This window comes from Neorhizobium petrolearium (assembly GCF_017873175.1).
GTDB lineage: Bacteria > Pseudomonadota > Alphaproteobacteria > Rhizobiales > Rhizobiaceae > Neorhizobium > Neorhizobium petrolearium.
On the sequence record NZ_JAGGJW010000017.1, the window covers coordinates 1 to 56,173 of the forward strand.

The following is a 56,173-nucleotide window of genomic DNA, read 5'->3' on the forward strand; positions in this document are numbered from 1 at the left end:
TGAAGATCGAAGCCGAGATCTCAACCCTCGCCTTCCAGTCAAAGGACGCGCAGGAAGGCATCACCGCCTTCATCGAAAAACGGACGCCAAACTTCGGCGGTTCGTGAAGGCTGATCGTGAATGAGGGTTACCGCATGCCTCCTTTAACAGATTTTCTCGTTATTGATTTCTCGACGCTCCTTCCCGGGCCGCTCGCGAGCCCGAGGCGGGCTGAGGTGGGCGCGCAGGTGATCAAGATCGAACGTCCGGACGACGGCGACGCGATGCGCACTTACAAGCCCATTGTCGACGGCGAAAGCCTGCTGTTCGCCATGCTCAACCGCGGCAAGCAGTCAATGGCGGTCGATTTGAAATCGCCTGCCGACATGGAGGTACTCTGGCCGCTGATTGAAAAGGCGGACGCACTGATTGAGGAGTTCCGGCCGGGGGGCATGGACCGCCTTGGCCTCGGATACGATGTGTTGGCAAAGCGCAACCCGCGGCTGCTCTATTGCTCGATCCCCGGCTGGGACCAGACTGGTCCAAAGGCAGGTAAGGGCAACCGTGATCTGAACTTCGTCGCCGAGGCGGGACTGTTGGGTCTTTCCGCCGGTAATTATGGCGTGCCGGCTCTACCGGTGTTCCTCGCGGGAGACATTGCAGGTGGCGCGCCGCCGGTGGTGATCAACATCTTGCTCGCGCTTCGTCAGCGCGACGGCACAGGCCGTGGCATGTATATCGATGGCGCGATGACGAACAGGGGATCGCGACGATCATCGAGCGGGTCTAACAACATCAACTCTCGGGGGAGGACCATGGAGAGAAACGAAGCCGGCGTAAAGCCGGGAGGAGTAGACGATCATATTCTGCAAACACGCGGACTGACGATGGAGTTTCACGGCTTCGTCGCCGTGCGCAACGTCGATCTGAACGTGAGGCGCCACACTATACATGCGCTTATAGGGCCGAACGGGGCGGGCAAGACAACCTGTTTCAATCTCTTGACGAAGTTCCTCACCCCGACGGGTGGTTCGATCGTTTTCAATGGTCGGGACGTCACGAGAACCGGACCCGCGGCGATGGCCCGGCTCGGAATGGTCAGGTCCTTCCAAATCTCCTCGATCTTCCCCCATCTGACGGTGATTGAGAACGTTCGCATGGCGCTTCAACGCAAGCTCGGCACCTCGTTCCACTTCTGGAAGCCGAAGCGTTCGCTTTACCCGCTTCACGTTAGGGCGGACGAGCTCATCGAATGGGTCGGCCTCGAGACCTATCGAGATACGCTTGCCGGCGACCTCTCCTATGGGCGCAAACGTGTTCTCGAACTCGCGACCACGCTCGCACTCGATCCGGAGTTGCTGCTTCTCGACGAACCGATGGCGGGGCTCGGCCACGAGGACATCGGTCGTGTCGCCGAATTGGTGCGGCGTGTATCCGAAGGCCGCACCGTGCTGATGGTCGAGCACAATCTGGATGTGGTTTCCGACCTTTCCGACACCATCACCGTGCTGACGCGAGGCAGCATTCTCGCAGAGGGCGACTACGCCTCTGTTTCCCAAAACCCGGCGGTCCGGGAAGCTTATATCGGAGGCGTCCATGCTTGACACCCATTGCGAAAAACGCCTGCGTATCGAGGGACTGAACGCTTTCTACGGAGACAGCCATGTACTGCATGGCATCGATCTGCATGTCGAGCGCGGTGAACTCGTTACGCTTCTCGGACGCAACGGCGCCGGAAAGACCACCACATTGCGCGCCATCATGGGCCTCGTCGAGCGGCGCGGTGACATCCGCTTCGACGGCGCTGATCTGTCCCGGCTTCCTCCGCATAAGATTGCCCGCTTCGGTATCGGCTACGTGCCGGAAGAACGCGGCATCTTTTCAAGCCTCGACGTCACGGAAAACCTTCTGCTTCCGCCCACGATCAAGCCGGGCGGCATGACCATCGAAGAGATCTACACGCTGTTTCCCAATCTTAAGGAGCGGGCGGGAAGCCAGGGCACGAAACTCTCTGGGGGCGAACAGCAGATGCTTGCGATGGCGCGTATCCTGCGTACTGGCGCCGATTTCCTGTTGTTGGACGAGGTTACGGAGGGTTTGGCGCCGGTCATCATCGAGCAGATCGGCATCGCGATCGGGCTTCTCAAGGAGCGGGGCTTCACGATCCTGCTGGTGGAGCAGAACTTCCCCTTTGCCAGTCGCATCGCCGACCGCCATTACGTAGTCGAGAACGGACGCGTGGTCGACATGGTGGCGAAGGACGACCTCAATGATCCGGGTGTGGCAGAACGCCTGCACTCGTTTCTCGGCGTTTAGGAGGCGAGCATGACGACTATCCTTGGCATTCCCATGCAGGCGCTGCTCGGCCAGATCCTGATCGGGCTCATCAACGGCGCCTTCTATGCACTCCTAAGTCTCGGTCTTGCGATCATCTTCGGCCTGCTCAATATCATCAACTTCGCGCATGGCGCGCTCTACATGCTCGGCGCCTTCGCCGCGTGGCTCCTGCTCAACTATCTCGGCGTCAACTATTGGGGTGCGCTAATCCTTTCTCCGTTTATCGTGGGCGTGCTCGCGGTCGCCATGGAGCGCTATATGCTCCGCCGCATTTACAAGCTGGACCATATCTATGGCCTTCTTCTTACCTTCGGCACCGCTCTTCTGATCGAAGGCGTTTTCCGGAACCAGTTTGGCGTGTCGGGGCTTGCCTACCCGATCCCCGCGCAGCTTCAGGGCGTTCAGAACCTTGGCTTCATCTTTCTCCCGAACTATCGGGCCTGGGTGCTGGTCGCCTCTCTCTTCATATGTTTCGCGACCTGGTTCCTGATCGAAAAAACGCGATTAGGCTCCTATCTGCGCGCCGCGACGGAGAACCCGAAGCTCGTGCAAGCTTTCGGCATCAACGTGCCGTTGATGATCACACTCACCTATGCGTTTGGGGTTGCACTGGCGGCGCTTGCCGGCGTAATGGCTGCCCCCATCTATCAGGTAAGCCCTGTCATGGGCTCCAACATCATCATTGTCGTGTTCGCCGTTGTCGTCATTGGCGGCATGGGCTCGATTCTCGGTGCCATCGTCTCAGGCTTTGGTCTCGGACTCATCGAGGGATTAACGAAGGTCTTTTACCCTGAAGCGTCCAGCACCGTCATCTTTGTCGTCATGGCCATCGTGCTGCTCGTGAAACCCACTGGTCTGTTCGGGAGGGCCGAATGAACACCACCAAGACGCGTCCCTTGTCACGGCACAATGGCCGCCTTTCTCGCCGGATCGCGATTTTCATCCTCGCGGCGGCCGTGCTTGCCATTGCGCCGTACGTCGTCTATCCGGTCTTCTTGATGAAAGCCTTGTGCTTTGCACTCTTCGCCTGTGCGTTCAATCTTCTGATCGGCTATGGCGGGCTCTTGTCCTTCGGACATGCTGCCTTCTTCGGCTCCGCAGCCTATCTCTGTGGTTACGCGGCGCGGGACCTGGGTCTTACCCCGGAACTCAGTGTCCTCGTCGGGACTGTGGGTGCCGGACTGCTGGGCTACGTGATCGGTGCGATCGCTATCCGTCGCCATGGCATCTACTTCGCCATGGTCACGCTGGCGCTGGCGCAGATGGTCTACTTCTTCGCGGTACAGGCCCCGCTCACCGGTGGGGAGAATGGCATGCAGGGAATTCCCCGCGGGTTTCTGTTTGGCATCATCGATCTCAACAACACGATGGCGATGTATGCCTTCGTTGTTGCGGTTTTCCTGATCGGCCTTGCTGTTCTGCACCGTGCGGTCGAATCACCGTTCGGCCAGACCCTGAAGGCCATTCGCGACAACGAGAACCGTGCGATCTCCCTGGGCTATGATTCTAATCGCTACAAGCATCTTGCCTTCGTGTTGTCAGCTGCGATCGCTGGCCTCGCAGGCGCGACCAAGGCACTGGTGTTCCAGCTCGCATCGCTGACGGACGTCCACTGGACGATGTCCGGTGAGGTGGTGCTGATGACGCTGATCGGCGGTCTCGGCACGACGCTGGGTCCCGTAGTCGGGGCCATCATCATCGTCGCGATGCAGACCTATCTCGCCGAGAGCGGCTCGTGGGTCACGGCCATTCAGGGTGCGACGTTCATCGTCTGTGTCCTGATGTTCAGGGAGGGAATTGTCGGCGCCGTCTGGAAGCTGCGAGCGAACGAGCGTTTGCCGGAGCCTCGAGAATAACAATCAGACGCGGAGGCTCATCGTCTCCGCAAGGTTACAGGAAGGAAAAAGCAGGTGTTGGTTGGCAGTTAACCGTGAGAATGCGGCCGCTTTGAGCCAGAATTGGCAGTTAACGTGAGAATCTTGCCGGGAAGATTCTCAGATTAGTTGCAGTTGGGATGACGCGGTTGATCGGGAGGTACCCCTCATGATCTCGTTGATGGCGCTGCTGAAACGCACCTTGTTCTCGCCCCTCATTTGTCCGCAAAGCATTTCGAGCATCTCTGGCCCTGAGCGCTCAACCATGGCTATTGCGGCCAGCAGAGCCGGCCGCAGGTGCAGGGGCAGGATTGGGCATGACGACATTGGCAGACTCTGCCGATCAACGACATCATCGAGATCAGGAATGAGTGCGCCAAGTACCCGGTAACGCCATGGCTCATAATTTCCAAAGGTGGGGTTCTTCACGCGGCGCATCAGCAAAAGTTGTGCAATCCTGGCCGGTGATACCCAGGTTCGAGCTTTTCGTGAGGCCTCATCGTGGAGCAGCCGTTCGCCGATGAGAGCCGTTGCGCTATAGTGACCGAAGGTTGAGGCGCAGCTAACCCCCGAGGGGCTCTGTAGCAGGTCGCCGCAGAGAGCACAGGTGATACGCCAGCCGAGCAACTGACTTCGAAGAATGGCTCTCGGTTCCGTCTTTGCGGGACAACAGGTTGAGCATGACTGTATCGCATCCGTCGCAATCAGGCACCGCGACGACCGGGCGATATCTGTGAAGGTGGTGCGGCGGATCGTTGCCTCATCCACGCAGAGTATATGCGCCAGGCGGAGGATCTGATTGTCGTTGAGACTAAGATCGGTGGCGCGCAGGGATGGCGTCTCTGGGAGGCAATGCCGAAGCATGGCAAGGGGAGGGACACCATAGAACACCGCATGCCGAGCAACCCACGACGACAGCAGCTCATCGGTGCAGGGAGCCAGTGTTACCGGCAACTGCTGGGGGGCTTGAAGGTCATGCGAAGGCGGCTTCCGCATCAAACTCCGGCTCCCATCTCTCGACAGCTGCGTCCGTAATTCTCTCTTGGCCGCTTTCGATGGCCTCGATTGCGAGTGTGTTTAACATATGGAAGAGGTTTGCGGTGATGCCCTCGGATATCTGCAACATCCGCCGTAGCGATTTTGCGGTCAACACCGACGGCTGGCGTAGGGGCGTGTTGCGCAGGATCAAAGAGATCAGGATCTCGAACTGCTCGTTTGCAGCCCAGCGGCTTAGGGTGAACTGTTCAAAGCGGCGGGCCAGTTGCACATCGCCACCGATCGCTTCGCGGGCATCATTGACGCCAAAGCAGACGAGGGAGATCTGAAGTCGGTTGCTGAGGAAGCGCAAGGTGTTGAGGACGATGCGTTGCTCGCGATAGGTTCCGGCGAGGATATTGTGCACCTCGTCAATCACTAACACCTGAACGCCGATAGCCTCCATGATGCGCATCGCCGCCTGCTCCATCTGGGCGATATCGGCGCGTGGCCTTTGCGGTGCGCCGAGAAGGGTTAGTAGTTCCGCGTAGAACCGTCGTTCGCCGGGTCGGCTGGTCATCTCCATGGCCAGAACCGGTGTCTTCAACTTGCCGGTAAGAGAACTGAAGCTCGGTGGATGCTGATCACGGAAACGCTTCATGATCATCGTCTTGCCCATTCCGCTGTCGCCGTAGATGGCGAGCGAAGGCATGCGTGTGCCGCGTGGATGATCGAGCAGTTGGTTGAGCCGCTCAAGCACCTGCTTGGCGCGCGGATAAACCAGCCAGCGGCGTGATCTGATCGCCCTGATGCGTTGCGCATCCGTCTCCGCAAGCAAAGCCGCGGCGTTTGAGGTTAGGTGGGAGATTTCCGTGTTCATGCCAGTTCACTCCGTGTCCTCGTCGAAGGCCACAGGTTTGCTGGAGTCTATCCCGCGAAGCGACCCCCATCCGCCGTCTTCCACTCTCGTTTTGTGGCGGCTTGCGGGACCGCGTCGGGCGAACGCCGTCTTTTTGACTGCTGCCTCGACCAGCTTGCGCTGCTCAACTGCCGTGCCGACTATGGTGCGGGTGTCTAGTTCCCGTCGCCCCTTTGTCAGCAGCGCGCGGCGCGCCGCCAGTGCCTCGTGTAGTGTCACCGAGGGCAAGGTAACGTCGGCATAGCGGGCTTCCACGAAGTTGCCGGACGGGCGCCGGACGAAGACGCGAGCCATATCCCGTGGGTCGTACTTTACAAGGAGACGCCGGTTAGAGCGCCCAACATCGGCGGTGAGGGCAGCTGACCAATAACGCAGCCCGAACAGGTGAATCCCGGTTGGCCGCAGCGTGCGTTCCTGCTCCGGCAGGAACGTCAGCCAGAAACGCATCCGGTCCTGGGGAAGTCGAAGCGGTATCACGTCCTCGTGCTCCCGCCATACTGCAATCGGCGGCCGGCCCAAGCTGCCGTGTATCGAATGGTGATAGGAGCCGACAATGTCCAGCGCGATGTAACGCTCGAGCTCGCGCAAAGTGAGTGCCGCATGTCGCTTAGAGTCGTATTCGCCAAGCTCCTGGGCATTGCTGAACGTCGTGCCAGGCAGCAGGTGGAGTTTTCCCATCTGCGTCCCAATCAGACGCTCGATGTGACCACCGAAGCGTGGCTCCCCTGGCGGCCGCCAGTCGATCGCGATGCCGGCATCCTGGCATCCCCGCTTGAAAGACTGGCTCCTAAAATCGGCGCCGTTGTCGACGTGTAAGGTATCTGGCAAACCTGCAACGGGCCAAGCCTCGCTGATCTCCCGTTCACGCAGCCAAGCTGACTTGTCAAAAACGGAATGCAGAAGGCAAAGACTGGTCGAAAGGCGGGAAGGGGCATCCATCGTGAGGTAGAAGCCCGTCACCATCCGGCTGCAGACATCCATCGCCAGCGTCAGCCAAGGCCGGCCGATCGGCTGCCGCGTTTCCTCGTCAACGACAAAGATATCCGCTTTCGTATGATCGACCTGCACGATCTGCAATGGCCGGGAGGCGGCTAACACCCCGGGAACAGCACGAGTGTTCTTGACGATTTTGGCTTCGCCGCGCCGTTTGGCCCGCTTCTGTAGATCGATGTCTTCGAGTCGAGCTTTGATTGTTCGGCGATGGGGCGGCCGAAGTCCAGCGGAGATGCAGTTCGTCTGCACATCCCGGACCAGCTGTGTAAATGACGCACGATTGCGGGTAAGGTAGTACCGGCTGATCGTCGTCCGAATGATCTCCTCCCGCCTGTCATCTAGTACCCGATGGCCTCCTGGTCGGCCGGGCTTGCGCTCCACCAGGCTCATCACGGTCCCGCCGGCCCGGAATAGCTTGATGAGGCGGTATGCAGTCGCTTGACTGATTTCGAGCTCGGTCGCAAGCAGCGCCACATCCGCCACCGACATCCTGCCAGTGCGGCTTTTCAAAAAGTCTCGAATTGCGTCTGCGCGCCGGCACGCTTCATCCCAAAGCGCTTCGTCAACTTCGTCAGGGAAGGCGTCACTCACAGCAAGATACCGTCGATTTCCTCGGTAGTCTGATTCTCACATTAACTGATCAGATTTATGCGAAATTCTCAAGTTAAGTGCCTATTCTCAAATTAAGTGCCAGGCTATCCTTCTGAAATTGCTGCGACGGATTCTTGGGGTTAAGTGCAAAGCGACAGCAGTCTTCCTGCGGGCAGGCGCCGTCTCCTCCCATGCATGCCGGATAGTGAGCGCCCGGAGTGACTGGCTGGCGCTCCTCCAGCCGAAACTCGTGCTCCCAGGGAATGTTGAGGTCGTATTCGTACAGGAACCGGCGGCCTTTGCGCAGCTTCAATTCGCCAAGCGTCATGGCCGGGGACACACACCGCGCCAGATCGCCCCGGCGAAGGCCAGTGTCGAGATCCACAGCGGCACCAAAGCGATGAGCCCCAGACGCCGATAGGAAAGAACGAGGAAGGCGACCAATGCCAGACCACCGGCTCCCGTGACCGCCGGATACCGAACAAAGACGCTCGAAACACCGAAAACGATCGCCACGCAGATCAGTGCCGCCGCGGTCATTTCCTGCACAGAGAGGGGTGGAGTCGGCTTGACGGTAGCCTCCACAGTCCTCAGATCGGATCCCAGCAGAATACGTCACCCGAACGCTCCATCGGGACGACGCTCGCCTTGAAGGCGGGTAGGACGCGTTCGGCTATCAGGGCCGGCGTCCAACCTCCTCCCGATTGGACGCTGCGAATCGGTCGCATGGCGTTGAACAGGAACAGTTCATTGAGACGAGCTGCGAAAACCTGGCCTGTAATTCCCTCCGCCGCGGCCGATGCCAGGAAGACGACGAGCGGCGCGTTGGTCTCCGGCGTCATGCGCTTCATGCGTTCGACGCGCGCCTGTTCCTCCGGAGTCGTTGCAGGAATGGAGCTCGTCATCCGGCTCCAGGCGAAGGGCGCGACGCAGTTCGAGCGCACGCCGAACCGGCTCATGTCCAGAGCGATTGATTTCGAAAGGCCAACGATGCCGAGCTTGGCCGCGGCGTAGTTCGCCTGACCGAAATTTCCGATCAGGCCGGAGGTGCTGGTCATATGCACGAAGGCGCCTCTGCCTTGAGCACGAAACGGCTCAGCGGCCGCACGGCTCATATAGAAGCTGCCGTTCAAATGCACATTTATCACCGCCTCCCAGTCGGAAGGATCCATCTTGTGGAAGATGACGTCTCGAAGGATCCCGGCATTGTTGACCACCACATCCACCTGACCGAAGCTGTCCATGGTCATTTCGATGGTGCGGCGTGCGGCGTTCCATTCGGACACGCTTTCGCTCGAGATGATCGCCTGGCCGCCGAGCTGCTCGATCATCGCCTTGGTTTCCTCTGCGGGTGCGCTGGAGCGCTCGCCGCTCCCTCCCAGTGAAACGCCGATATCATTGATCACCACGCGAGCGCCCGCCCGGGCAAACTCCAGCGCAATGCCTCGACCGATGCCACCGCCCGCTCCCGTGACGACCGCGACCTTGCCCTCCAGTCCCAAATCGACTGTCATTTCGAATTCCCTCCTTGAACAGGCGTTTTATCGGCCGAGACCGAGCACTTGTTTGGCAACAATGTTGCGCTGAATTTCCGATGAGCCACCATAAATCGATGTTGGTCGCGCCTGAAGGAAGACACTGCCGGGGTAGAGCGTCGGAGCGTCCAGCAGCGGCCCTGCAAGCGTTCCCAGTTCGCCGGCGACCTCCAGTATCCGGTCTGTGATCTCCTGGTAGAGCGCGGACTGGTTGATCTTCAGCATGGAAACGTCAGGGCCGAGCGTTTCGCCGCGTCGCACCTTGTCTGCGAAGGTCTTGTAAAAGGACTTGTGGTCCTCGAGCTCCATGCGCAATCCGTTGAGGAGTGATGCATAGTCAGCGCTCTTTCCCAGATGGTCGCAAAGCCGCTCGAGATGGTCGAGCGCTCCTTCCGATTGCTTTGGTGAGCCCAGGAACAGACGTTCGAAGCCAAGCAGGTTCTTGGCGGTGGTCCAGCCCGAATTCACCTCCCCGACGATCGAGTCGGCGGGGATGCGAACATCGTCGAAGAAGACCTCTGCGAATTCGTCGTGCATGTCGATGTTGACGATCGGACGAACCTTCACGCCGGGCGTATCCATCGGCACAAGAAAGAAGCTTATGCCTTTTTGCTTGGCGGCCTGCTGGTCCGTGCGGGCAAGCACGAAGATCCATTGCGCGTCCATGCCCAGCGTCGTCCAGATCTTCTGCCCGTTGATCACCCACTGATCGCCTTCGCGCACGGCCGACGTGCGGAGCGCCGCAAGGTCGGAGCCGGCGTTGGGTTCGCTATAGCCTTGACACCAGACTATTTCGCCCGAGAGGATCTTCGGCAGATGGTAGGCGCGCTGAGCATCTGTTCCGTGAGCGATCAGGAGAGGACCGACCATGGTCAGGCCAGTATCGGGCAGTCGCGCACAACCATAGCGCTCCATTTCCTCGAACATGATCAGCAGCTTCGAGGGAGAGAGTCCCATCCCGCCATGTTCGCGCGGCCATCCAGGCGCTACCCAGCCCTGCAGCGACAGGATCTTGTACCAGGGCATGGCTTCTGCGGCGTGCAGCCGCTTGGGTGGACTGCGCAGTTCCTGCGGATAGTTGGTAGCGATCCAGCGACCTATCGTAGCGCGGAAGTCCGCATCCGAAAGCGTGTTCAGGTCCGCATGCGGCTCGGGTGCCGTCAGGCTAGCGATGGCTGTCATTTCATTCTCCCCTGAATACTGCTGCACGCTTCTCGAAAAAGGCTGCGCGCCCTTCCAACGCGTCAGCGCTGAACAAGAGCGTCGGCTGGATCTGGCGTTCGAATTCGAGCGCCCTGTCGACCTCCAAGGCGAGGAAGTCCTTTACATAGGCCTCGGCAAAGGCGCAGCTTCTGCCGCAGTGCCGGCGAAAGCCTTGGCTGCGGCAAGCGCTCCACCTTCCGGTACGAGTTCGTCCACGAAGCCGAGGCGGTACCCCTCCAGCGCATCGATCGTTGCCGAGGCGAGGATGATACGGCGCCCGTGCGAAGCCTATGCGCGCTGGCAGCGTGGCCAGCAGCCCCATACTGGGGATCAGACCTATCTTGCCAAAACTCGAGGCAAAACGAGCCGTTTCCGCAGCAACGACGGTTTCGCAAGCCAACGCCAAAGCGAAGCCACCGCCAGCAGCCCACCCTTCAACGGCGGAGACGAGCGGCTTGGGAAACCTCACCATTCGCCCCACGAGATCCTTCACAACCGAGAAACGATCGCGCGCCTCGGCGATGTTGGTCACAGCCTTCTGGTCACGAATATCGCCGCCGGTGGAAAAGTGCCCACCTGCACCCGTCAAAACAACAGCGTGAACGGCTCGGTCGTGTTCAGCATCCGAGAGAAGCTGGACCAACCTGCGTCGCACTGCATGACCGACGGGATTGCAACGCTCGGGCTCGTCCATCGTGAGGATCAGAAGTCCCTCTTCAAGGGCCGCCGCAATCCCGGTCATGGCCGCCCCTCCGTCAGGCCGCCGTAACGTTGGCGATGGAAACCCGCGCTGCCGTAACGCGGTGCCAGCACCATGGCACGGCGCAGGAACAATCCGATATCGGCCTCTTCCGTATATCCGATGGCACCGTGAAGCTGCACCGCCTGTCTCGTAACCAGCATGGCGGCATCGGCGGCCCGCGCCTTCGCTCTGGAGACGATACGACGGCAGTCGTCGCCCGAATCGAACGCTTCGACGGCATCGCGTAGCACCGCCCGCGTCAAGCCAATCTCGATTTCCATATCCACAGCCCTGTGCTGCAGCGCCTGGAAGTGGCCGATAGGTTGGCCGAACTGGACGCGTGTCTTGAGATAGTCGAGCGTGATGGCAAAGGCGCGCCCCATGATTCCAAGCAATGCCGACGCCGTGGCCAGGGCCGCGGCTTCGAGCGCCTTCGCATCTGGCGCAGATAGCCGTTCCGCCTCGACCCCATCGAGGATCAAGGTCGCCGTGTGACCGCCATCGATGGTGTTTTCGATTTCAAGCGACATGCCCGCGGCTTTCGCGTCGACCAACCAGCAGGCTTCAGTCGAAACGACGAGAAACGCATTGGCGGCGGCGGCCATTGGCACGAAACGCTGTCTTCCCGAGATCCGCCCCTCGGCCTCCGTGATGTCTCCGGCGATCGTGAGGCCATCGGGAGCATCGAGCCAGGCCGGCAAGATAAGCTTGTCACCGCTCAACGCTTCGGCGGGTGCGTCCTTGCCCATGAAATCGAGAGCAAGCTGGGCCTCGATGAGCGGCTCGGGCAGCAACGCCGCTCCTACTTCGCCAGCGAGCGCCGCATATTCCGCCATGCCAAGGCCTGCGCCGCCTGCCGCTTCCGGCAGCCGAATTCCAAGCCAACCCATGGCGGAGATCTCGCTCCAGCGTCCTCGATCTATTCCCGGCCTGCTAAAGCGCAGATGTCGAATCGCCTTGAGATCGCCATCGCGCGAGGCAATGCCTGCAGCGCTTTCGACCAACAGGCGCACCCCCTCAAGCCTGTCCTCGCCAGTTGCGAGCGCTGCATCCATCGCCGTTTCCTCCTCATTCGAATTGGGCGAGACCGTTTCCGAGCACCACCATGCCGCGCTCCGCCGCGCACACGCGGAAGGAGCCGTCCGGCCAGATTTCCGTAAGCAATGTCTCCCCCGGCAGGACTGTCGAACTGAAACGAACGTCAAGCCCCTTGAGTCGCGTCGGATCGCCTGCGCAAAGCGTCTTCATCAGAGCATGCGCGGCGATGCCCAGGCTGCACAATCCGTGCAGGATGGGCCGCTCGAATCCGGCCTTGGCGGCAACATCAGGATCAATGTGCAAGGGATTGTCGTCGCCATTCCAACGGTACCAGAGCGCCTGCTCGGGTCGAGTTTGCGTCTTGCGCACAAACGTGGGATCCGTTTCGGGAAGCGTATGGGTCTGCTTCACCGGACCGACCGGCCCCCCGAAACCTCCGTCCCCGCGCAGGAAGGTGGTGGCATGGGTTGTCGCGTAGAGCCTGCCATCGTCCGCGTCGCGCAATTCCTTTTCGGTATAGAGTAGCGCGCCGCGCCCGGCGCCCTTGTCGATGATGCCGGTAACGCGGGTCTTGCCGATCACTACACCTTCAGGCGGTAACGGGGCATGCAGCGTAATGCCTTGCTCGCCATGGACAAGGCGCAGCGCGTCGACCCCGGTATCGGGATTTGCAAGCCAGAACCCCGGGTGGCCGAGCACCAGCGGCAAGGTCGGAAAGGGTGCCAGCGCGCCAGCGCCAACAAACTGCAAATCACCGCGGTCCATCGGATCCTGTCCGACACCGATCGACAAAGCATAGAAGGCACACTCGCGCGGACCGTAGCTCTGACGGACCTCGGGAATGTCGTAGGCCATCAACTTTTCGTAGTCGATCACGGCAAAACCTCCTCATCGCACTCGATCACCGCGTCGAGCGCGAAGGCCCCGTCGGGCAGCGCGAGCACCGGATTGAGATCGATCGCGCGCAGGCGAGGGCCCGCAGCGACGGCAAATGCGGAAAGCCGTGACAACATGGATGCAAGCGCATCGAGATCGACGGGCGCGCGACCGCGTGCCCCGGTCAGGATTGCCGCTGCCTTGATCGACAGGATCATTTCCCGGCGACGGGGCCAAAGACAAGGTCGCGGCCGATACCCATCAGGCATTCGACGCCACCCGAAAGCTGTCGGGCAACCAGGATACCGGCAATGCGCGCCTCGGGAGCCGTCCTGCCAACCGTGCCAAGAATATCGTGATAGGCGGCCCGGACGGAATCGGTATCGACCAGGTTCAGCCTGACGCCGCCGATATCGGACTTGTGAACGATGTCGGGCGAAACGATCTTCATCACGACAGGGAAACCGAGTTCGGCAGCGGCGGCTACCGCCTCCTCCGCCGAGTGCACGATCCGCTCGGCGGCAGCCGCTATGCCGGCTTTCGCGAGAAGCGCCTTTGCCGCGTATTCGTCGGGACTGACGGCCGGCAGGCGGACATTCGGCAGTTCCGGCAGCGCCTTCGGCTTCCGGGCCATCATTTCGCCGACCCGTCCCATCGCCGCAATGGCCCGCACGGCCCGGCTTGGATCGGAAAATACAAGGAAACCGGCCTCTTCGTACGCGCGCGTGACGGCATCATCCGCGATGATGCAGAGCGCCAGCAGCCGGTCGGGAAATTCGGCGCGGATCTTGTGCAAGGTTTCGCGCAGTTTCGGCGCAAGCGTCGCGCTCCCGGCTACATAGGTCATGAAACAAAGGATAGAGCGATATTCGCCATCCCTGATCGCCGCGCGGGTGAACTGCTCGAACAATGACATGTCGTTCAGTGCCTGGGCCGTGCAGTCGAGCGGATTGGCCGGAGCGCCATAAGGCAGAAGCTGTTTCAACCGGACCTGCGCCTCGGCCGGCATGGTCGGCATCGGCAAGCCCACCAGTTCTGCCTCATCGCTGGCGACAATCCCCGCGCCGCCGCTGATGGTGATCACGCCGAGACTATTGTGGGCAGGATAGATCCGCTGCCGCGCCGCGTAGGCGAAATCAAGCATCTGCTCGGTATCACGCACCCGGATGACGCCATGTTCGGCGAGAACTGCCTCGGCCACGGCATCGTCCCCGGTGAGCGAGGCCGTATGCGAGGCGGCCGCCGAAGCGCCGATCGGGCTGCGTCCGGATTTCAGCATGAAGACCGGCTTGCCGGCCGCTCGCGCCGCATCGAGGGCGGCGATCATGCGGTCCGCGTCGCGAAAACCCTCCTGATAGGCGCAGATCACGTCCACCGCATCACTGCCGGCCATCCAGCCGATGGCGTCGGCGACCGTCACATCCGCCTCGTTGCCGGTGGTGACCAGAACCGAGGTCCCAAGGCCGCGCACCCGCGCCACGGCCGCAAGATGCGTTCCGTAAGCGCCCGACTGGCTGGCGATGCCGACATTGCCCGGCAGGGGGAAGTCCATTTCCAGAAACGAGGAAAAGGTGCCGTAATATCCCAAGGCGGACGTGTCCAAGGTTCTTTCCGCGACCTGGCAGCGCTGCAGGGTCCACTTCATGAGAAACGCATTGGCCCATGCCGGGAAGAGCGGTCGGCGTGTCGTCTCCGCCTTCATTGCCACGGCGTTTGCCCAGGACACGCCGGAGGCTGCAAGCCAGCAGTGGCGCAACGTCGCCGATCAGATCAGACCGAAAGTGCCCAAGCTCGCAACTCTCATGGACAGTGCCGAGGAGGACGTGCTGGCCTACATGACCTTTCCCAAGGCGCATTGGACCAAGCTGCACTCGACCAATCCCATCGAGCGGCTGAACGGCAAGATCAAGCGGCGCACCGAGGTCGTCGGCATCTTTCCCAACGACGATGCCGTCGTCAGGCTCGTCGGTGCCTTGTTGCTCGAGCAGAACGACGAATGGGCCGTCCAGCGATCACGCTAAATGACCCTTGAGACCATCGCGACAATGAGCGATGATCCCCTCATCAGCCTGCCCGCCGCGGCAAGCTGATCCAGTCCCGGCTCTGCCCGGAAGGCACGGCGAACGCCGAAGCTACACCCCCTGGGACACGATCCGACCAACTTCCGCCGCAGCGAGGTGATTGTCATCGGGCTTTGCGCCTGGCCGTAGATCTGCACGAAGCGCGGACCGAACAGGAACAGTGCTTCGTCGTAAGACGCGAGTTTCTCCGCACCTTTTTCCAAGGTCATGTTGCTCACGGGTTCAAAGTAGGCTGCCACATTGAAGTTCTATCACGATGTAGGCTTCGAGCAGAACAAGACAGGCTTCCAGGTTCGGCGCATTCCACCTCGGGCCTCGTAACGCGCCATAAATAAATCGCCCGTGAATGCCCCAATATAAGCCTACCGTATATCGGTGCCCTTTAATGTTCAGGGGCCAACCAAGCTCCGGAAGCTGGAAGCATATTCTTGACGCCCCAACTGCGATTAGACAACTCCATCATTCGGGAGTGGAATGGTCGGGACGCGCGGCAGCGACACATATCAGGCGATGTCGCCCGTATGCGTTTCGAGTTTCGCGGCCAATTTGTCCGCAACCTCGATCAGCGGCACAAGAAACTGATCGCGCGCCGCATCCGGCGTCATGGCGCGGCGCAGATAGATGATGTTCATGGCGCCGAACACCTGCGAGTGCGTCCTGATCGGGACGCCGATGCTGAAAAACTTGGACTCGTAGTTTTCGCGCGAATAGCTTTCGTCCATCGTGGCATAGCCCCGTGCCCGCACGTTTTCGAGCAGCGCTTCCAATGCGTCCAAGGCGCGCGCGAGGGCGAATTCCGGTGCGGGATTCTTCTGTGCGCGCTCCAGGAAAGCTTGCCGTTCCTCTTCCGGGCAGAAGGCGAGATAGGCCCGCCCGAGGCTGGTGTGGAGCACCGGTGCCCGGTATCCCGGCTTGCGGAAAAAGCGCATCGGCTCGGTTTCGCGCGATGTCTCGATGACCAGCATTGCGTCCTCGTCGAAGATCGACACATCCGAAGGCCAACCAATGGATTGCCGGAACTGCGCCAGATCCTCGGACACAATTGCGCCGATGGCCTGATGCCGGTTGTAGCCAACGCTGAGCTGCAGGGTCTTGCCGGTGACACGGTAGGTCCGGCTGTCGCTGTCGCGCACAATATATCCGGCATGGGCCAGCGTGGTCAGCATCCGGACGATGGTTGCCTTGTCCAGCGATGTCAGGCGGTGAATTTCGCCCACCGTGGCGTTTCCTGTCGTCTTGTTGATCGCGGCCAGAACGTCGAGCACCCGCAAGGCCGCGATCACCGGTTGGTAGGCCATGTCAATTCCCTCCCGAACTTGTCATTTCCCCAACCGGGGCTTCCACGGATCGAGAGTGGTGCCAAGAATGAAGTGGATGGGGTGACAAGAAAATTCTCCGTTTGCGGCTTTCACATAGCCGTTTTTGTGACCGGTGAACAGCCTGCCGAACCAGGTTGCATTTTGCATGAGGAGGACTATGCTAATAATGAAATGAAATTTCACTTGGTGAAGTTCTCAGAATCGGAGGGGATCATGTCCAGGACTGCATTTATCGACCTTGGGGCCATGGCTGGCCCGATGATGTCCAGTGTCGCGCGAAAGCGTCTTGCGATCAGCGCATATGATATTGTTCGGGCGGTGCGTGCGTGCGGCAGGCGCGGTCTTGGGGCTGGCGTCGAGCGGTCGCGTTTGACCCATGGCTGAGGGCGGTGCAATGGACAGTTCGACCTATTCCATGGTCCTTGAGACATCGGAGAAGCTTTTTGCCGGTTGCGGGGGGGAGGGTTTCGACCCCGCTCTCTGGTTGGCCGCCGAAGAGGCAGGGTTTCCACTCGCCCTGCTGAGCGAAGAACACGGTGGATTCGGTTTCTCCGCCCGGGAAGCCTTTGCCCCCGTGCGGGTGGCGGCGGCCTGTGCCGTTGCCCTGCCGCTGGGCGAAACGCTGCTGGCCAACTGGGTGGCGTCGCTGGCCGGGCTGGGAACGCTCGAGGGGCCCGTGGCGCTGGCCTGGAGTGGCGTGGCGGCGATGCCGTTCGGGCGTTATCTGCGCACGGTCGTCTGCCTGTCCAAACTGGATGGCGGTGTCGGGCTGTCCCTTCTGCATCCCGCCGCCGAACTCTGGCACGCGGGCACCAACCACGCGGGCGAGGAGCGTGATGTGCTGGTCGCTACCGAACCGGTCGCGCCGCAGGCTCGTGTCGCAATGTCCCCAGTCGCTCTGCGCGCGATCATGTCGACCTTGCGCACAGTGCAGATGGCCGGCGCGATCGAGGCGGTTGCCGATATGTGCCTGCGCTATTGCAATGTGCGCGAACAATTCGGGCGCCCGCTGGGAAAGTTTCAGGCGATCCAACACCAACTGGCCATTCTTGCGACCCACAGCTGTGCCGCCACCGTTGCCGCCGACATGGCGGTGGCAGCTTTTGAAACACTCGCGACGCAGGGGGAAGAGGTTTTCATTCCGACTGCGGCCGCGGCAAAACTGCGCGCGGCAGAGGCCGCGACGGCCGCAGCGTCAATCGCGCATCAGGTTCATGGAGCGATCGGTTTCAGCGAGGAATATCCCCTGCATCTGCTGACCCGCCGTCTCTGGTCGTGGCGGGACGAGGACGGTTCTGAATCACAATGGGCCGAGTATCTGGCGAACTGGGCGCAAACCCAACCCGAGCGTGGTCTGTGGCCCGCACTGACCGCCTGCGACCTGGCAAAGGTGGCGTGATGGCACTTCCGACCTTTCCGCTTGAAGCGACGACTCCGGCGCAGGCGGCGCTGAGGGATGAGGTCCGCGCCTTTCTGGCCGAAGCGCTTACGGATCTGCCCGCCCGCGAACGGGCACGATCCTGGACCGGGTTCGACGCAGGTTTCAGCAGGAAACTGGGCGAACGCGGCTGGCTGGGTATGACCCTGCCGAAAGAATACGGCGGCCATGACCGCAGTGCCGTGGACCGGCATATCGTCGTCGAAGAACTGCTCGCGGCGGGGGCGCCCGTTGCGGCCCACTGGATTGCGGATCGCCAAAGCGCGCCCCTGATCCTGCGCCATGGCACCGAGGAACAGCGCCGGACCATCCTGCCGCGCATCGCGGCGGGAACCTGTTTCTTTGGCATCGGCATGAGCGAGGCCAACAGCGGCTCGGATCTGGCGTCCGCGCGGACACGGGCCGAAAAGACGGCTGATGGCTATGTCCTGAACGGAACCAAGCTGTGGACGACATACGCGCACAAGGCGCATTACATGATCGTCTTTTGCCTTACTGGCCAGGCCGAGAGCCGATACGGCGGCTTTAGTCAGGTTCTCGTGGACATGAGCCTTCCGGGGATTTCCGTCAGCCCGGTTCTGGACATCGCTGGAGAGCACCACTTCAACGAAGTGTCGTTTGACAATGTGCTGCTGCCCCCTGACGCCCTCCTGGGCAAGGAAGGCGACGGCTGGGCACAGGTCATGTCGGAACTGGCGTTCGAACGCAGCGGCCCGGACCGGTTCCTTTCATCCTTCGTGTTGGTGGATGAGTTGCTGCGCTGCCTCAAACGCATGCCCGGCGCGGCAGAAACCTCCGATCTGGGCCGCATGGTCGCCCGGCTGATGATTCTGCGGCAAATGTCGCTGTCAGTCGCCGGGCGTCTGGCGCGGGGCGAGCAGCCGGTTCTGGCGGCCGCAATCGTCAAGGATCTGGGTGCATTGTTCGAACAGGACGTGCCGGAAATCGCGCGGCGAGTTCTGCACGAAAATGCGTCGGACCCCGAATATGCGGCGGTGTTTCGGCGCATCCTACTGGCCGCCCCCAGTTTTTCGCTGCGGGGAGGAACCCGCGAAATCCTGCGCGGGATCATTGCCCGTGGCCTCGGTCTGCGGTGAAGAAAAGGGACGAAAACATGACGCTTGTAACGACAGAGCGTGACGATGCGGGCATTGTGACAATGACGCTCAACGCGCCAGAAACCCGCAATGCCATTTCGGACATGCCCATGATCGAGGCAATTCTTGCCGCGCTGACCGAAGCGCAGGCTGATCCGGAGGCCCGGGTGATTTTGCTGACGGGGGCGGGGGCCGCCTTTTCCTCGGGCGGGAACATCAAGTCGATGTCGCCGGGACAGGGGCTGGTGGACAAGGTTCCGGCGATCACGCGGCGCAACTACCGGGCCGGGATTCAACGGCTGCCGCTTGCGTTCGAGGATTGCGACCTGCCCATCGTCGCCGCCGTCAATGGCCCGGCGGTCGGCGCCGGTTGCGATCTGACACTGATGTGCGATCTGCGTATCGCTGGCGCGTCTGCGACGTTCGCCGAAAGCTTTGTCCGCATCGGCATCGTGCCGGGCGATGGCGGCGCGTGGCTGCTGCCGCGCGTGGTGGGTTTTGCGCGCGCCTCGGAAATGGCGCTGACCGGCGACACGATTGATGCGCAAACCGCGCTGAGCTATGGGCTGGTCAGCCGCGTCGTTCCAGACGACGAGCTGTTGAATGAAGCGCGCGCCATCGCCGGACGCATTGCCGCTAATCCGGGTCATGCCGTGCGCATGACCCGCCGGCTGCTGCGTCAGGCCTATAATCGTGATCTGTCCGTCACGCTGGAGCTATCATCGGCCATGCAGGCCCTTGCGCATGAAACCGATGACTACACCAAGACGCTTGCGGCCATGCGCGCGCGCATCGAGAAGTCCAGATCATGACCGGCGCGCTTGACGGGATCCGGGTGCTCGATCTTTCTCGGGTTCTGGCAGGGCCTTGGGCCACGCAGATTCTGGGCGATCTGGGGGCCGAGGTGATCAAGGTCGAACGACCCGGCGCGGGCGACGACACGCGCGCTTGGGGGCCGCCTTCGGCCGAGCTGGGCGGAGAGCAGTTTTCAGCCTATTACCTGGCCTGCAACCGCAACAAGCAATCTATCGCCATTGACATGGCCCGGCCCGAGGGGGCGGCGCTCATCCGTCGCATGGCCCGCGAGGCGGATATCCTGGTCGAGAATTTCAAGACCGGCGATCTGGCGCGTTACGGGCTGGACTATGACAGCTTGCACGTGATCAACCCGCGGCTGATCTATTGTTCCGTTACAGGGTTCGGTCAGACCGGACCCTATGCCGGGCGCGGCGGCTATGATTTTCTGGTGCAGGGAATGGGCGGACTGATGAGCGTCACCGGCAACTCTGCCGACGACCCGGTGAAGGTCGGCGTGCCGGTCATAGATATTTTTACCGGCCTCTACGCCACCATCGCCATTCAGGCCGCCCTGCGCCACCGCGAACGCTCCGGTGAGGGGCAGTACATCGATTGCGCCCTGCTGGATACTTCTGTCGCCATTCTGTCCAATCAGGGGATGAACTGGCTTATCGGCGGCGTGACGCCTCGCCCCATGGGCAATTCACATCCCAATGTCGTGCCCTACCGCGCCTTTGCGACGGCTGACGGGCATATCATCGTTGCCGTGGGTAACGACAAACAGTTCGCTGCGCTGTGCCGGGTGCTGGGCCGGGCCGACCTGGTCCAACACCCCGAATATCTGACCAATGAACTGCGCAATCGCAACCGCGCGATGCTGGAGCCGGAACTTGAACGCGAGATCGCCAACTGGAACAGCCCTGAACTTCTTGCCGCGATGGAGGCTGCCCGAGTGCCGGGCGGACCGATCAACCGCATCAATGAGGTTTTTGCCGACCCGCAGGTGCAGGCGCGCGGCATGGTCGTGCCCGTCGCCACCTCTGCCGGACAAGAAACGCCACAGGTCCGGTTTCCTCCGATCATGACTGCCTCACCTGCCACGATCCGGCGCGCACCACCGGCGCTTGGGGCTGATGGTGCGGCGATATTGCGTGGTCTGGGGCTCGACGACGCCGAAATACAGCAGCTTATTACGGTCGGGGTAATCTGCATACCTGAGCCAAATCAAGGGAGAAAATGACAATGACTCACCCCACCTTCATCCTGAACGGAGAGGCCAGGGACACGGGAACCCTGGGAACGTTACCGTTGATGGACCCGGCGACCGAAACCGAAATCGCCCAAATCCCCAAAGCGGGCCGGGCCGAGGCGATCGAGGCCGCGCGACTTGCCGCCGAGGGCTTTGCCGAGTGGTCCGTCGTTTCGCCCTTTGAGCGCAGCAAGATCCTGCGTGCCGCGGCGGCGATCATGCGGGAACAGGCGGAGGCCGCCGCCGCCGACATGACCCGTGAGCAGGGCAAGCCCCTGGCGCAGGCGCGGGGCGAATGGATGGTTTCCGCCGATTGCCTCGAATGGTTTGCCGAAGAGGGGCGCCGCACCTATGGACGCCTCGTCCCGTCGCGGGCGGCAAACATGACATGGACCGCGCATCAGCGGCCCGTCGGGCCGATCGCGGCCTTCACGCCCTGGAACTTCCCCGCCTTCACGGTGATGCAGAAACTTGCGCCGGCGCTGGCAGCGGGCTGCTCCGTGGTCCTGAAACCGGCGGAGGAAACGCCAATGACGGCGTGGCGCATCTGCCGGGCGCTGCTTGACGCGGGATTGCCGCCCAAGGCCATCGGGTTGATCTGGGGCGATCCGGCGGAAATTTCCGACACGCTGATCAAGGCGCCGGAGATCCGCAAGGTTTCCCTGACCGGGTCCATCCGCGTCGGACGCCTGCTCGCCAGCGCCGCCGGCCATGAGCTCAAGAAGGTCACGATGGAACTGGGTGGCCATGCGCCGGTGATCGTTGCCCGAGATGCCGATCTATCCCAGTTGGTTCCGCTGGCGGCAGAGTGGAAGTTCCGAAATACTGGGCAGGTCTGCGTTTCGCCGACGCGGTTTCTGGTCGAGACCCCTCTCTATGACGACTTCGTTGCAGGTATGGCCGAGGCGGCCGCGAAAATTACCGTCGGCAACGGGGCAGACCCGAAGACAGTCATGGGGCCGCTGACAACCGCGGCGCAGTTGACCAAGGTGCAGGGGCTTTACGACGACGCTGTCGCCAAGGGCGCTCGTGTCGCCGCGGGCGGTGAACGGATCGGCAATCAGGGCTGGTTCTTTGCCCCGACCGTTCTTGCGGACATGACGACAGACATGCGCGCCATGAACGAAGAGCCCTTCGGCCCCCTGGCCCTGGTGGCAAAGGTCGATAATATCGACGCCGCGCTGGCAGAGGCGAACCGGATGCCGGTCGGGCTCGCATCCTATGCCTTTACGGAAAATTCACGAACACGGCATCGCATCGTTTCCGGCATCAAGGCCGGGATGCTGGGCGTCAATCATTTCGCCTTGGCGATGCCCGAGACACCTTTCGGTGGTGTGCTCGACAGCGGAATGGGGTCGGAAGGGGGGATAGAAGGCATAAGCGCCTATCTGACACCGTTCCTGGTCACCGCACGGGAATCATAGTGAAACCCTGAGCAGGTTCCGAAAGTCTACGGAAACCAATGTCATCAATGCCCGCCCCCATCCAGATGGGGGAGGGCATTGCAGCAAGATCATGCTTCAGGCGTCTCTTGCGCAAATGCGCCGACGGTGGGCGCTGAAAGTCCAGGCACGCCGTCCCAGCAACCACCTTGTGATCATCGGCAATGACCTGATTTTCGACGATCGGCACCTCATGCGCGTATCATTATCATCGCCGCTCGGCATCGCGTGCTCGTCGCACATCTGCTCCCGGCCCGGCGCATGCTCGACAGGGATGCGCTACGCGCGATATTTCACTTGTTGAAATTCAATTTCATTGACAGCATGCCAATCGTCTGTGACGATGGAGCTGTCAAAATGCGGATTCCCGTGGGTAGCTTCGGAGGAACGTTGGGGCGGAATGACAACCTGGGCCGTCGGCTTTTCAGGCGCATTGTGCAGCAGGCCAAGGATTGCCCGCTCATCCCCGGCAACCCGCGTGAGCTGAGCATGTATCCGGCAGGGCTGCCCTCGTATCTCGAGGAATGCGAGAAGTCGATCGCAGAGGGGCTCTCGGGTTTCCAGAGAGCTTAATGGACGGGTGTCTGGAAAATGGTCGGTAAGCCACACAGCGCCACAAGGGTTCGGACGGCTGAATGGCCGCGCGGCCCTTGGGAAACTGGGCGACCACCTTGAACTTCGAGAGACGGCTTCTGGACCGATCGGTTCCGATGCCCGAGCGCAGTAAAACACAAAAGGGAAGGAGAAGAGATTATGCGTCTCGCAAACAAACTTACGGTCATCACCGCTGCCGCATCCGGCATGGGCAAGGCCGCCGTGGAACTTTTTTCGAAAGAGGGCGCGCGCGTTGCGGCGATCGACCTCAATGAGGAAGGACTGGCTTCGCTCAAGGCGGAGATGAAGAAGAAAGGCTTCGACATCGTCACCATCGCCGCCGACCTGTCGACGGAGAGCGGCGCACGCGACAGCCTTAACGCCGCCGTCAAGGCGTTGGGCGGCCTTGATGTTCTCTGGGCTCATGCGGGGATACCCGGACCGGCTGGCATCGAACAAGTGGACATGGCGGCGTTTCGCAAGTCGCTCGCCGTAAATGTCGAAGCCGCAGTCATTGGGGCCGGCGAGGCGGTGGGCCACATGCGTAAGCGCGGGGGCGGCTCAATCATTTTCACCAGCTCGATATCCGGACTCGTGGGGTCCATGTGGAGCCCGCTCTACTCCGTTGCCAAATTCGGTATCGTCGGCCTGACCAAATCCCTCTGCCAGACCTACGCCCCCGACAATGTGCGCGTGAACGCGATCTGTCCCGGTCTGACGGAGACGCCGATGGCCTTGGAATTCACCAGCCGGAAGGGTGATCCGGACGAAGCCGCCAGAAACAAGGAGATGATGATCAATTCCGTACCGTTGAAACGGCTCGGGCGTCCCGAAGATATGGCGCAGGCCGCCCTGTGGCTGGCCTCGAACGACTCTGCCTACGTCACAGGTGTCGCTCTTCCCGTGGACGGGGGGTTCACCGCGAAATAACGATTCTGCGCGTGCGTTGCAGCGAAGCGGGGGGGCGAAACATCGCTCGACACGATTGGCGGCGAGGGAAGCAACAGATGTCCGCCGTACCGAAGGCCCAGATGGAGTTTGCACCGGAGTACGATAAGCCGGTGCGCTACATGCATCGCACGCGGGAATGGTATCTCAGACATTCTCATCTAGGAACATGCGTTGCGGAAACCATCTCGGCCAGTGGTCATGTGCGACCACACGAAAAGGCCGCACATATGGAAGCAAGCGATCCGATCAAAATATCTGTAAAAATCACTTGCAAGTGGGAGCCGTCCACATATGGAACTATATCTGAAGGTCCGTCTGGCTTGCTCGGAAGGTATGAGCCGACGCCAGGCTGCAACGTCTCTCAACATATCGCGCGACAGCGTTGCCAAGATGCTGTCGTATTCGACGCCACCATTCGCCGTCGATCAGAACGTGGGTCGTTTTCATTCTATGTTCCTGCATTTCACTTATTGAAATACGATTTCAATAAATAGATCTCGCTGAGATCGCTACGGCGAAAACAGAAAAAATGAACTCCGCGCTATTTCATCTAGTGAAGCAAGGTTTCAATTGATTCGAAAGTGGTTCTGTGCTCGGATGCGCCGGGTCGCTGATCCACGTCGGCTGGGACCGACATCGCAAGAATGCGCGGACAGTTGAGTTGGAGGGCGACTGCAGACAGACGCGATGATTGATCGAAGACGACCAGTAGGAGGAGCAAATGGTCGAACTGAAAAGACGAACACTCATGAAGATGCTGGGTGCCGGTGCGACCGCAGGTGCGCTCGGCGCGCCGATGATCGCTCGGGCGCAAGGCGCGCCGTACAGGATAGGTTTTGTTTCTGCCCTTTCCGGCCCGTCGGAAATGCTAGGCCGAGGCATGCTCGAGGGCGCGACGATCGCGATCGAGCGCATTAACTCCTCGGGTGGCGTCAATGGTCGGCAGATCGAACTTGTCGTGCGCGATGACAAGGGCAAGCCTGATTCAGGTACCGTGGCCGCTCGCGAACTGATCGGCGAGGGTTGCCATCTCCTGATGGGAGTTTCCTCAAGCGCGGTAGGGTTGGCAATCACCGCAATCCTTCCGCAAGAGAACGCGGTTCTGCTGACGGCAGCCGCGCACTCGCTGCGCCTCACGCACGAGGACTTCAACCGCCACTATTTCCGCATCACCGACAATCCATACATGCGGCAGCGCGCGCAGGCGAAGCTGATGGCGGAGCTGCATCCGGAGGTCACGAGCTGGGGCGGCCTGATCCCCGACCACGAATATGGTCGCTCGACCTGGGATTCGTTCAAGCACGGGCTGGAAGCCTATTATCCCGAGATCGCCAAGAGCGAGCCGACGATCTCGAATCCTATCATGTGTCAGTACGGCGGCAGCGATTATCGGAACTATGTTGTCTCCGCCATGCGCGATCCGGCCGTCGGTTTCCTGAATTCTATGTACGGAGGCGACGCGATCACGCTCTTCCAGCAGGCAAAGCCATACGGCTTCTTCCAGAAGAAGGCGCTAGTTGTCGACACTGCCAACGAGTTCATGGTGGCGCGCGCGATGAAGTCGGAAATGCCTGACATGTGGACCGGTGCGCACTGGTATTTCGGCGCTTTCAAGGGCAACCCGTTCAATGACGAACTTTACGCCAAGTATGTGGAGCGCACCGGCAACAAGTTTCCCGACGGCTTCGTTGCGGAAGGCCACGCCTGCATCCTGGCCTATGCCGAGGCGCTGAAGACGGCGCCCGAAGGCAATACGGAAGACATCATCGCCGCGCTGGAAGGGATGACCTTCGAGACAGCTACCGGCCTACGCACAATCCGTCCTGAAGACCATCAGGTGATCAAGCCGGTCATCCTCTACCGGGTCCGCGGTACCAATACTGCCGACGGGATCGAGGTGGTCGAGTACCGGACCATCCCCGGCGACCAGGTGATGGATAAGCCTACACCTGGCGCGCCGGTCGTTTGGTGATCTGCACCGGAGGTGCCAGGTGCCTGGCGCCTCCGGCAGCCTCGATTTCGAGGTGTTGAGCACTGCCCGGCGTGAATAAAAATGAATTATGAACCGGTAGTCATTTTGTTATTGACGGTCTCCCGCAATTGTGGTCTTTTTGATCAGCGAAGGACGAACGGTCCAGGGAGTGGCGCCGTCGCCGGAGGAGGAGATACATGACGTATGAAAGCTACCGCGAGCTCGGTCTCGAAATTCGTGACCGTGTGCTGACGATCACGCTTAATCGCCCGGATAAGGCCAATGCCGTCAATGAGCCGATGCACGAGGAGTTGGCGCGCATTTTCCAGGATGCGGCGCTCGACGATGACGTCGACGTGATCGTATTGACCGGCGCCGGCCGCGCCTTTTCCGCTGGCGGCGACGTCGACTGGTTTCAGAAGATGATCGACCAGCCCTCTGCGTTCGAAAAGACCGCTGCCGAGGGGCGCCGTATCGTCTTCTCCATGCTCGATTGTGAAAAGCCGATAGTCGCCAAGGTCAACGGCCATGCGGCCGGGCTCGGTGCTACCATGGCGCTTTTTTGCGACGTGATCTTCGCATCCGATAAGGCGAAGATAGGCGATCCTCACGTTTCGGTCGGCTTCGTTGCCGGTGACGGTGGCGCAGTGATCTGGCCGCAGCTGATCGGCTATGCCCGTGCCAAGGAATATCTGATGACGGGCGAATTGATCCCCGCTACCTATGCCGCGCAGATCGGCCTGATCAATTATGCCGTTTCCAACGAAGAGCTTGATGTGCGGGTCGATGAATTCGTCGCCCGCCTTCAGGCCGGCGCCAGGAAGGCGATCCGCTGGACCAAGGTTTCGGTCAATATCGGATTGAAGCAACTCGCCCACAGCATGATGGACGCCTCGCTCAGCCTAGAGGCGCAGTCGAACATGACCGACGACCACCAGGAAGCCGTCAACGCGTTCCGCGAAAAGCGAACGCCGGTTTTTACCGGTCGCTGACGGCCGGCCGAGCTACCGACAGGAAAATCACTGATGAATTTCGATGAGTCCGAACATATCACGATGATCCGTGAGACGTTGCGCCGTTTCGTGGAGGCGGAGATGCCGCGCGAGCTTGCTCGCAAATGGGACAAGGAAAATCACTTCCCGCGCGACGTCTACAACAAGCTCGCCGCGCTCGGCATAATGGGCCTGACGGTCGATGAGGAATATGGCGGCAGCGGCCGCGACATTCCGGCAACGATGATCGTCATCGAGGAGCTTGCCAAGCGCAGCCTCGCCGTCGCCGTGCCTTACATCATGTGCGCCTGTTACGCCGGCATGAACATCGCCGAATGTGCCTCCGTAGAGCAGAAAAGGACGCTGCTACCGAAGATTGCCACCGGCGAGCTGATGTTTGCCTACGGCTGGACGGAGCCGGACATTGGTGCCGACCTCGCTTCGGTCAAGACGACGGCGGTTCGTGAAGGGGATGAACTCGTCATCAACGGCGCCAAGCGCTTCTGCTCGGGCGCCGGCATTGCCGACTACATCTATGCGCTGGTCCGCACCGGCCCGGCGACGGAGCGATACAAGAACCTCTCGATCGTGCTGATCCCGCCGACCGCACCGGGGGTGTCGATCGTCGGCCTCGAATGCATGGGCATGAAGGGTGCGGCAACGACGGACGTCTCCTTCATGGACGTGCGCGTTCCCGCCGCCAACGTCATCGGCGGCGAGGAAGGGTGGAACCGGGGCTGGGACTTCATCGTCGGCTCAGGGCTCGACGTCGAGAAGCTGGAAGTCGCGGCTCTTGCGCTCGGCATCGCCACCGCCGCTGTCGACGATGCCTGGGAGTATGCGCAGGAGCGCCGCCAGTTCAATAAGCCGATCTGTGCCAACCAGTCGATCCGCCATCAGCTCGCCGACATGAAGACGTCGCTGCATGCCTGCCGGCTGATGATGATGCATGCCGCCTGGCTCGCCCAGGAGGAGCGCCCCTGCCGCGTCGAGACGTCGATGACCAAGCTCTACGTCTGCGATACCGGCAAGAAGATTGCCCAGGACGCCCAGACGATCTTCGGCGCCTACGGCTACTCCAAGGAATTCGACGTCGAACGCTATGTCCGCGACAGCCTGCTGATGCCGATCATTGGAGGATCTTCGGCAATCCAGCGCAACAACATTGTCAACTGGATGGCGCTGCCGAAAGGCTGACGCCGAAAAGGCTATTCTGGAGGAGGACCCGGACATGGAAAAGCGAGACAGGGTAAGTTTCGATTTTTCCGGTGAGGTGGCCGTCGTCACCGGGGCCGCAAGCGGTATCGGCAAGGAGGTTGCCCGCCAGCTCGTTGCCGCGGGAGCTACGGTTTATGTCAACGATCTCGACCCGGCCAGGGTCGGGGCCGTGGCTGCCGAACTCGGCGACAACGCCATTGCCGCCGCTGGCGACGTAACCGTGCTTTCGACCGCGACCAGTATCGTTGAAGCTGCCAAGGCGAAATTCGGCAAGCTCGACATTCTGGTCAATAGTGCCGGGATCGCCGACGAGATGGTGCCGACACTCGAGCAGGACCTTGACCGCTGGCAACGCGTAGTCGACGTCAGTCTGCGCGGTAGCTACCTCATGTCGCGAGAGGCCGGCCGCCTGATGACGGCGGCGCGCTCGGGAAAGATCATAAACTTCGCATCCATCGCCGGCGTCGTCGGGCTGCCGGGGCGCAACGCCTACAGCGCGGCCAAGGCCGGGATCGTAATGATGACGAAGACGATGGCGGCCGAATGGGGCGGGCTCGGCGTTCGCGTCAACGCGATCGCGCCCGGCTACATCGAGACGCCGATGGTCGACGACCTGATGAGCCGTGGCCGCATCACCGATGAGATGGTGCACAGCCGCACGCCGCTGCGCCGTTTCGGCGAACCCTCCGAAATCGCAAAGCCGGTTCTGTTCCTCTGTTCGTCGGCTGCCTCCTACGTGACCGGTGCGTGCCTCTCGGTCGATGGCGGATGGGCCGCGTTCGGCGGCATCGCGCTTCCAGTTGCGGAGTGAGACCGGTGAACGAAGACATCTCCAGCGCCACACGTCCGCTGCCGGCCGACATCGAATGCCGCACGCCACTGCAGCTTCTCGCCCGTAACGCGACGCTCTATCCGAACAAGCTCGCAATCGTCGCAGAATCCTGCACGGGCACGCAGGTGAGCCTGACCTATTCGGCGCTTGCCTGGCATGTGGACAAGGCTGCCGAGACCCTGCGCGGTGCCGGCCTCTCGCGCGGCGAGCACCTTGGCATCCTGCTCACCAACGCTTCGGCATTGGAATATCTGTGCCTCGCCTTCGGCGCCATGCGCCTAGGTGGGGTCGTCGTGCCGCTCAATGCCCGTTTTGCCGATCGTGAACTCGTAGCTGCGATCGAGGACATGGACTGCGTCGCGCTCGCCTATGGCAAGGAGTTCGCCGCCCGCGTATCCGCCTTCATCCCGACGCTTGCCGTTGCGCCGCGGCTGCGAATCCAGGTAGGAGCCGGTGCGGATGGCGATGCGCTTGACTGGCAGACGCTGATGGATGCCGGCCGCGCCGACCGCAGTGGATTTCCGGAGGTCGGCGAAGACGACCTTGCCGACCTGTTGCTGACCTCCGGCACGACCGGACGTTCCAAGGGCGTAATGCTGACCCATGGCAATGCCGTGGCGACCGGTGTCGCGGTAGCGGGCGGGCTGTCGCTACGGCCGGACGACATCTACCAGAGTCCGTTCCCGCTGTTCACCAGCTCCGGCTTCCACTTCAACATTATGGCGACCTGGTGGGCCGGTGCGACGCTGGTCATCGAACCGGGCGTAGACGTCGAGGCGACGCTTGCCCGCATGACACGCGAACGCACCACGGTCTATTGCGCCGTGCCGGCCGTCTACATCTTCATGCTCGAGCGCTATACGGCCGGCATTCACGACCTCTCGGCCATGCGCGTTTTCGACTACGGCGGGGCGCCGATGGCGCGCGAGGTGATCCGCAAGCTCGCTGACACCTTCCCGCACGTGGAATTGCGCCAGACCTACGGTCTGACGGAGGCGGGACCGAGCGGAACCTTCCTTGCCGGATGCGATGCGATTGGCAAGCTCGGCTCGATCGGGACGGCGATGCCGCTCTGCGAGACGACGGTCAGAAAGAGCGACCTCAGTCACGCGAAGCCCGGCGAGACCGGCGAGATCGTCATGCGTGGTCCAACCGTCATGCAGGGCTACTATAAGCGCCCGGAGGAAACGGCGAAGTCGCTGCACGACGGCTGGCTGTGGACCGGCGATCTCGCGACCCTCGATGAAGACGGCTACATCTTCTACCTCGACCGCAACAAGGACGTGATCATCCGTGGTGGCTTCAACATCAGTTCGATGGAAGTCGAGAACGCGATCTTCGAGCATCCGGACGTCAAGGAGGCGGCGGTTGTCTCCATACCCCATGACAAGCTGGGAGAGGACCTGTGCGTCTTTGTCGTGGGGCGCGAAGGGGCTGTGCTCGATGCGGAGGAACTGACGGCGTTTTGCAAGGTACGCATCGCCGACTACAAAGTGCCGCGCCGGTGGACTTTCGTGAGTGAACTGCCGCGCAATCCCACTGGCAAGATTCTCAAGAACAAGTTGCGGGAGCAGGCGCGCGGATTGAACGCCTAGATTCCAATTTCTGAATTGTCGCGACCAACAGGAGGAGCAAATGGTTAGGACAACGAGACGTAACGCACTGAAACTGCTGGGTGTCGGGGTTGCGGCGGGCGCACTCGGCATGCCCTGGGTCCGCAACGCCCAAGCGAGCGGTCCCTACAAGATCGGCTTCCTCGGTTCGCTCAGCGGTCCGGCGGAATCGCTTGGCGCTCCGATGCTGGAGGGTGTGAAGATCGCCGTCGAGGACATCAACGCCGCCGGCGGCACCAATGGGAGGCAACTTGAACTGGTGGTCCGCGACGACAAGGCCAAGCCCGATGTCGGCACGGCGGCGGCGCGCGAGCTTGTCGGGGAAGGTTGCAGCATGCTTCTCGGCGTCGTCTCGAGCGCGGTCGCGCTCGCCGTCAGCGCCGTCCTCCAGCAGGAAGATGCCGTTCTGATCACCTGTGCGGCCCATTCGATGCGGTTGACCAAGGAAGACTTCAACCGCAACTACTTCCGCATCACCGACAATCCTTTCATGCGCCAGCGTGCGCAGGCCCATGTCATGGCCGAGCGGTTTGGCGAAGTTACCACCTGGGGCGGCTTGATCCCGGATCACGAATACGGTCGTTCTACCTGGGAATGTTTCGACAACGGACTGAAGACCTACTATCCGGAACTCGCCAAGGCCGAGCCCACGATCTCCAAGCCGGTCATGACAACCTACGGCGGCAGCGACTATCGCAACTTCGTGGCGTCTGCAATGCGCGATCCCGCGGTCGGTTTTTTCGTTTCCGCCTATGGCGGCGATGCCATCACCATGTACCAGCAGGCGCTGCCCTACGGCTTCTTCAAGAAGAAGCACCCGATCGTCGATGCGGCCAACGAATTCATCGTCGCCCGCGCGATGAAGGAAAATTTCCCCGAAATGTGGATTGGCTCGCACTGGTACTCGGGCGCCTTCACCGGCAACCCGATGAACGACGAACTTGCCCGCAAAATGACCGAGCGCACGGGTATCAAGTTCCTCGACGGCTTCATCGGCGAAGGCTATTCCGCCGTCCGCGCCTATGCCGAAGCACTGAAGACTGCCGATAGCGGCAAGACGGCAGACGTGATCAAGGCGCTCGAAGGCCTCACCTTCGACAGTCCGACGGGCAAGCGCACGATCCGCGCCGAGGATCACCAGACGATCAAGCCGGTCGTGCTCTACCGCGTTCGCGGCGCGTCCAACGCTGACGGCATCGAGGTGGTCGAGCATCGGGTGATAGACGGAGCGACCGTGATCGATCCGGCAACACCGGGTGTCAAGCTGACATTCTGAGTCACCGGAAGGCGGCAGCCAATGGCTGCCGCCTTCCGCCTGATAGATTTATTTTGCGGAGAGGTCCCTCCAATGGTGGGCGATTTTCTACTGGTCGGTTTGAACGGCATGACCTGGGCGATGGCGGTTTTCCTAGTCGCTGCCGGGCTCACGCTGATCTTCGGCATTCTTCATATCCTGAACTTCTCCCATGGCGGCTTCGTCATGATCGGCGCCTACCTAACCTACACACTGATCAATCAGACGAGCGGGCCGACTGGAATATTCGTGTTCCTTGCCGTTGCCGTCCTGTGCGCGGCCGTGGTTGGCGTGCTCGGCTACGTGATCGACCGGACGGTGTTTGAGCGGCTGAAGGCCGTCGATGATTCCTATTCGCTGATCGCCACCTACGCGATGCTGATCCTTTGCGAAGGCGGGGTCAAGCTGGTATGGGGTCCGGATTTCATCGCGTTGCCCCCGCCTGCTGGCCTCGACGGGGCGCTGCTCCTCGGCGACCTCTTCATCCCGTCCTATTCGCTCTTCGTGATACTTTCCGGCATCGTCGTGTTTCTGGTTCTCGACTTCTGGATCCACCGCACACGTTCGGGCAAGGTGATGCAGTCCGTCGCCCTCGATCCGTGGATGGCGAACGTGCTCGGCATCAACATCAATGCCATGTTTACCACCGCCGTCGTCGCCGGCTTCGCACTAGCGGGGCTCGCCGGCGGGTTGCTGGCCCCGAACCAGAGCCTCTCGCCTGGGCTCGGCGGCACTTACATCATCCAGGCTTTCGGCGTGATCATCGTCGGTGGCATCGGCAATGTCCGTGGCGCCTTTATCGCGGCACTGGTCCTCGGCATGATCGATGCCTTTGGCACCGTCTATGTGCCAGAATACCCTGGCATTTTCTTCTACATCGCCGTTGCCGGTATCCTGATGTACCGACCGCAAGGCCTTCTGAGTGGGATTCGTTGAACCATGAGCAGAGGACAGAACACGTCATCGACCACCTCGGCAGCCAACGCGGCGATCCTGGCTGCAGCGCTTGTCTTTGCGACCCTGCCACTTTGGGCCGACAAGGGCCTGGTTTTCCTGGCCGGCATCGTCATGGTGCAGATCGTCTTTGCGGTAAGCTTCAACCTGATGTTCGGCCTCACGGGTCTCGTCAGTTTCGGCCAGGCGGCATTCTTTGCCGCCGGCGCCTACACCGCGGCATGGCTGGGGCGCGCCGTGCCGGAACTCCCCTTCCTTATTTTCTGCCTTGCCGGGGGCCTCGTCGGCGCCCTGTTGGCACTCCTGATCGGGGTGGTGGCCCTGCGCCGTGCCAGCGGCATTTATTTCGCGATCCTGACGCTGGCGCTCGGCCAGTTGGTCTACACGCTCATTGGCAAATCCGATGCTCTCGGGCGCGAAGACGGTCTGGTCGGCATCAAGAGACCGGTTATCGACCTCTTCGTCGGTACGCTCGACCTGTCGATCGGCGACCGGTACTACTATTTCCTCCTGGTCGCCTGCGGGATCCTGCTCGGTCTCCTCTGGTGGGTTTGGCACGGCCAACTCGGTCGGCTGCTGGCCGCACTGCGCCAGGATGCCGAACGTATACGCTTCTTCGGCGTCAACGTCCGGCGCTATCGTGAGATCGCCTTTATCATCAGCGGTGGCGTGACTGCCCTTGCCGGTGCGCTGGTCGCGCCTTGGAGCCAGATCATCACGCCCGCAATTGCCCACTGGAGCTATTCGGCGCTGCCGATCCTGTTCTGCCTGCTCGGCGGCGCCTCGCGCTTCTGGGGGCCGGCGGTCGGTGCGATCGTCTTCGCCGGTCTGGAATACGCTACCCGCACCATGGTCGGCGTGAGCGAACTGATCGTCGGCGGTGCTCTGCTGGTGGTCGTGCTGGCGATGCCGGGCGGGATCGTCGGCACACTCAGCTTGCTTGCTCGCAAACTGACGAAGAACGGAAAGGAGCGGCTCAATGAGCAATCTGCTTGAGGTGCGCGGCGTCAACTTCGCCTATCCGAGCCTGAAGGTGCTGACCGACATCAACCTGACGATCAGGGAAGGCGAGAGCCACGTGATCATCGGACCGAACGGTGCTGGCAAGACGACTCTGTTCAAGGTGCTGAGCGGCGAGATGTTCGCCAAGAGCGGCCAGGTCTTTTACGAGGGGCAGGACGTGTCCGCGCTCGATGCCTGGCAGCGCGTCCATCGCGGCATCGGCCGCACATTCCAGATGGCGCGGCTGTTCGTCGAGCAGACTGTCCTCGACAATGTGATCATGGCGCTTGAGAGCCGCGAGCGGATCAAGAAAACCGCCCATGGCCGCTGGTGGAGGCTGTCGCCGACGAAGGAGATCGTGGAAGAAGCGCACTTGCGGCTTGCCGAATATGGGCTCCTTAAGCGGGTGGACGACCTTGCCGCCAATCTGTCCCACGGTGACAAGAAGCGGCTGGAACTGCTCCTGACGCTGGCCCTGCGGCCCAAGCTGATCATGCTTGACGAACCGACCGCCGGCATGGCGCCGGAGGACCGGCGTGCAGCGATCGAGACGATCAATCGCCTGCGCCAGTCGGAAGGCCTGACACTGCTTTTGACCGAGCACGACATGGAGGTCGTCTTCGGCCTTGCCACGCGCCTGACCGTCTTGAACCATGGCGAGATCATCGCCAGCGGTGATCCGGAGGAGGTTCGCCGCGACCCCACCGTCAGGAGCATCTATTTCGGCAAGGGAGCCGCTCATGCTTGAGATCGCCAACCTGCAGGCCTACTACGAGACAAGCCACATCCTGCACGACATTTCGCTCAGCCTTGCCGATGGTGCGGGCGTGGCGATTGTCGGGCGAAACGGCATGGGCAAGTCGACCCTGCTCAAGAGCGTGATGGGAGCAGGCCCGCGTGTGACGGGCACGATCCGGCTCGACGGCCGGGAACTACGCGGCCTTGCGCCGTTCAAGCGCTGCCGCATGGGCATTTCGCTGGTGCCGGAGGACCGACGCATCTACCCGCATCTCACGGTCGCCGAGAACATCGCCCTTGCCGGCCACGCCAAGAGCGAGACCGGCAAGCCCTACAGCGTCGAGGAGATTCTGGATTTCTTTCCGCTTCTGAAGAAGCTCGCGCTGCGAAAGGGCTTCCAGCTCTCCGGCGGTGAACAGCAATTGGCGGCCGTCGCCCGTGCCGTGCTTCCGCGTCCGCGCTTTCTGCTTCTCGACGAACCGACAGAGGGGCTAGCGCCGCTGATCGTCGACAGCATGGGCGAGGAAATTCGCGCCATCCGCCATCGGGAGAAGATGGGTCTGCTGCTCGCCGAGCAGAACGTCGACTTCGCCCGCCACTGCACCGATCACCTCGTTGTGCTGGACGTCGGCCGGATCGTCTTTTCGGGAAGCTGGGCGGAGTTCGACGGCAACCCGGAAATCCGCGAGCGCCATCTGTCGCTGTGAGTACTACGGGTAGAGAGGACGAGAAATGAGGAATTGGCCCAATCGCCACCTGCCGGAAGAGGCTGGACGCTATCGCCGGAAAGGGCTGTGGCGCGACCTTACGATGGCGGACGGGCTCGCCGCCCTCCTGGCTGACCGGTCGGATTGGGTGTGCCTCGTCGACGACGCCGGCCGTTACACGATCGAAGAGATCGACCGCAAGGCTCGTAAGCTGGCGGGATGGTTCGATCGCAGCGGCCTCGCCTGCGGCGATGTGGTCGCCTTCCAGTTGCCCAATTGGCACGAGACGGCGGTGATTGCACTCGCCGCCTCATTGCTGGGGCTCGTCTGCCTGCCGATCGTGCCGATCTATCGCGAGGCGGAACTCCGTTTCATTCTGGAGGATGCTGGGGCAAAGGTTTTCTTCGTGCCGCGCACGTTCCGCAATTTCCACTATGCGGCGATGGGCGATAACCTGAAACGCGATGTGCCTTCGCTCGTTCATGTTGTCGCGGTTCGCGACGAAGCGGTCGACGATCCGTTCGAGATGGGCGAGGCCTTCGTCGGTCCGGCACGCGGGAGGGCTGAAGACCCCTGGATGCTGATGTACACCTCGGGCACGACCGGCAAGCCCAAGGGCGTCGTCCACAACACCAATTCGCTCGACTGCGAAGTCTGCAACGTCGCGCGATGGTGGACGCTCGACTCTGCGCGTGACGTCACGCTGATGGCGTCGCCCGTTACCCACGTCACCGGCTTCCTGTTTGGCATCCTCATGCCGTTCGCGCTCGGCATCCGATCGGTTTTGATGGAGCGCTGGAGCGCCGAAGACGCGGTCGGGCTGGTCGGGCAAGAGGAAATCAGCTTCACGATGGGGGCAACTCCGTTTTTGCGCGAACTGCTCGACCGGGCGGAGGCGCAGGGCTCTGCGCTTTCCTCGTTGCGCATCTTTGCCTGTGGCGGCGCTCCGGTGCCTCCGGAGCTGATCGAGCGTGCATGGCGGCAGTTCCCCGGACTGCTTTCCTGCCGAGTATACGGATCGACCGAGGCGCCAACGGTGTCGCTCGGCGTTGCCTCGCGGCAGGATCTGCGCGCCGCCGCCAATACGGAGGGGATGATCGTCGGCCATGATGTGCGCATCGTCGACGACGAGGGACGGGTAGTGATCGGTGACGGGGAGATCGTGACGCGCGGGCCGGAAATGATGATGGGCTATCTGGATCCTGAGGACGACCATGCTGCCTATGACGGCGACGGGTATTTCCGCACCGGCGACATCGCTCATCTGGACATGGCTGGCTTCCTCGTTATCACCGATCGCAAGAAGGACCTTATCATTCGCGGCGGCGAAAATATCAGCGCCAAGGAGGTCGAGGACGTTCTGCATGAGCATCCGGCGATCCTGGAGGCTGCGGTGGTCGCCATGCCGCATGCCCGGCTCGGGGAAACCTGCTGTGCATTTCTGCGTTCGACGGATACCGGGCTCGATGCTGTGCAACTGTCGCGTTTTCTCGACGACAGGGGGCTGGCGCGGCAGAAGCACCCCGAACGCGTCGTGGTCGTCGCTGAGCTGCCACGGACGGCATCGGGCAAGGTACAGAAGTTTCTGCTACGCAAGCGGTTGCAGGACGAAGCACAGGTCCCGTCGGAGAAAGCCACTTAGAATACTGAATTCCAACCCTACGTCCTTGCAGGACGGGGTCTACGCAGCGCAACTTGTGCGGTAACGCGCAAGACCGAGAAGTCGAAGGAGATACGGATGGCCGCCGAGGCGCCGAAAAGAGCAAAGAAGACACGAGCGGAAAAGTCGATCGAAAACCGCAATTCGATCCTTGAGGCTGCCGCCGAGATCGTCGGTGAACTGGGCTATGCAGAGGCGTCGATCGCCCGCATCACCCAGCGCGCCGGCCTCGCCCAGGGTACCTTCTATCTCTATTTCGAGAGCCGCCAAGCACTGTTCGACGAGCTCTTGCCGCATATGGGGCAAGGGCTTCTTGATTTCCTGCACAGCCGCGTCGAAGGTGCCACCGACATGCTCGACGTCGAAGAGCGCGGCTTTCGCGGGTTCTTCGACTACCTGCAGCGCAATCCCTCGTTCTTCCGCGTGCTAAATGAGGCGGAAGTCGCCGCGCCGCGTGCCTACGAGGAGCACTTCGACAAGCTCAGGAAACGCTATGTGGATTCGTTGGAGCGCAGTTGGGCGCGTGGTCAACTGGCGGGTTACGCGCTCGAGGAAATGGAAGTCCTCGCCTATATCCTGATGGCGGCCAGAAGCTATCTGTATCTTCGCTATTCGAAGGACGAGAGCGGTCCGAAACCGATCCCGGACTGGGTCGTCAACGCCTTCGTGAAGTTCATTTCCGGGGGATTGCTGTATCGCCCCGTCGCGACGTCCGACCACTGATGCGACAAGAAGGACGCATCTTCCTCCTGATTTCCACATTCCTGCGAGAAAGACGACAATTCCCGTGTCCGACAGTCATGCTCTTCTGAGAGACAATCTCTACCGCGCCTATCGCGGCAGCATTCCCTTCAACGAGTGGATGGGAGCGCGATATCGTCGCGCTGGCCCGGAAAGCGCCGAGGTGTTCGTGCCCTGGCGGCAGTCGCTTTGCGATGATTCCGGTCGGATCAGTGAAGGTATGCTTGCCGCGATCGCCGACATGGCGGCGGGGCAGGGGGCGATGGGCATCTCCGGCTGGCGCGTGCAGGCGGCAACCTCGAGCCTGGTTTACTCGAAGACCGGCGACCTTCCGTCAGGTCAGGGCGTCGTCGCGCACGTGCGGCCGGTCTTCCACGATGCCGATACCATGCTGGTGGATATCGCGCTTCACCCGCAGGACATGCCGGAGCTGGCGATCCGCAGGGCGCGCGCGCGCATGGTAATCGTGCGCAGGCTCGATCCGGGCGATCCCTTCGATCCCCCTGTATCGGCGGACCACCCAGATGGGTTTTCTGCCTTTTCCGAGGTGTTGGGTGCCACTGTGAGTGTCAAGGAGGACGAGATCGAGGTGGTGGTGCCGGCCCGCAAGTTCTACATGGGTAACAGCAACCGGTCAGCGTTGCATGGCGGCCTCGTATGCTCCGTTCTCTTTGAAGGGAGCGAACGGCTTCTGGCGCAGGATGGACGTCGGGCGGAATTGCTCGACAGCACGACCGAGTTCCTAGAGAGCGCGAGGGAGACCGAGATGATCGTCCAGGCGCGGATCCGTCGCGCGGGACGCCGGCTCGCCTTCTTCGAGGCCAGGCTGGTGCAGGATATCGCCGGCCACGGCCGCACCAGGATCGCCCAAATGAATGCAACGATGACTTTCCAGCAGGAGTAAATGCATGAAGATACTCGTGACCGTTAAGCGGGTTGTGGACTACAACGTCAAGATCCGCGTGAAGCCGGACGGCTCCGGCGTCGAGCTGGCCAATGTCAAGATGTCGATGAACCCGTTCGACGAAATCGCCGTCGAAGAGGCCCTGCGCCTGAAGGAAGCCGGCAAGGCATCGGAAGTCGTGGTCGTCTCGATCGGCCCGGCCAAGGCCGAAGAAACCCTGCGCACCGCACTCGCCATGGGCGCCGACCGCGCCGTCCTGGTCGAGACCGACGCCGCCGTCGAGCCGCTCGCCGTCGCCAAGCTGCTGAAGGGCGTCATCGACGCCGAACAGCCCGGCCTCGTCATCACCGGCAAGCAGGCGATCGACGACGATTCGAACCAGACCGGCCAGATGCTTTCGGCGCTGCTCGGCTGGGCGCAAGGCACGTTTGCCTCCAAAGTCGAGATCGGCGACGGCAAGGCGTCCGTCACCCGCGAAGTCGACGGCGGCCTGCAGACCATCGAAGTCAAGCTTCCGGCGGTCATCACCACCGACCTGCGCCTCAACGAGCCGCGCTACGCTTCGCTGCCGAACATCATGAAGGCGAAGAAGAAGCCGCTCGACAAGAAGACGCCCGGCGACTTCGGCGTCGACACCACGGCGCGCCTGAAGGTGCTGAAGACCGAAGAACCCAGCGGCCGCAAGGCAGGCGTCAAGGTCAAGTCGGTCGCCGAGCTTGTCGACAAGCTGAAGAACGAAGCCGGCGTGCTGTAACCGGACCGGGATAGGAGACACAAGATATGGCCATTCTTCTTCTGGCAGAACACGACAACGCAACCCTGTCCGACCAGACCGCCAAGGCGCTGACGGCCGCCTTCGTCACTGCTCTTATTACCGGCCTCGGCATAATGAGAAATGTTCTGCAGATGGATCCCTTGCTTGACGACGAAGGCGGCGAGCTCGAAAGCTATCTGACCACATTGTTAAAAACCATCATGGCAAGCGCGTGAGTGGTGGAGTGCGACCTGGCAGAGGGGACGACAGGTCCAAAACTGCTCTCCCCGTCAACCGTTACAAAATCTGCGCAAAGAGCAAAGCCGGCAGACAGGACAAATGCCCCGAACAGCCACTGGAAAGCGGCACTATTTCTACTCGTTATAGCTTCGACGACGATCGCCGATGCCATAAGCTGGTCTCGCGCATAGAGGTTGCGAAAAACTTGGCGCCGATCATGTGTTCGAATTGAATGTGGCGATCCAAGGAACAGATCATGACGCTGACGGACGGCCGGGGCGTCGATGTCGAACCTCTGGGTCGATACGAGCGATCTGACCATAACGCTTGAGGCCTTCTCGGCAAAGCGCGGAGACAACAGGATCTTGACCATGCTTTACCCAGGTGGCACGGAACGCATGGGCCGGCTGATGGAAGTCTGTGCGTCGGCCGTGTTGACCTGAAGCCGCTTGTCACCCATCGCATCAAACTGCACGGCATGCTGAAAGTCCGGATTGTGAACGGCGGAGTAAAAACCGGCCACGCGGCGGCGCAATAGTCGGCCACTTGTGGCGCGCATGAGACCGCCGGGAGGGCTTAAGCCCGAGCGGTGGTCTCATGCGCGCGCGGCGATTTTTTGAGAGGGTTTCAGCCGGCCTTTCGGGCGCGGCTTTGGGCGAGACGATAGCTGTCGCCATTCATCTCGAGGATGCTGACGTGGTGGGTGATGCGATCCAGAAGCACTCCAGGCGCTCGGACCCCAAAGTTTCCGTCCATTCGTCAAAAGGAAGATTGCTGGTGATCAGCGTGGCACGCCGTTCGTAGCGTTGCGAGATCAGCTCGAACAGCAATTCGGCGCCTGTCTTGGAGAGTGGCACGAAGCCCAGCTCATCGATGATGAGAAGCTGGTAGGCGGCCATTTGCTTCTGGAAACGCTGCAGTCGCCGCTCGTCACGGGCCTCCATCATCTCGCTGACCAGTGCGGCCGCCGTGGTGAAGCCGACAGACAAGCCCTTCTGGCAGGCGGCCAGGCCGAGGCCGAGAGCAACATGGGTCTTGCCCGTGCCGCTCGGGCCGAGAGCGATGACGTTCTCCCGGCGCTCGATCCATTCGCATCGCGCCAGTTCCAGCACCTGCATCTTGTTGGGGCTCCGTGGGCATTTCTGCAATAATACCCGCTAAGGGAAAGCGAAGTTGTTTGGATTGAAACGGTTAGCGCGGATCGGCCTGAAGCGTTCGAGGGGTCGGTCAATTTCGTTCCAGAGATAGTCGCCGGTGAGTGCGATATGAGCCCAGGGAAGTGGTGCGACTTGGGAGAGCAGCTCGGCGGGAATATCGATGCCCTGGGTGCGGACATAATCGACAGCGCGGCTGAGATAGACGGTGTTCCACAGGATAATGGCGTTGACGACGAGGTTGAGACCTGACGCCCGATAGGCCATGGTTTCCGCCACGCGGTTGCGCAGCTCGCCAAGCTGGTGGAGGAAGACCGCCCGGGCAAGGGCGTGACGGCTTTCACCCTTGTTGAGGATGGCATGCGATCTGCGCCGGAGCTTGGTGTCGAGCAACCAGTCGCAGATGAAGATCGAGCGTTCAATCCGGCCCATTTCGCGTAGCGCCTGATTGAGCCGATTTTGCCGAGGCGATGCGGCAAGCTTCTTGAGGATGACGGACGGCGGCACGAGGCCCGCGCCAATCGATGACTTCAGCCGCAAGACCTCATCCCAGTGCTGCTCGATGACATCCATGTTGACGGCTCCCGAGATCAGCGCCCCGAGCGGCTCGTACGCCGCGTCGGGATCGATGACGAAGAGCCTGCGATTGCCGAGATTGCGGATACGAGGAATGAGCCTATAGCCGAAGCCATGGAACATAGCGAATGTCGTTTCGGTCGCGCCGGCGGTATCGGTTGCATGCTCATGGATTTCGACGGAGCTTTCGTTGTGAAGGAGGCCGTCGAGCACGTAGGGCGCTTCGCTCTCGGACGCCTGGATCATCCGGGAGAAGAAGGAGGCGAAACGATTGGACAGGAAGCCATAGACCGAAGCACCTGGTCTTTTGCCGTATTTTGCATTGTATTCGAGGCTGGCTTCACCGCGCCCGCCTGCCGGAAAGAACTGCCCGTCCGAGGAGGAGATATGACCGTCGCCCCAGACCGCGGCGAAGGGATGAGCCTGCTGCGCATCGACCAGCACGGCGGTCGCCGTAGCATAGGTTTCCGAGCGCAGATGCCTATCTACCATCAGCATCATCTGGTGGATCGTGACGCCGCGTGAGCTTTCCGCCATGCGTTCAGCACCGGCGTTGGTGGCGTCGGCAAGGATAGCGGCCATCAGCGCCGGCTCGTCGTTCGCCGTCTCGCCGGTGCGATAGTGTGTGAAGCTGTCAAGGAACCTGGTCCAGCTGTGGACCTCGGCAAGCAGGCTGGTGATCCTGATCCGGGGAACGAGGATGTAAAGACGCCGGCTGAGCGCGACGATCCCGTGACGCTCCTCCTCGCGGATCGGGGAGACCGACAAACCCTTGTCGGAAATAGCCGCATCCGGAATGGCGTTGGCGGCCGCCGCCCTTGCCAGCTCTTTGAGTTTCGCGTCGAGCGTGGCGGTGCGTTCGGCTCGCCATTCGGCAAAGCTGTCAGGGATGGCAAGCCCGAGCCGGCCTTCGGCGCGCATCAGGGCAAAGATCGGTCGAGGCAGAAGATAATCCTCGAAACTGCGCCATGCCCGGCTGCCATCAACCCATATGTCACCGGCCCGCAGGCGCTCCCGAAGGTGAACGAGTACCGCCACTTCCCAAGCCCGAAGGTCGATGGTGACACCGTCCGAGCGCACACGTCGCCGCCACTTGCGGGTCATGAACGCGAACGGCACCTGCGCGGGTAGTTTCCTGCCACTGTAGAGCGCACGCAGATGATCCACTGCCTTCAAAACCGGATCATCGGGACGAAACGACCGGAAAGAGAACGCGCCGAACATGAGCCTGCCCAGCTTTCGCAGCGATTTGTGCCGCTCTATGAGCTCATCGAATTCGTCGCTGCGATCGGGGCGCACGACGGACCTGGCTGCGGCCACGCTGGCGGTCAATCCGTCCCAGCCGAGTGAGACTGCAATTGCGGATGCGAGATCGGTGTTGTTCTCACGGGCGGCCAGAAGCGCCTCGCCAAGCTTGAGATGATCGAGCGCCACCCCATCAAGAATCTCGGCTTCTTTCAGCCGGCGTTCTGTGCGGCTCAGTTCAGCCTTGCGCCGGGTGCTGCCGATCAGTTTGCAGAACATGTCGATCGCAAGGTCGGTGATTGCCGCCTGCCTCTCGATGACGAACGCCGTCAGCGTGGCGTAGCGGCGCTCGGATGTAAGGCGTCGTATCTCACGGGCATGCAGAATGCGGGCGTCCCGGGCGATGATGCCATAGCGGTTGGCATGGATCGTTTTACGTCGCTCATCGGAAATCGCCGCCGAACGCAGAACCTCAAGCCGGGCAATCAGGCCCTTGAGGTTTTTCAGTTTCGTCCCCTCCGGCGCTTCCGCAATCCAGCCGAGATGGCTCCGATCGCCGGACCGATCGATGAGAAGCTGATCAAGCGCCTCGATGGACGGTTGCTCCATGCCCCGGATCAAGCCGCGATAAGCCTGTCGTCGCGCTGCCGCCCGGCCCGCCATCGCCAGACGTATCAGCAGTTCCGGCACAGGAACGAGCAGCTTCCTCTCCTTCAGGGCTTCGATCACGGCCTTGGTGATCGGCTCGCCTTGTTCGGTAGCGGCTGCCTCGCGTGCCGCCGCGGTGATCAGGGATCGATAATCGCTCGCCCGGACGGGCCGGAGATCCAGTGCGACGACAATCTCCCGCGTATGTTCTCGACGGGTTTCCTCCCGCTGGGCATAGAGTGCGAACACCGCAGCGTCGATGCCCAACTGGTCGGCGACAACGGAGACGACTGCCTGAGGCGGAACTTCCCCAGCGCGGAGCGGACGACCGAGATCACGCACCAGGGCGAGTTGGATGGCAAAACCCAGACGATTATGCGATCGGCGATGCGCCCTGGCGAAAGCGATGTCCTCAGCGGACAGCGCATAGCGCGCGAGGGCCTCTTCATAAACATCGGGTGGGTCGAACACAACGGTGCGCGACTGCGCGTCGAGGAAGGCCATCGGTCACACCCGCTCTCAAACTGGGGGAGCAGGCTCATCTTCTTTGCCCGGTCCGGTCCATCCGGTTCGCCGCAATGTATCGATGAGAGTCGAGCGCGGCACCTTGAATGTCCGACACACCGACGCCTTGCTGGCGCCGGCTTCCAGCGCCGCCAGAATCTGCTCAACCTTTTCGGTGTCGATCGTCGGTGGCCTACCGCCCTTGCGACCGCGCCGGCGTGCCGCCGCCAGTCCAGCGTTGACCCGCTCCGTGATCAGCACTCTCTCGTATTCGGCGAGCGTGCCAAACAGGTTGAACAGGAACGCACCGTGCGAATTCGTCGTGTCGATAGCTTCCGTCAAAGAGCGGAAGGCGACCCCGCGCATCTTCAGATCCTCAACGATTCTGATCAGGTGGGAGAGTGATCGGCCCAGACGGTCGAGCTTCCAAACGACCAGCACGTCACCCTCGCACAATTCCGCAAGGCAAGCCTTCAGCCCCGGCCGATCGTCGCGCGCGCCCGAAGCGCGATCCTGATGCAGGTGACGCTGATCGACCCCGGCCGCGAGCAGGGCGTCGCGCTGCAAGGCAACCGACTGCCGCTCATCACCGCTCGATACCCGCATGTAACCGATCAACATGCACGACAAACCTCAAATTCCGTGTTGCCGCACAGTCTCACATTCCGACAGGGTTTGTCGCGCAAATAATTGCCCAGTCACCCCGTCGATTTCGACCCGCCGAACCGCTACGCGGAAATCATCTGTTTTCCGTCACGCCAAAAATCTCTTAGCGGGTAATATTGCAGAGATTCCCACGGAGCCCCGATCTGCCGCGCCAGAAATCGTAAGACGCCAGCCGGCAGGACCTCGCCATCCGCAAGCGGTCGGCCAGGGTATCGTAGCGTGGCCAGAACACAGGCGAGGCCCAGTCTGTTCGCGGCCTTGTTCTGTCGCATGATCAGTTCGAGATCCGATCGATCCAGCGTATAATGTTTGGCGATCTCCCTTTCGTTATCCGGGATGATCGTCGCCTGTTGCCACCATGCCTCGCTCAGTAATGCTCTTCGCGCCATTCACTGATCTTCCCGTTTCGCCGCGGAGAGTGCAGCGAAACGGAAAATGCGTGTCCGACAAACGAACGTTTCGCGGCATCCACAGTTCTTGTCCGCAAACCTTGTCATGAAACGGCGAATCGGACAATGTCCGTATTCAACGGAAAAACGGACAAACCACGTCTCATGACCGCTATCGGCTATGCAAGGGTCTCCACCGGCGACCAGGACACCGCCCTGCAACTCGACGCTTTGCGCAAAGCAGGTTGTGAAAGGCTGTTCGAGGATAAGGCATCCGGCATGAAGACTGACCGACTCGGATTGGCGGAGGCGATCCGCTACGTTCGCGACGGCGACACGCTCACAGTCTGGAAGCTCGACCGCCTCGGCCGGTCGATGAAGCACCTCATCGAGATCATCACCGAACTGGAGGCCAAAGGCGTCGGCTTCCGATCCATCACCGAAAACATCGACACCACGACATCCGGCGGTCGCCTGGTCTTCCACCTGTTCGGCGCGCTGGCACAGTTCGAGCGCGATCTGATCCGGGAACGAACACGTGCCGGTCTGCAAGCCGCAGAGGAACGCGGCCGACGCGGTGGCCGACAAGTCGTCGTAACCCCGGACAAACTTGCCAAAGCCCGCCAGCATCTGGCGGCCGGTTTGAACGTCCGGGAAGCCGCGGCCCGCGTGAAAATCGGGAAAACCGCCCTCTACGAAGCTCTCAAGGCCGAAAAAGCAACGACATCCACGGTCAAACCAACCTGAGTTCCGGATACGTTCTTAAAAGTCGGACAGATTCGCCACTTTCGTGTCGTGACGCCAGCTTGATGCAAAGTGCGGGATTGCCAGAAACTCAGCTTATGCCCGCCGCAGCATCTTTCCTGAGTCAGGCCGTGGTAATCCAGTCCTCGAACGCAGCTTTTCAGGACGCTTTCCTCGTCGTATGTGCGATCTTCATGCTCGCATTGATCCCTACGTGGTTCATGTGGCGTGCCCCTTCCCCAGGCACCTAGAGCAATCCTGTGGTCGATGAATCAAACGTGATGTGACGAGAGTGACCGAAGCTGATTCAACTTCTCCACGATTCTAGATGACGGCACGAGCACTGAGAGATGTATTTTGAATGCGGGTGTTGAAAGCGTCTGCTGCCTGTTTGTACTGGCAGGTTGCCGGTCGTTTCGGCGTTGGGTTTCCACGGCGATCCGTTGGATTGCAAGAGCAGTAGAAGGCGAGCCAACACCGCGACTGCCGGTTTTTACTCCGCCGTTGACAACCTTCCCTTCTGGGCAACGTGACGCCGGCTCATTTCTTCAGAACAAGCCAGGCGGACCTTCAGATATAATTACACAGTGTAGATCCCCACGCGCTCCTGCTGTCGTCGCAGAAGGGTAAATATGTGGCCGACTTTTACGCCTTCCGCAGCAGAATGATCCCGCCGCTTCCGTGGATTAATTTTGCACGGCCGCTCTCCGTCGGACACGGCGGGTCGGGTCTCCAGAAATCGCGGGGATTCGCAACGATAACGAATTACTACACTATTTCAATGGCTTGAGCCACATCCGCCAGTTGGCCGAGAATTTTTCGGGCGAAGCACTCTCGTTTTGAACGAGGGACCACAAGGTTTCGGCCAACCGGCACGATCTCGTTACCCAACCCCCGAGCTCGCTGAAATCCAGTCCCATAGCCCAACGATCTTGATTGGGCGGATGCGAACAGCATGACCGACATCACTGAAGACGGTCAATTTGCAAACCGCATCCGCCCGGTTTCGGGCGCGCTCTTACAGCGGATACGGTTGGGACGGCTGTTCGATCGTAATCCACTTCAACTCGGTGAATTCATCAATCACCGCAATGCTATCGAACCGACCCCAACCGCTGGCCTTCGTGCCCCCATAAGGCGCTTGGGCCTCATTGGAGACGGTGGAACCGTTGATGTGCACCGCACCGGTCTGGATGCGCATTGCGACATCAAGTGCTCGTGCCATGTCTGTTCCGAAGACGGCAGCGGACAAGCCGTATTCAGTGTCATTGGCCACCCGCACAGCTTCCTCCGCGCCGCATACACGGATCACCTGCAAGATCGGACCAAAGGCTTCCTCGGAATAGATGCGCATCTCGGGTGTGACTCCGTCGAGCACAGTCGGTGCCATCAAGGTGGTGTCTGCGTGCCCGCCAGACCGTATCTTCGCACCCTTTGCGACCGCGTCGGCCAGCAAACCGTTCAAGCGATCAACGGCGCCCTGGCTGATGATCGGGCCAAGCGCGCAAGCCGCCTGGGAGCGTGGATCGCCCGCCTCCAGTTGTGCTGCCCGCGCAGCGAGTTTCTCGACAAACGCATCGGCGACAGACTCATCGACAATGGCGCGCTCGGTCGTCATACAGATCTGGCCCTGATAGAGAAATGCGCCGAAGATGGTCGCATTCACGGCGCCGTCGATATCCGCATCCGCAAGCACCACCATGGGCGACTTGTCGCCGAGTTCCATCAGGCTGCGCTTGAGATGGCGGCCACAAGCTGTGGCAATGATCCGGCCCACATGCGTCGAACCGGTGAAGTTAACACGCCGCACAGCCGGATGCGCGATCATTGCCTCCACGACTTCGGGCGCGTCCTTCGGGTCGTTGATCACGAAGTTGAGCGTTCCGGGGGGGAAACCGGCTGCATGGACGGCCTCGGCAACCAGCACATGGGTCTTGGGCGAGGTTTCCGATGCGCGGAAGACAACCGTGTTACCGCACATCAGCGGATAGGCGATAGCCCGTGCCGCCAGAACAATCGGCCCGTTCCAGGGTACGATCGACAGGATAACACCGACCGGCTGGCGCACGGTCATCGACAAAGTGCCCGGCTTGTCAGAGGGGATAGTGTTGCCCTGGATCTGCGTAGTCATCGCAGCGGCCTCGCGGAATACATTCGCCGCGAGCATGACATTGAAACGCGCCCAAAGATCGCCTGCCCCGACCTCGGCCTTCATCGCAAGAACGAACTCTTCTGTGCGCCTTTCGATCTCTTCGGCGGCCTTCATAAGCAGTACGCGGCGCTGGCCGGGGCCAGTCTGCGACCAGGATGCAAATGCGCGCTCGGCGGATTCGATCGCCGCCACGGCATCCTGCGGATTCGCGGCCGCGCCCTGCGTCACGACCTCGCCACTTACCGGTGAGCGGCGTTCAAATGTGACGTTGCCTGTAGCATTCCGGGGCTCGTTGTCGATATAGAGCTGAATAGTCATGCCATGTCCTTATGGAGTTTGTGTCGCTACTCTTGGGGCTCGCGCCGACCAGACGGTTGCGCGAAGATCTGTCTGGAGAACGGTCCAGTCTCAACCGCGCGCACTATCCGGCGCGCTTCCTTGGTTAGATTGCGCCGAACTTTTCAACGAGATCCGCACCCATGTTCGGAGAGGCGAAGCCCCGCATACCGATACCGCCATCGAAATTTAGGACGCCGCCGGTGCCTGGCGTATTGTCGCGACGATTGGCAAAGAAGACGTAGGCACCGGCATATTCCCGCGCATTAAATGCGCGCTCAAGTGGCAGCATCTGCTTCATCAGGTCGTCGAGCGGAATATCGGAAAACTTGATTCCCTGTTGTGAAAGCGCACTGGTTCCGGCGAGGTTGCTTCCGCCAACACCTCCCGGCGCGATACCGTTCACCCGCACATACGGTGCGAACTCATGCGCCATCTGCTTGATCATGCCGACCACTGCATGCTTCGTCGCGGTGTAAAGAACACCGCCACCGCCAGGATAGAAGGACGCGTTCGAAGCAGTGAAAATCATGTGGCCCTTGGTCTTGTAAAGCGCGGGCAATGCCGCCTTGGCCCCTAGGACATAGCCCTTGACGTTGATGCCGAACATCTCGTCGAAAGCAGATGACAAGTCGCCATCTTCTGTCGAAACCATGGTTTTCGAATAGTCCCAGATGCCGGCGTTGCCGATGAACGTGTCGAGCTTGCCGAAGGCCTTGAGACATTCGGCAACCGCCCGATTGTTGTCAGCCACCTCGCGCACATCACCCGCGATGCCAACAACCTTGTCGCCGAGTGCCTTCACGACCTCATCGATGCGCTCCTGCGAGCGGTCGAAGATTGCGACACGCGCGCCTTCCTCGACGAAGCGTTCGACGATGGCTTGTCCAAGACCGGACCCTCCGCCCGTCACGAGCGCGACTTGATCCTTGAGTTGCATTGTAATTCCTCCCGTATTTTAACGCTGCTTCTCAGCAGTTAATGTATATGAAGTCGCCGTCGACCTTTGCAGGAAACACCTTGAGTGCCTCACAAGCAGGCAGGGCCTTCACCTTGCCGGTTCTGACGCAAAATTTCGCGAAGTGCAGACTGCACTCGATAACTCCGTCCTCGATAAAACCGTCCGCGAGTGACCATGTGTCATGCGTACAGGTGTCTTGGACGGCGTGTATTTCGCCGTCCACTCGGCACACCAGTATCGGCTCAGGGCCACCTTCGAATACCTTCATCTCTCCCTCCGACACATCTGCCGAAGGGAACACCTTCATCCACGCCATTTTTACCCCATTAAAAGAAAAAGCTGAGATTGTTCGACAGGATTGTGCTCTGGTCGATCAGGATCGTGCGGCGCACAATCTCGAAGCCCGCTTCGGTTTCAACCCGACGCAGGACATCCCGTCGCTCACAAGCGAAAACGTCGAGCTGGCGCTCCTGCCGCGTCCTGTACACCATCGACGCCGAAATGACATTGATCGTGTTCTCATTCTCGGGAACGAGCATGACGTTGCTGATCAGATAGCGCAAGCGAGAGGCCGGGTTTTCGGACCACCCCACATCCGACAGGATCTTGCGGATCCGGCCTTTCATCGTGTGCCAGTTGTCGTCGAAATGAGCAAAGCCTTGCTCATCCGTATATTCCTGTGCCACTTCGCGCATGATTTTCGTTGAACGGATCGGCATCCAATAGTGAATGTCCTCAGCCAAAAGACTGAACCACTCTTTGTAACGGCGATCCGTCAGAAGCTTGGATTCCCAATACAGGAACTGTTCGACTTCGTGCTGAAGTTCCAGAGAAACGACCTTGGGCTTGCTTTCGAAGGCAGCCTTGAAAGTGTCATCGAGCATTTTTTCCTCCCTCAGTGCAGAACTATCTGCCGACAGCGTCGGCAGACGTTTGATACATATGCAGACATTTCCGCCGGTTGAACGTTACTCCGCGGCGAGCGGCCTTTGCTGGCTCCGACGGATGGCAGGCCAATCCGGTGCTGTCATGATCTCGGTCCAGTAGCGGTACAGGCCGCGCGCCGACTCCTCACTATAGGTGTAGGCGAAGCTCAGCCCGGGGAAGCCCTCAGGATTATCGGCCGTCACCGTATGTGTTCCCATCTCGATGTTGAACTTCTGGTTTTGAGCAACATGACCGCGCAGCACTTGTTGGATGTCGCACCAGTTTTCGCCATCATCCTGTTCGAACACGCCACCCGCCGAGAATGTGCGCGATGTGTTGCGACGCCATTCGTCCTTGATCTCCTGCGGGGCAGTTTTGTCAACGACAGTGAACGTCCAGACCTCGATCTCGTTTGGACCGCGAGGCTGCCACATGCGGACCGTGTTAATCCCTGCCAGGAACGACAGGTTCGGGAAGACGTTGGTATGGCAAAGATGTACATCTGCCCGTCCCTGACCCAAACGGCGCACGGTCTCCTCGTAAGCCGGCCCGGTCGTCAGGTATTCCGTCACCTTCGGTCCGAGAATTGTCATGTAAAACATCGGGTTACGCAGGAACAAGCCGCACCCGTGTCCGTTCTCCAAATGGACATTCAAGCCCTCCGTCGGAGGGGCAACCTGGGTAATATCCACATCTTCCGGCACGCCCGCCATGATGCCGGACAGGTGTGAGGTGGTGCCTGCATGATAAGCGTCCGAAGCGAACTGCTCTGCCGCGAACTTCCAGTTGCAGGGAATGACCCACTTCTGGATGCCGGGGATCGCCTCGGTCCCCTCCTCACAGCGGTCGAGCATAATGTCCATATAGAATTTGACGTCACCCAGGTATTCGTCGAGCGGAGGCGCGTCGGCGTCCCAGTTGGCAAAAATCAGGCCCTTGTAGGTTTCGACGCGCGCCTGCTTCGGTCCCCACTCCGCCTTGTTCAGGCAACCACCGAAGGCTTCCTTCTCCATCGGTACGCTTACCAGATCGCCACCCTGATTGTATGCCCAACCATGGTAGGTACATGTAAAGGACTTAGCGTTGCCCGAATCGGCCCGGCAGATCCTCATTCCGCGGTGCTGGCACTGGTTTAGGAACACCCGGATGCTGGCGTCCTTCTGGCGCACAACGACCACAGGATCCTCGCCGATGTAGGCGGTCGTGAAGTCGCCCGGCTTCGGGATTTGCGATTCGTGACCCATGCAAATCCAGGTGCGCGCAAAAATGCGCTCAAGCTCAAGACGATAAAGGGCCTCGTCAACATAAATCTTAGGATCGTACTTACCGCCCTTCTCGTCGACCATTGCAAGAATTTCGGCATCGGAATAAGCGCCAGCGGCGCCCGCAATCGTTCTTACGTTCATCTAAACTCCTCCCTGTGGCTTCGATGTCCGCCTTGTCCACTTAATGCAGACCATGCGTCCTTGTTTACATTTATCCGTTCCAGGCGACCCTGGCAATAAGAAAAGCATGCTTTACAATGAATGCCGGGGCGGGCATAAGGCAAATCTGTTGGGGGAGTGCAGTCAGAGGGAGGCCAAGGAGATGAATACATTTTGTGCGCGCATAGCAGGCGCGATGATGGTTGCGGCGACGGCGACGGGCGGTGTCTCCGCTCAGGTTGCGTCGATCACGACACCTCCTGCGGGTTCGGTCTGGAATACGATGGCTTCGGTCATCTCGGCCCAGGCCCAGAGGAGCGATGGCGGGCGGCTGGTGGTCCAGGCGTATAGCGGAAACGCACAGATGCTTCAGGCCGTGGACAGCAAGGACGCAGAATTCACACTTACTGACATCAATGACATGATCGTCGCGGTCGCGGGGGAGGGTGATTACTCTGCGCCGCTGCCGAATCTGCGTGTCTTGGCGAAGATCAATCCCTTTGCGGTGGGGCTGTTCGTCCGGGCGGATTCCGGCATGACGCGCGTGTCCGATCTCGCCGGGAAGCGTGTGCCCGCGGGCTGGGAGGCTTTCCCGCTGAACCGTCCGCTGGTGAGTGCGCTTCTCGAGGCGGACGGGATCAGCTATGACGAAGTGGTTCAAATGCCGATCCCCGACATCATTCGCGGTGCCGATGCTTTGGCCTCGGGCCTGACGGATGCGGCCTTCTTCGCGGTGGGCGGGCCGAAGGTCGCCGAGGTTGGCGCGACGGTAGGCGGGGTCCGCTATCTTCAGGTCGCCTCGGATGAAAAGGCGCTCAAGGCGATACGCAAATACCGCCCGGCCTATTACTTCTCGGAGGTTACACCCTCGCCGGTTCGGGTGGGTATCGAAGCACCGATAATGATGCTGACATGGGACAATGTCCTTGTTGCCGGTGCCCATGTTTCCGACGAACAGGTCACGGCGCTGCTGGCCGCGATCTTCGATAATGTGGATGCGATCGGTGATTCCTATCCTCCGCTTCGCATGATGAACCTGGATACCGCCTATGTCGATTACCCGGGTGTGGAATATCATCCTGCTGCGGTGGCCTTCTTTGCCCAGCGTGGCGTCGCCATCCGTCCTGTTGACTGACAAGACTATGACTGTGTGCCGGGTCGGGAGACTTACCTGCCCGGTCCTTGTTTTTGTGTTCGCTCAACTCGGAGGGAGTGGGTCTTGGCTCAAACAACTGGCACCCGGACGCCGACGATTCGTCGTATCGCTGTCCATACACAGGCGGTGGCACTTTCGCTTCTGGCCATTTCCGTTGGGTTTGACGCGCCCAGCCGCCTCGGGCTGAACGTCTATGTCGAACAGATATTGGCAGTCGCTCTGGGGCTTGGCCTGGGCCTTGTGTTCCTGATCGACAGAAGAAGCGTCGGCGAGAGAGATCTGGGCAGCGGCGGCGAGAATGATCCGGTGCCTGGTGGCAGTTCCAATGACTGGATTCTTGCGGTTCTGGGGCTGTTCCTTTCTCTATATGTTGCGGTGAACTACGCCGATATCGTCTCTCGTGTGATGTCCGCTCCCGCCGATATCGTGGCAATGGCCATTGGGCTGGCTCTGCTGGTGCTCGAGGGGTTGCGCCGGGTCGTGGGCTGGACCCTGGTTCTGGTGGTGCTCTTCATTGTCGGTTACGGGATGATCGGCCACCTGGTTCCGGGTGCGATGCAGACGCGACAGGTCTCTCCGGATCGTCTGTTGTCCTATATCGCCTTCGATGCCAACGGCATGCTCGGGCTTACCATGAATGTGTCCGTAACGGTCGTTGCCGCGTTCGTGCTGTTCGGGCAGATCCTCGTGCGGGCGGGCGGTGGCGAGTTCTTCAACGACATCGCGCTTTCCGCATTGGGGCGTCGCCGCGGCGGCGCGGCCAAAATTTCGATTCTCGCCTCGGCGCTTTTTGGCACGATTTCCGGGGTCGTGGTTTCCAACATAGTCGCGACCGGGGTGGTCACCATCCGACTGATGATCCGCTCGGGGTATCGGCCCCAGATGGCTGCCGCAGTCGAGGCCGTCGCCTCGACCGGAGGGCAGATCGCCCCCCCGGTCATGGGGGCAGTCGCCTTCCTAATGGCCGATTTCCTCGGCGTTTCATATGCGCAGATTGCCATTGCTGCGATCATCCCGGCCGCGCTCTATTACTTTGCGGTGTACTGTCAGGTTGATCTTGAGGCCGCCAAGGCCAATATCGCCCCCCTGCATGAGGATGAAATTCCTTCTGCGCTCGGCACTCTGCGTCGCGGGGGTATCTTCATCCTGCCGTTTGCCGTGATCGTGATCGGCATGTTCTGGCTGGGCCAGCGGCCGGAAACGGCGGCACTCTGGGCGGCCGGCGTTGCCCTGATCTGCGGCATCGCATACGGCTACGGTGGTCGGCGCATCACGCTGCGGATGATCTGGCAATCGCTCGCCGACGCCGGCATCTCCATGACCGAGATCCTGATGATCGCCGCTGCCGCCGGCTTCATCATTGGCGTTCTCAACATCACCGGGCTGGGTTTTGTCGGCACCTTCGCGCTGGCCGAGATCGGTCGGGGCAACCTTCCGCTGCTCTTGTTCCTCACGGCCGTTGCCAGTGTTGTTCTTGGCATGGGGATGCCGACGGTTGCCGTCTATCTTTTGCTGGCGGTCCTTCTTACCCCGCCTCTGGTAGAGGCCGGGATCACACCGATGGCCGCCCATTTCTTCATCTTCTACCTGGGCATGATGTCAATGGTGACCCCGCCTGTCGGCATCGGCGCCTTCTTCGCCGCCGCGCTGGCCGGGGCCCCGCCGATGCAGACCGCATTCGTCTCGATGCGCCTCGGCTGGACAGCCTACATCATTCCCTTCATCTTCGTGGTCACGCCCGCCCTGCTGATGCAGGGAACCCCGGTTGAAATCTTTCTGGCCGCGTCTGCCGCGGCAATTGGGGTCTATGCCATATCCGCCGCCATGGTTGGCTGGTTCGGGGGCATGTTGTCAGGCTACGAACGCGCAGTCCTGGGCTTTGGCGGAGTGCTGCTTCTTATGCCGGAAGCATTGGGTGGCGGGTACACCCTCATGCTCCATGGCCTGGGTGTCGCAATCATGGTGGCACTTCAGTGGCTGCGCAGGGCGATGGTGCCGGGATAAATGCATCCTACGATGCCACATCGCTGAATTACAACCACGAGGAAAGGACAATAACCTCCATGAATTACAGCTTCCCGCTGCCTCCTGCCGTCAGCCTGCCTATCGCCGGTCGGGATGAGCGTTTTCCTGTGCGTCGGGTCTTCTGCGTCGGACGCAACTATGCAGAGCATGCGCGAGAGATGGGCAAGGATCCGGACCGCGATCCGCCGTTTTTCTTCACCAAACCCGCCGATGCCGTTGTCGAAGATGGGCAGACCGTCGCCTATCCGCCCGAAACGCAGAACTTCCACTATGAAGCCGAACTGGTGATCGCCATCGGCAAGGCTGGCACGGATATTCCCGAGGAACAGGCGCGCGACCACATCTTCGGCTACGCCATCGGCAACGACCTGACGCGGCGGGACTTGCAGCTTGCTGCTCGCGCGGCAGGCCGGCCCTGGGACTGGGGCAAGTCGTTTGATCGCTCGGCGGTGATAGGTCCGATCCACACTGGCGCGCCGGTCGGCAAGCCCGAGCATGGCCGGATCCAGTTGACGCTGAATGGCACCGTCAAGCAAAGCGCCGATCTGCAAGACCTGATCTGGTCGGTGCCAGAGATCATCTCGATCCTGTCGCGGTCGATGGAGATCCGGCCCGGCGATCTGGTGATGACAGGCACGCCTGCGGGTGTCGGCGCGATGCAGGTGGGCGATGTATGCGTCGTCTCGATCAGTCGGCTGGGAGAGATCACCACGACCATCGGACCGCGCGCGAAGGGACCCGTCGGATGACCTTCCGCCTTCACAATTTCTTCCGCTCATCGACCTCGACGCGGCTGCGCGCTGCCCTCAACCTCAAGGGCGTCGCCTATGACTATGTGCCCTATGTCCTGCGCAAGGGAGAAACCCGCACGCCCGAATTCCTGGCAATGAACCCTGCCGGACTTGTGCCGGTTCTGGAACGCGACGATGGCCAGGTTCTCGTGCAGTCGCTTGCCATTATCGAATGGCTCGACGAAACCCAGCCCGGGCCGCAGCTCTTGCCTGAGGGGGCAGACGCGCGCGCGCGCGTGCGCGCGCTTTCATACATGATCGCCTGCGAGATCCACCCCCTGAACAACCTGCGCGTCCTGACCCGCCTGGCCGAGCAATTCGGCGCCGACGAGGCCGCGCAGAAAGCCTGGTTCACCGAATGGGTCGCAACCACCTTTGACCCGCTCGAAATCATGCTGGCGCAAGACAGTCGCACCGGCCGTTTCTGCCACGGTGACACGCCGGGGTTCGCTGATTGCTGCCTTTATGCGCAGGTCTGGAACAACCGACGTTTCGACATTGATACAAGCCGCTGGCCCACCATCGCGAGGATATTCCAGGCGGCCGACGCGCTGCCCGCTTTCCGCGACGCCGCGCCAGCACATCAACCAGATGCGGTATGACGCAATACCGACAGAAGCCGGACTCTCCTGAAGCGAGTGAGACGCCGGATATCTCGAAGAGGACACATGGACACCAGACCAGAAGCCCCGCCACCCCTTAGCGGCATCCGCATTGTCGAAATCGGCCACTTCATTGCCGCTCCGTTCGCCACTCGCGTTCTCGGCGATCTTGGCGCCGAAATCATCAAGATCGAACCGCCCGATGGGGATCCTGTGCGGGG

54 protein-coding genes and 5 pseudogenes (1 of these 59 cut by a window edge) are annotated in these 56,173 nt (G+C 61.0%); 36 read left to right on the forward strand and 23 right to left on the reverse strand.

Translation table 11 applies throughout. The features are described 5' to 3' along the window. Positions 1–134: 134 nt before the first annotated feature. From J2046_RS33965 to J2046_RS27125, 5 genes and pseudogenes are all read left to right on the forward strand, one after another. Positions 135–737 (forward strand): annotated as a pseudogene (locus J2046_RS33965) (CoA transferase); the annotation flags it as partial. A gap of 57 nt (positions 738–794) precedes the next feature. Next, complete coding sequence (locus J2046_RS33970; protein ID WP_227705965.1) at positions 795–1,583, forward strand: ABC transporter ATP-binding protein; 789 nt, start codon at positions 795–797, stop codon at positions 1,581–1,583. Next, entirely contained in the window at positions 1,576–2,295 is a 720-nt protein-coding gene (locus tag J2046_RS27115) for an ABC transporter ATP-binding protein (RefSeq protein WP_210057151.1), read from the forward strand. The genes J2046_RS33970 and J2046_RS27115 overlap by 8 nt, the downstream gene beginning before the upstream one ends. Before the next feature lie 9 nt (positions 2,296–2,304). Further along, positions 2,305–3,192: a branched-chain amino acid ABC transporter permease gene (locus J2046_RS27120; RefSeq protein WP_210057153.1), complete on the forward strand. Its 888-nt coding sequence runs from the start codon at positions 2,305–2,307 to the stop codon at positions 3,190–3,192. Further along, on the forward strand, positions 3,189–4,172 hold the full coding sequence (locus tag J2046_RS27125) for a branched-chain amino acid ABC transporter permease (protein ID WP_210057155.1): 984 nt from the start codon (positions 3,189–3,191) through the stop codon (positions 4,170–4,172). Before J2046_RS27120 ends, J2046_RS27125 begins: the two co-directional genes overlap by 4 nt. Positions 4,173–4,310: 138 nt before the next feature. Here the strand turns inward: J2046_RS27125 and J2046_RS27130 are convergent, their stop codons facing one another. The 12 genes from J2046_RS27130 to J2046_RS27185 form a co-directional block, all read right to left on the reverse strand. Continuing rightward, on the reverse strand, positions 4,311–5,186 hold the full coding sequence (locus tag J2046_RS27130; protein ID WP_210057156.1) for a TniQ family protein: 876 nt from the start codon (positions 5,184–5,186) through the stop codon (positions 4,311–4,313). Continuing rightward, on the reverse strand, positions 5,164–6,045 hold the full coding sequence (locus tag J2046_RS27135; protein ID WP_092938780.1) for a TniB family NTP-binding protein: 882 nt from the start codon (positions 6,043–6,045) through the stop codon (positions 5,164–5,166). The genes J2046_RS27130 and J2046_RS27135 overlap by 23 nt, the downstream gene beginning before the upstream one ends. A gap of 6 nt (positions 6,046–6,051) precedes the next feature. Beyond that, entirely contained in the window at positions 6,052–7,668 is a 1,617-nt protein-coding gene (locus tag J2046_RS27140; protein WP_210057157.1) for a Mu transposase C-terminal domain-containing protein, read from the reverse strand. Positions 7,669–7,741: 73 nt separating this feature from the next. Then, positions 7,742–7,996 (reverse strand): IS1096 element passenger TnpR family protein, encoded by a 255-nt coding sequence (locus J2046_RS27145; protein WP_210057158.1) that lies wholly within the window; start codon positions 7,994–7,996, stop codon positions 7,742–7,744. Further along, positions 7,993–8,208, reverse strand: a complete 216-nt coding sequence (locus tag J2046_RS27150; protein ID WP_062653571.1) for a hypothetical protein — start codon at positions 8,206–8,208, stop codon at positions 7,993–7,995. The genes J2046_RS27145 and J2046_RS27150 overlap by 4 nt, the downstream gene beginning before the upstream one ends. 50 nt (positions 8,209–8,258) lie before the next feature. Continuing rightward, on the reverse strand, positions 8,259–9,182 hold the full coding sequence (locus tag J2046_RS27155; RefSeq protein WP_062653569.1) for an SDR family NAD(P)-dependent oxidoreductase: 924 nt from the start codon (positions 9,180–9,182) through the stop codon (positions 8,259–8,261). A gap of 27 nt (positions 9,183–9,209) precedes the next feature. Next, positions 9,210–10,385: an acyl-CoA dehydrogenase family protein gene (locus J2046_RS27160; RefSeq protein ID WP_210057159.1), complete on the reverse strand. Its 1,176-nt coding sequence runs from the start codon at positions 10,383–10,385 to the stop codon at positions 9,210–9,212. 1 nt (position 10,386) lies between these two features. Further along, positions 10,387–11,148 (reverse strand): enoyl-CoA hydratase/isomerase family protein, encoded by a 762-nt coding sequence (locus J2046_RS27165; RefSeq protein WP_210057160.1) that lies wholly within the window; start codon positions 11,146–11,148, stop codon positions 10,387–10,389. Then, the gene (locus tag J2046_RS27170; protein ID WP_210057161.1) at positions 11,145–12,203 is read right to left on the reverse strand and encodes an acyl-CoA dehydrogenase family protein; all 1,059 of its coding nucleotides are present in this window, start codon (positions 12,201–12,203) and stop codon (positions 11,145–11,147) included. Before J2046_RS27170 ends, J2046_RS27165 begins: the two co-directional genes overlap by 4 nt. Before the next feature lie 13 nt (positions 12,204–12,216). After that, positions 12,217–13,062, reverse strand: coding sequence for a MaoC/PaaZ C-terminal domain-containing protein (locus J2046_RS27175; RefSeq protein ID WP_227705910.1), 846 nt, complete (start codon positions 13,060–13,062; stop codon positions 12,217–12,219). Then, positions 13,059–13,280, reverse strand: coding sequence for an acetate--CoA ligase family protein (locus J2046_RS34165; RefSeq protein ID WP_210057162.1), 222 nt, complete (start codon positions 13,278–13,280; stop codon positions 13,059–13,061). The genes J2046_RS27175 and J2046_RS34165 overlap by 4 nt, the downstream gene beginning before the upstream one ends. Next, positions 13,277–14,764, reverse strand: a complete 1,488-nt coding sequence (locus tag J2046_RS27185; protein ID WP_320443069.1) for an acetate--CoA ligase family protein — start codon at positions 14,762–14,764, stop codon at positions 13,277–13,279. Before J2046_RS27185 ends, J2046_RS34165 begins: the two co-directional genes overlap by 4 nt. Here J2046_RS27185 and J2046_RS27190 point away from each other — a divergent pair. Beyond that, positions 14,649–15,152 (forward strand): annotated as a pseudogene (locus J2046_RS27190) (transposase); the annotation flags it as partial. The gene J2046_RS27185 and the pseudogene J2046_RS27190 overlap by 116 nt on opposite strands. Here J2046_RS27190 and J2046_RS27195 read toward each other — a convergent pair. After that, positions 15,080–15,352, reverse strand: coding sequence for a hypothetical protein (locus J2046_RS27195; RefSeq protein WP_210057366.1), 273 nt, complete (start codon positions 15,350–15,352; stop codon positions 15,080–15,082). The pseudogene J2046_RS27190 and the gene J2046_RS27195 sit on opposite strands and share 73 nt — an antisense overlap. On the opposite strand from J2046_RS27195, the pseudogene J2046_RS33975 reads away from it, so the two are divergent. Continuing rightward, positions 15,345–15,464, forward strand: a pseudogene (locus J2046_RS33975) (GNAT family N-acetyltransferase); the annotation flags it as partial. The gene J2046_RS27195 and the pseudogene J2046_RS33975 sit on opposite strands and share 8 nt — an antisense overlap. Before the next feature lie 182 nt (positions 15,465–15,646). Here J2046_RS33975 and J2046_RS27200 read toward each other — a convergent pair. Continuing rightward, on the reverse strand, positions 15,647–16,408 hold the full coding sequence (locus J2046_RS27200) for an IclR family transcriptional regulator domain-containing protein (RefSeq protein ID WP_320443070.1): 762 nt from the start codon (positions 16,406–16,408) through the stop codon (positions 15,647–15,649). Between the two features lie 267 nt (positions 16,409–16,675). Between J2046_RS27200 and J2046_RS27205 the strand changes: the two genes are divergently transcribed. The 23 genes and pseudogenes from J2046_RS27205 (at position 16,676) to J2046_RS27315 (ending at position 40,095) form a co-directional block, all read left to right on the forward strand. Beyond that, the gene (locus tag J2046_RS27205) at positions 16,676–16,846 is read left to right on the forward strand and encodes a hypothetical protein (protein ID WP_210057167.1); all 171 of its coding nucleotides are present in this window, start codon (positions 16,676–16,678) and stop codon (positions 16,844–16,846) included. Between the two features lie 10 nt (positions 16,847–16,856). Then, positions 16,857–17,861 carry an acyl-CoA dehydrogenase family protein gene (locus J2046_RS27210; RefSeq protein WP_210057169.1) on the forward strand — a complete coding sequence of 335 codons (1,005 nt, stop codon included), beginning with the start codon at positions 16,857–16,859 and terminating at the stop codon, positions 17,859–17,861. After that, entirely contained in the window at positions 17,861–18,997 is a 1,137-nt protein-coding gene (locus J2046_RS27215; RefSeq protein WP_210057171.1) for an acyl-CoA dehydrogenase family protein, read from the forward strand. The genes J2046_RS27210 and J2046_RS27215 overlap by 1 nt, the downstream gene beginning before the upstream one ends. Positions 18,998–19,014: 17 nt before the next feature. Beyond that, complete coding sequence (locus J2046_RS27220; RefSeq protein WP_210057173.1) at positions 19,015–19,809, forward strand: crotonase/enoyl-CoA hydratase family protein; 795 nt, start codon at positions 19,015–19,017, stop codon at positions 19,807–19,809. Further along, positions 19,806–21,035, forward strand: coding sequence for a CaiB/BaiF CoA transferase family protein (locus J2046_RS27225; RefSeq protein ID WP_210057175.1), 1,230 nt, complete (start codon positions 19,806–19,808; stop codon positions 21,033–21,035). The genes J2046_RS27220 and J2046_RS27225 overlap by 4 nt, the downstream gene beginning before the upstream one ends. A 2-nt stretch (positions 21,036–21,037) precedes the next feature. Next, a complete protein-coding gene (locus tag J2046_RS27230) occupies positions 21,038–22,468 on the forward strand; it encodes an NAD-dependent succinate-semialdehyde dehydrogenase (protein WP_210057176.1) in 1,431 nt (476 codons plus the stop codon). A 771-nt stretch (positions 22,469–23,239) separates the two neighbouring features. Further along, on the forward strand, positions 23,240–24,010 hold the full coding sequence (locus J2046_RS27235) for an SDR family NAD(P)-dependent oxidoreductase (RefSeq protein ID WP_210057178.1): 771 nt from the start codon (positions 23,240–23,242) through the stop codon (positions 24,008–24,010). A 742-nt stretch (positions 24,011–24,752) separates the two neighbouring features. Then, positions 24,753–26,003, forward strand: a complete 1,251-nt coding sequence (locus J2046_RS27240) for an ABC transporter substrate-binding protein (RefSeq protein WP_210057180.1) — start codon at positions 24,753–24,755, stop codon at positions 26,001–26,003. A 197-nt stretch (positions 26,004–26,200) separates the two neighbouring features. Next, positions 26,201–26,995 carry an enoyl-CoA hydratase/isomerase family protein gene (locus J2046_RS27245; protein WP_210057182.1) on the forward strand — a complete coding sequence of 265 codons (795 nt, stop codon included), beginning with the start codon at positions 26,201–26,203 and terminating at the stop codon, positions 26,993–26,995. Between the two features lie 33 nt (positions 26,996–27,028). Next, positions 27,029–28,192, forward strand: coding sequence for an acyl-CoA dehydrogenase family protein (locus J2046_RS27250; protein ID WP_210057184.1), 1,164 nt, complete (start codon positions 27,029–27,031; stop codon positions 28,190–28,192). Positions 28,193–28,226: 34 nt separating this feature from the next. Continuing rightward, positions 28,227–29,024 (forward strand): SDR family NAD(P)-dependent oxidoreductase, encoded by a 798-nt coding sequence (locus J2046_RS27255; RefSeq protein WP_210057186.1) that lies wholly within the window; start codon positions 28,227–28,229, stop codon positions 29,022–29,024. 5 nt (positions 29,025–29,029) lie between these two features. Then, on the forward strand, positions 29,030–30,640 hold the full coding sequence (locus J2046_RS27260) for a class I adenylate-forming enzyme family protein (protein ID WP_210057188.1): 1,611 nt from the start codon (positions 29,030–29,032) through the stop codon (positions 30,638–30,640). A 40-nt stretch (positions 30,641–30,680) separates the two neighbouring features. After that, positions 30,681–31,934 carry an ABC transporter substrate-binding protein gene (locus tag J2046_RS27265; RefSeq protein WP_210057190.1) on the forward strand — a complete coding sequence of 418 codons (1,254 nt, stop codon included), beginning with the start codon at positions 30,681–30,683 and terminating at the stop codon, positions 31,932–31,934. Positions 31,935–32,006: 72 nt separating this feature from the next. After that, positions 32,007–32,888, forward strand: a complete 882-nt coding sequence (locus J2046_RS27270) for a branched-chain amino acid ABC transporter permease (protein ID WP_210057192.1) — start codon at positions 32,007–32,009, stop codon at positions 32,886–32,888. Between the two features lie 3 nt (positions 32,889–32,891). Beyond that, complete coding sequence (locus tag J2046_RS27275; protein WP_210057195.1) at positions 32,892–33,902, forward strand: branched-chain amino acid ABC transporter permease; 1,011 nt, start codon at positions 32,892–32,894, stop codon at positions 33,900–33,902. Continuing rightward, the gene (locus tag J2046_RS27280; protein ID WP_210057358.1) at positions 33,886–34,656 is read left to right on the forward strand and encodes an ABC transporter ATP-binding protein; all 771 of its coding nucleotides are present in this window, start codon (positions 33,886–33,888) and stop codon (positions 34,654–34,656) included. Before J2046_RS27275 ends, J2046_RS27280 begins: the two co-directional genes overlap by 17 nt. Then, on the forward strand, positions 34,649–35,353 hold the full coding sequence (locus J2046_RS27285; RefSeq protein ID WP_210057197.1) for an ABC transporter ATP-binding protein: 705 nt from the start codon (positions 34,649–34,651) through the stop codon (positions 35,351–35,353). Before J2046_RS27280 ends, J2046_RS27285 begins: the two co-directional genes overlap by 8 nt. Before the next feature lie 25 nt (positions 35,354–35,378). Continuing rightward, complete coding sequence (locus J2046_RS27290; RefSeq protein WP_210057198.1) at positions 35,379–36,995, forward strand: AMP-binding protein; 1,617 nt, start codon at positions 35,379–35,381, stop codon at positions 36,993–36,995. Positions 36,996–37,091: 96 nt separating this feature from the next. Next, a complete protein-coding gene (locus tag J2046_RS27295) occupies positions 37,092–37,736 on the forward strand; it encodes a TetR/AcrR family transcriptional regulator (RefSeq protein WP_210057200.1) in 645 nt (214 codons plus the stop codon). A gap of 64 nt (positions 37,737–37,800) precedes the next feature. Then, the gene (locus J2046_RS27300; RefSeq protein WP_210057202.1) at positions 37,801–38,658 is read left to right on the forward strand and encodes a PaaI family thioesterase; all 858 of its coding nucleotides are present in this window, start codon (positions 37,801–37,803) and stop codon (positions 38,656–38,658) included. A gap of 4 nt (positions 38,659–38,662) precedes the next feature. After that, positions 38,663–39,412: an electron transfer flavoprotein subunit beta/FixA family protein gene (locus tag J2046_RS27305; protein WP_210057204.1), complete on the forward strand. Its 750-nt coding sequence runs from the start codon at positions 38,663–38,665 to the stop codon at positions 39,410–39,412. Between the two features lie 26 nt (positions 39,413–39,438). Continuing rightward, positions 39,439–39,543, forward strand: a pseudogene (locus J2046_RS34395) (electron transfer flavoprotein subunit alpha/FixB family protein); the annotation flags it as partial. A 393-nt stretch (positions 39,544–39,936) separates the two neighbouring features. Beyond that, on the forward strand, positions 39,937–40,095 hold the full coding sequence (locus J2046_RS27315) for a hypothetical protein (protein WP_210057206.1): 159 nt from the start codon (positions 39,937–39,939) through the stop codon (positions 40,093–40,095). Between the two features lie 184 nt (positions 40,096–40,279). Here the strand turns inward: J2046_RS27315 and istB are convergent. The 4 genes and pseudogenes from istB to J2046_RS27335 all read right to left on the reverse strand — a co-directional run. Then, positions 40,280–40,776, reverse strand: a pseudogene (gene istB, locus J2046_RS27320) (IS21-like element helper ATPase IstB); the annotation flags it as partial. A gap of 33 nt (positions 40,777–40,809) precedes the next feature. Continuing rightward, a complete protein-coding gene (locus J2046_RS27325) occupies positions 40,810–43,779 on the reverse strand; it encodes a Tn3 family transposase (protein WP_210057208.1) in 2,970 nt (989 codons plus the stop codon). A gap of 15 nt (positions 43,780–43,794) precedes the next feature. After that, on the reverse strand, positions 43,795–44,385 hold the full coding sequence (locus J2046_RS27330; protein ID WP_427832652.1) for a recombinase family protein: 591 nt from the start codon (positions 44,383–44,385) through the stop codon (positions 43,795–43,797). Positions 44,386–44,507: 122 nt separating this feature from the next. Next, positions 44,508–44,834, reverse strand: a complete 327-nt coding sequence (locus tag J2046_RS27335; RefSeq protein WP_227705912.1) for a DUF4158 domain-containing protein — start codon at positions 44,832–44,834, stop codon at positions 44,508–44,510. A gap of 165 nt (positions 44,835–44,999) precedes the next feature. On the opposite strand from J2046_RS27335, the gene J2046_RS27340 reads away from it, so the two are divergent. Further along, positions 45,000–45,581: a recombinase family protein gene (locus tag J2046_RS27340; RefSeq protein WP_035218831.1), complete on the forward strand. Its 582-nt coding sequence runs from the start codon at positions 45,000–45,002 to the stop codon at positions 45,579–45,581. A 1,015-nt stretch (positions 45,582–46,596) separates the two neighbouring features. Here the strand turns inward: J2046_RS27340 and J2046_RS27345 are convergent. The 5 genes from J2046_RS27345 to J2046_RS27365 all read right to left on the reverse strand — a co-directional run bounded on the left by J2046_RS27345 (position 46,597) and on the right by J2046_RS27365 (position 51,360). After that, on the reverse strand, positions 46,597–48,048 hold the full coding sequence (locus J2046_RS27345; protein ID WP_024706843.1) for an aldehyde dehydrogenase: 1,452 nt from the start codon (positions 48,046–48,048) through the stop codon (positions 46,597–46,599). Between the two features lie 124 nt (positions 48,049–48,172). After that, positions 48,173–49,006 (reverse strand): 3-(cis-5,6-dihydroxycyclohexa-1,3-dien-1-yl)propanoate dehydrogenase, encoded by an 834-nt coding sequence (hcaB, locus tag J2046_RS27350; RefSeq protein WP_024706842.1) that lies wholly within the window; start codon positions 49,004–49,006, stop codon positions 48,173–48,175. A 31-nt stretch (positions 49,007–49,037) separates the two neighbouring features. Next, a complete protein-coding gene (locus J2046_RS27355) occupies positions 49,038–49,343 on the reverse strand; it encodes a non-heme iron oxygenase ferredoxin subunit (protein WP_024706841.1) in 306 nt (101 codons plus the stop codon). 10 nt (positions 49,344–49,353) lie between these two features. Beyond that, a complete protein-coding gene (locus J2046_RS27360) occupies positions 49,354–49,911 on the reverse strand; it encodes an aromatic-ring-hydroxylating dioxygenase subunit beta (protein WP_024706840.1) in 558 nt (185 codons plus the stop codon). Positions 49,912–49,995: 84 nt separating this feature from the next. Beyond that, the gene (locus tag J2046_RS27365) at positions 49,996–51,360 is read right to left on the reverse strand and encodes an aromatic ring-hydroxylating dioxygenase subunit alpha (RefSeq protein WP_036236102.1); all 1,365 of its coding nucleotides are present in this window, start codon (positions 51,358–51,360) and stop codon (positions 49,996–49,998) included. 181 nt (positions 51,361–51,541) lie between these two features. Here J2046_RS27365 and J2046_RS27370 point away from each other — a divergent pair, with 181 nt between their 5' ends. The 5 genes from J2046_RS27370 to J2046_RS27390 all read left to right on the forward strand — a co-directional run. Next, positions 51,542–52,513 carry a TAXI family TRAP transporter solute-binding subunit gene (locus tag J2046_RS27370; protein ID WP_210057210.1) on the forward strand — a complete coding sequence of 324 codons (972 nt, stop codon included), beginning with the start codon at positions 51,542–51,544 and terminating at the stop codon, positions 52,511–52,513. A 147-nt stretch (positions 52,514–52,660) separates the two neighbouring features. Next, the gene (locus J2046_RS27375) at positions 52,661–54,538 is read left to right on the forward strand and encodes a TRAP transporter permease (RefSeq protein ID WP_227705966.1); all 1,878 of its coding nucleotides are present in this window, start codon (positions 52,661–52,663) and stop codon (positions 54,536–54,538) included. Positions 54,539–54,597: 59 nt separating this feature from the next. Continuing rightward, complete coding sequence (locus J2046_RS27380; protein WP_024706836.1) at positions 54,598–55,308, forward strand: fumarylacetoacetate hydrolase family protein; 711 nt, start codon at positions 54,598–54,600, stop codon at positions 55,306–55,308. After that, a complete protein-coding gene (maiA, locus tag J2046_RS27385; protein ID WP_024706835.1) occupies positions 55,305–55,952 on the forward strand; it encodes a maleylacetoacetate isomerase in 648 nt (215 codons plus the stop codon). The genes J2046_RS27380 and maiA overlap by 4 nt, the downstream gene beginning before the upstream one ends. Positions 55,953–56,018: 66 nt before the next feature. After that, a protein-coding gene (locus J2046_RS27390) for a CaiB/BaiF CoA transferase family protein (RefSeq protein WP_024706834.1) crosses the window boundary here: on the forward strand, positions 56,019–56,173 show its start. The gene runs 1,090 nt beyond the window's last position; only the first 155 of its 1,245 coding nucleotides appear in the window; the start codon lies at positions 56,019–56,021; its stop codon lies beyond the right edge, outside the window.

Excerpts from the sequence above, each read along its gene's own strand:
- J2046_RS33970 (WP_227705965.1), top strand. The coding sequence starts at position 795 with ATGGAGAGAAACGAAGCCGGCGTAAAGCCGGGAGGAGTAGACGATCAT.
- J2046_RS27115 (WP_210057151.1), top strand. The coding sequence starts at position 1,576 with ATGCTTGACACCCATTGCGAAAAACGCCTGCGTATCGAGGGACTGAAC.
- J2046_RS27120 (WP_210057153.1), top strand. The coding sequence starts at position 2,305 with ATGACGACTATCCTTGGCATTCCCATGCAGGCGCTGCTCGGCCAGATC.
- J2046_RS27125 (WP_210057155.1), top strand. The coding sequence starts at position 3,189 with ATGAACACCACCAAGACGCGTCCCTTGTCACGGCACAATGGCCGCCTT.
- J2046_RS27130 (WP_210057156.1), bottom strand. The coding sequence starts at position 5,186 with ATGCGGAAGCCGCCTTCGCATGACCTTCAAGCCCCCCAGCAGTTGCCG.
- J2046_RS27135 (WP_092938780.1), bottom strand. The coding sequence starts at position 6,045 with ATGAACACGGAAATCTCCCACCTAACCTCAAACGCCGCGGCTTTGCTT.
- J2046_RS27145 (WP_210057158.1), bottom strand. The coding sequence starts at position 7,996 with ATGACGCTTGGCGAATTGAAGCTGCGCAAAGGCCGCCGGTTCCTGTAC.
- J2046_RS27150 (WP_062653571.1), bottom strand. The coding sequence starts at position 8,208 with ATGACCGCGGCGGCACTGATCTGCGTGGCGATCGTTTTCGGTGTTTCG.
- J2046_RS27155 (WP_062653569.1), bottom strand. The coding sequence starts at position 9,182 with ATGACAGTCGATTTGGGACTGGAGGGCAAGGTCGCGGTCGTCACGGGA.
- J2046_RS27160 (WP_210057159.1), bottom strand. The coding sequence starts at position 10,385 with ATGACAGCCATCGCTAGCCTGACGGCACCCGAGCCGCATGCGGACCTG.
- J2046_RS27165 (WP_210057160.1), bottom strand. The coding sequence starts at position 11,148 with ATGACCGGGATTGCGGCGGCCCTTGAAGAGGGACTTCTGATCCTCACG.
- J2046_RS27170 (WP_210057161.1), bottom strand. The coding sequence starts at position 12,203 with ATGGATGCAGCGCTCGCAACTGGCGAGGACAGGCTTGAGGGGGTGCGC.
- J2046_RS34165 (WP_210057162.1), bottom strand. The coding sequence starts at position 13,280 with ATGATCCTGTCGATCAAGGCAGCGGCAATCCTGACCGGGGCACGCGGT.
- J2046_RS27185 (WP_320443069.1), bottom strand. The coding sequence starts at position 14,764 with ATGAAGGCGGAGACGACACGCCGACCGCTCTTCCCGGCATGGGCCAAT.
- J2046_RS27195 (WP_210057366.1), bottom strand. The coding sequence starts at position 15,352 with ATGACCTTGGAAAAAGGTGCGGAGAAACTCGCGTCTTACGACGAAGCA.
- J2046_RS27205 (WP_210057167.1), top strand. The coding sequence starts at position 16,676 with ATGTCCAGGACTGCATTTATCGACCTTGGGGCCATGGCTGGCCCGATG.
- J2046_RS27210 (WP_210057169.1), top strand. The coding sequence starts at position 16,857 with ATGGACAGTTCGACCTATTCCATGGTCCTTGAGACATCGGAGAAGCTT.
- J2046_RS27215 (WP_210057171.1), top strand. The coding sequence starts at position 17,861 with ATGGCACTTCCGACCTTTCCGCTTGAAGCGACGACTCCGGCGCAGGCG.
- J2046_RS27220 (WP_210057173.1), top strand. The coding sequence starts at position 19,015 with ATGACGCTTGTAACGACAGAGCGTGACGATGCGGGCATTGTGACAATG.
- J2046_RS27225 (WP_210057175.1), top strand. The coding sequence starts at position 19,806 with ATGACCGGCGCGCTTGACGGGATCCGGGTGCTCGATCTTTCTCGGGTT.
- J2046_RS27230 (WP_210057176.1), top strand. The coding sequence starts at position 21,038 with ATGACTCACCCCACCTTCATCCTGAACGGAGAGGCCAGGGACACGGGA.
- J2046_RS27235 (WP_210057178.1), top strand. The coding sequence starts at position 23,240 with ATGCGTCTCGCAAACAAACTTACGGTCATCACCGCTGCCGCATCCGGC.
- J2046_RS27240 (WP_210057180.1), top strand. The coding sequence starts at position 24,753 with ATGGTCGAACTGAAAAGACGAACACTCATGAAGATGCTGGGTGCCGGT.
- J2046_RS27245 (WP_210057182.1), top strand. The coding sequence starts at position 26,201 with ATGACGTATGAAAGCTACCGCGAGCTCGGTCTCGAAATTCGTGACCGT.
- J2046_RS27250 (WP_210057184.1), top strand. The coding sequence starts at position 27,029 with ATGAATTTCGATGAGTCCGAACATATCACGATGATCCGTGAGACGTTG.
- J2046_RS27255 (WP_210057186.1), top strand. The coding sequence starts at position 28,227 with ATGGAAAAGCGAGACAGGGTAAGTTTCGATTTTTCCGGTGAGGTGGCC.
- J2046_RS27265 (WP_210057190.1), top strand. The coding sequence starts at position 30,681 with ATGGTTAGGACAACGAGACGTAACGCACTGAAACTGCTGGGTGTCGGG.
- J2046_RS27270 (WP_210057192.1), top strand. The coding sequence starts at position 32,007 with ATGGTGGGCGATTTTCTACTGGTCGGTTTGAACGGCATGACCTGGGCG.
- J2046_RS27275 (WP_210057195.1), top strand. The coding sequence starts at position 32,892 with ATGAGCAGAGGACAGAACACGTCATCGACCACCTCGGCAGCCAACGCG.
- J2046_RS27280 (WP_210057358.1), top strand. The coding sequence starts at position 33,886 with ATGAGCAATCTGCTTGAGGTGCGCGGCGTCAACTTCGCCTATCCGAGC.
- J2046_RS27285 (WP_210057197.1), top strand. The coding sequence starts at position 34,649 with ATGCTTGAGATCGCCAACCTGCAGGCCTACTACGAGACAAGCCACATC.
- J2046_RS27290 (WP_210057198.1), top strand. The coding sequence starts at position 35,379 with ATGAGGAATTGGCCCAATCGCCACCTGCCGGAAGAGGCTGGACGCTAT.
- J2046_RS27295 (WP_210057200.1), top strand. The coding sequence starts at position 37,092 with ATGGCCGCCGAGGCGCCGAAAAGAGCAAAGAAGACACGAGCGGAAAAG.
- J2046_RS27305 (WP_210057204.1), top strand. The coding sequence starts at position 38,663 with ATGAAGATACTCGTGACCGTTAAGCGGGTTGTGGACTACAACGTCAAG.
- J2046_RS27315 (WP_210057206.1), top strand. The coding sequence starts at position 39,937 with ATGTCGAACCTCTGGGTCGATACGAGCGATCTGACCATAACGCTTGAG.
- J2046_RS27325 (WP_210057208.1), bottom strand. The coding sequence starts at position 43,779 with ATGGCCTTCCTCGACGCGCAGTCGCGCACCGTTGTGTTCGACCCACCC.
- J2046_RS27330 (WP_427832652.1), bottom strand. The coding sequence starts at position 44,385 with ATGCGGGTATCGAGCGGTGATGAGCGGCAGTCGGTTGCCTTGCAGCGC.
- J2046_RS27335 (WP_227705912.1), bottom strand. The coding sequence starts at position 44,834 with ATGGCGCGAAGAGCATTACTGAGCGAGGCATGGTGGCAACAGGCGACG.
- J2046_RS27340 (WP_035218831.1), top strand. The coding sequence starts at position 45,000 with ATGACCGCTATCGGCTATGCAAGGGTCTCCACCGGCGACCAGGACACC.
- J2046_RS27345 (WP_024706843.1), bottom strand. The coding sequence starts at position 48,048 with ATGACTATTCAGCTCTATATCGACAACGAGCCCCGGAATGCTACAGGC.
- hcaB (WP_024706842.1), bottom strand. The coding sequence starts at position 49,006 with ATGCAACTCAAGGATCAAGTCGCGCTCGTGACGGGCGGAGGGTCCGGT.
- J2046_RS27355 (WP_024706841.1), bottom strand. The coding sequence starts at position 49,343 with ATGGCGTGGATGAAGGTGTTCCCTTCGGCAGATGTGTCGGAGGGAGAG.
- J2046_RS27360 (WP_024706840.1), bottom strand. The coding sequence starts at position 49,911 with ATGCTCGATGACACTTTCAAGGCTGCCTTCGAAAGCAAGCCCAAGGTC.
- J2046_RS27365 (WP_036236102.1), bottom strand. The coding sequence starts at position 51,360 with ATGAACGTAAGAACGATTGCGGGCGCCGCTGGCGCTTATTCCGATGCC.
- J2046_RS27370 (WP_210057210.1), top strand. The coding sequence starts at position 51,542 with ATGAATACATTTTGTGCGCGCATAGCAGGCGCGATGATGGTTGCGGCG.
- J2046_RS27380 (WP_024706836.1), top strand. The coding sequence starts at position 54,598 with ATGAATTACAGCTTCCCGCTGCCTCCTGCCGTCAGCCTGCCTATCGCC.
- maiA (WP_024706835.1), top strand. The coding sequence starts at position 55,305 with ATGACCTTCCGCCTTCACAATTTCTTCCGCTCATCGACCTCGACGCGG.